This is a genomic window from Polynucleobacter sp. AP-Melu-500A-A1 (assembly GCF_018882125.1).
GTDB lineage: Bacteria > Pseudomonadota > Gammaproteobacteria > Burkholderiales > Burkholderiaceae > Polynucleobacter.
Map to the genome: position 1 here is coordinate 515440 of NZ_JACVOZ010000003.1, position 56511 is coordinate 571950.

At 42.6% G+C, this 56511-nt stretch carries 65 protein-coding genes (2 of these 65 cut by a window edge); 29 read left to right on the forward strand and 36 right to left on the reverse strand.

The window, feature by feature from the left end:
* The 3 genes in view from ICN38_RS09130 to ICN38_RS09140 are tightly spaced (at most 22 nt apart) and all read left to right on the forward strand, a layout consistent with a single transcriptional unit that may run on beyond the window.
* A protein-coding gene (locus ICN38_RS09130; protein ID WP_216256749.1) for a CaiB/BaiF CoA-transferase family protein crosses the window boundary here: on the forward strand, positions 1-141 show its 3' end. The gene continues 1050 nt to the left of window position 1, outside the view; 141 of the gene's 1191 nt are visible here — the last part of the coding sequence; its start codon lies beyond the left edge, outside the window; the stop codon is at positions 139-141.
* Positions 138-1301: an acyl-CoA dehydrogenase family protein gene (locus tag ICN38_RS09135; RefSeq protein ID WP_216256750.1), complete on the forward strand. Its 1164-nt coding sequence runs from the start codon at positions 138-140 to the stop codon at positions 1299-1301. Before ICN38_RS09130 ends, ICN38_RS09135 begins: the two co-directional genes overlap by 4 nt.
* Positions 1302-1323: 22 nt before the next feature.
* Complete coding sequence (locus ICN38_RS09140) at positions 1324-1713, forward strand: cupin domain-containing protein (RefSeq protein ID WP_216256751.1); 390 nt, start codon at positions 1324-1326, stop codon at positions 1711-1713.
* A 54-nt stretch (positions 1714-1767) separates the two neighbouring features.
* Here the strand turns inward: ICN38_RS09140 and ICN38_RS09145 are convergent, their stop codons facing one another.
* The 4 genes from ICN38_RS09145 to ICN38_RS09160 all read right to left on the reverse strand — a co-directional run bounded on the left by ICN38_RS09145 (position 1768) and on the right by ICN38_RS09160 (position 6236).
* Complete coding sequence (locus ICN38_RS09145) at positions 1768-2487, reverse strand: fumarylacetoacetate hydrolase family protein (protein ID WP_255562798.1); 720 nt, start codon at positions 2485-2487, stop codon at positions 1768-1770.
* A 117-nt stretch (positions 2488-2604) separates the two neighbouring features.
* Positions 2605-3474, reverse strand: coding sequence for a fumarylacetoacetate hydrolase family protein (locus ICN38_RS09150; protein WP_216256753.1), 870 nt, complete (start codon positions 3472-3474; stop codon positions 2605-2607).
* 90 nt (positions 3475-3564) lie between these two features.
* Positions 3565-5217 carry a gamma-glutamyltransferase family protein gene (locus ICN38_RS09155; RefSeq protein WP_216256754.1) on the reverse strand — a complete coding sequence of 551 codons (1653 nt, stop codon included), beginning with the start codon at positions 5215-5217 and terminating at the stop codon, positions 3565-3567.
* An 8-nt stretch (positions 5218-5225) separates the two neighbouring features.
* Positions 5226-6236 carry a tripartite tricarboxylate transporter substrate binding protein gene (locus tag ICN38_RS09160; RefSeq protein ID WP_216256755.1) on the reverse strand — a complete coding sequence of 337 codons (1011 nt, stop codon included), beginning with the start codon at positions 6234-6236 and terminating at the stop codon, positions 5226-5228.
* A 64-nt stretch (positions 6237-6300) separates the two neighbouring features.
* Here ICN38_RS09160 and ICN38_RS09165 point away from each other — a divergent pair, with 64 nt between their 5' ends.
* The 3 genes from ICN38_RS09165 to ICN38_RS09175 are packed head-to-tail and all read left to right on the forward strand — an operon-like array spanning position 6301 to position 9737.
* Positions 6301-7050 (forward strand): VOC family protein, encoded by a 750-nt coding sequence (locus ICN38_RS09165; RefSeq protein WP_370624389.1) that lies wholly within the window; start codon positions 6301-6303, stop codon positions 7048-7050.
* Positions 7051-7060: 10 nt separating this feature from the next.
* On the forward strand, positions 7061-8038 hold the full coding sequence (locus ICN38_RS09170; RefSeq protein ID WP_216256756.1) for a tripartite tricarboxylate transporter substrate binding protein: 978 nt from the start codon (positions 7061-7063) through the stop codon (positions 8036-8038).
* Between the two features lies 1 nt (position 8039).
* Positions 8040-9737: a thiamine pyrophosphate-binding protein gene (locus ICN38_RS09175; protein WP_216256757.1), complete on the forward strand. Its 1698-nt coding sequence runs from the start codon at positions 8040-8042 to the stop codon at positions 9735-9737.
* Positions 9738-9748: 11 nt separating this feature from the next.
* On the opposite strand, the gene ICN38_RS09180 is transcribed toward ICN38_RS09175, so the two are convergent.
* A complete protein-coding gene (locus ICN38_RS09180; protein WP_216256758.1) occupies positions 9749-9886 on the reverse strand; it encodes a hypothetical protein in 138 nt (45 codons plus the stop codon).
* Positions 9887-9999: 113 nt separating this feature from the next.
* On the opposite strand from ICN38_RS09180, the gene ICN38_RS09185 reads away from it, so the two are divergent.
* On the forward strand, positions 10000-10671 hold the full coding sequence (locus tag ICN38_RS09185; protein WP_216256759.1) for a DUF1345 domain-containing protein: 672 nt from the start codon (positions 10000-10002) through the stop codon (positions 10669-10671).
* A gap of 12 nt (positions 10672-10683) precedes the next feature.
* Positions 10684-12108 (forward strand): transporter substrate-binding domain-containing protein, encoded by a 1425-nt coding sequence (locus ICN38_RS09190; RefSeq protein WP_255562782.1) that lies wholly within the window; start codon positions 10684-10686, stop codon positions 12106-12108.
* Between the two features lie 96 nt (positions 12109-12204).
* Here ICN38_RS09190 and ICN38_RS09195 read toward each other — a convergent pair whose 3' ends face one another.
* The 3 genes from ICN38_RS09195 to ICN38_RS09205 form a co-directional block, all read right to left on the reverse strand.
* Positions 12205-12756, reverse strand: a complete 552-nt coding sequence (locus ICN38_RS09195) for a YqhA family protein (RefSeq protein ID WP_216256761.1) — start codon at positions 12754-12756, stop codon at positions 12205-12207.
* A gap of 202 nt (positions 12757-12958) precedes the next feature.
* A complete protein-coding gene (locus ICN38_RS09200) occupies positions 12959-14416 on the reverse strand; it encodes a mechanosensitive ion channel family protein (protein ID WP_216256762.1) in 1458 nt (485 codons plus the stop codon).
* Positions 14413-15180, reverse strand: a complete 768-nt coding sequence (locus ICN38_RS09205) for a 3',5'-cyclic nucleotide phosphodiesterase (RefSeq protein WP_216256763.1) — start codon at positions 15178-15180, stop codon at positions 14413-14415. The genes ICN38_RS09200 and ICN38_RS09205 overlap by 4 nt, the downstream gene beginning before the upstream one ends.
* A 259-nt stretch (positions 15181-15439) precedes the next feature.
* Between ICN38_RS09205 and ICN38_RS09210 the strand changes: the two genes are divergently transcribed.
* Complete coding sequence (locus ICN38_RS09210) at positions 15440-15913, forward strand: hypothetical protein (protein WP_216256764.1); 474 nt, start codon at positions 15440-15442, stop codon at positions 15911-15913.
* A gap of 69 nt (positions 15914-15982) precedes the next feature.
* Here the strand turns inward: ICN38_RS09210 and ICN38_RS09215 are convergent, their stop codons facing one another.
* The 3 genes from ICN38_RS09215 to ICN38_RS09225 form a co-directional block, all read right to left on the reverse strand.
* Positions 15983-16291 (reverse strand): hypothetical protein, encoded by a 309-nt coding sequence (locus ICN38_RS09215; protein ID WP_216256765.1) that lies wholly within the window; start codon positions 16289-16291, stop codon positions 15983-15985.
* Between the two features lie 96 nt (positions 16292-16387).
* The gene (locus tag ICN38_RS09220) at positions 16388-16735 is read right to left on the reverse strand and encodes a DUF1622 domain-containing protein (protein ID WP_216256766.1); all 348 of its coding nucleotides are present in this window, start codon (positions 16733-16735) and stop codon (positions 16388-16390) included.
* Positions 16736-16802: 67 nt separating this feature from the next.
* Entirely contained in the window at positions 16803-17753 is a 951-nt protein-coding gene (locus ICN38_RS09225; RefSeq protein ID WP_216256767.1) for a tripartite tricarboxylate transporter substrate binding protein, read from the reverse strand.
* A 47-nt stretch (positions 17754-17800) separates the two neighbouring features.
* Between ICN38_RS09225 and ICN38_RS09230 the strand changes: the two genes are divergently transcribed.
* Together ICN38_RS09230 and ICN38_RS09235 are read left to right on the forward strand one after the other, a co-directional pair.
* Positions 17801-18226, forward strand: a complete 426-nt coding sequence (locus ICN38_RS09230; protein WP_216256768.1) for a hypothetical protein — start codon at positions 17801-17803, stop codon at positions 18224-18226.
* Positions 18227-18259: 33 nt separating this feature from the next.
* Entirely contained in the window at positions 18260-18580 is a 321-nt protein-coding gene (locus tag ICN38_RS09235; RefSeq protein WP_216256769.1) for a DUF6150 family protein, read from the forward strand.
* Positions 18581-18586: 6 nt separating this feature from the next.
* Here ICN38_RS09235 and ICN38_RS09240 read toward each other — a convergent pair whose 3' ends face one another.
* Positions 18587-19540 (reverse strand): tripartite tricarboxylate transporter substrate binding protein, encoded by a 954-nt coding sequence (locus ICN38_RS09240; RefSeq protein ID WP_216256770.1) that lies wholly within the window; start codon positions 19538-19540, stop codon positions 18587-18589.
* Positions 19541-19626: 86 nt separating this feature from the next.
* Between ICN38_RS09240 and ICN38_RS09245 the strand changes: the two genes are divergently transcribed.
* The 7 genes from ICN38_RS09245 (at position 19627) to ahpF (ending at position 26923) form a co-directional block, all read left to right on the forward strand.
* Positions 19627-20544, forward strand: coding sequence for an SMP-30/gluconolactonase/LRE family protein (locus tag ICN38_RS09245; RefSeq protein WP_216256771.1), 918 nt, complete (start codon positions 19627-19629; stop codon positions 20542-20544).
* A 1-nt stretch (position 20545) separates the two neighbouring features.
* Positions 20546-21610, forward strand: coding sequence for an Ldh family oxidoreductase (locus ICN38_RS09250; RefSeq protein ID WP_216256772.1), 1065 nt, complete (start codon positions 20546-20548; stop codon positions 21608-21610).
* Positions 21611-21625: 15 nt separating this feature from the next.
* A complete protein-coding gene (locus ICN38_RS09255) occupies positions 21626-22594 on the forward strand; it encodes a tripartite tricarboxylate transporter substrate binding protein (protein ID WP_216256773.1) in 969 nt (322 codons plus the stop codon).
* A gap of 216 nt (positions 22595-22810) precedes the next feature.
* On the forward strand, positions 22811-23209 hold the full coding sequence (locus tag ICN38_RS09260) for a hypothetical protein (protein ID WP_216256774.1): 399 nt from the start codon (positions 22811-22813) through the stop codon (positions 23207-23209).
* A gap of 119 nt (positions 23210-23328) precedes the next feature.
* Positions 23329-24120 carry a DUF4239 domain-containing protein gene (locus tag ICN38_RS09265; protein ID WP_216256775.1) on the forward strand — a complete coding sequence of 264 codons (792 nt, stop codon included), beginning with the start codon at positions 23329-23331 and terminating at the stop codon, positions 24118-24120.
* 560 nt (positions 24121-24680) lie between these two features.
* A complete protein-coding gene (gene ahpC / locus ICN38_RS09270; protein WP_216256776.1) occupies positions 24681-25244 on the forward strand; it encodes an alkyl hydroperoxide reductase subunit C in 564 nt (187 codons plus the stop codon).
* A 101-nt stretch (positions 25245-25345) separates the two neighbouring features.
* A complete protein-coding gene (gene ahpF, locus ICN38_RS09275) occupies positions 25346-26923 on the forward strand; it encodes an alkyl hydroperoxide reductase subunit F (protein ID WP_216256777.1) in 1578 nt (525 codons plus the stop codon).
* Here ahpF and ICN38_RS09280 read toward each other — a convergent pair.
* The gene (locus tag ICN38_RS09280; RefSeq protein WP_216256778.1) at positions 26920-29118 is read right to left on the reverse strand and encodes an OsmC domain/YcaO domain-containing protein; all 2199 of its coding nucleotides are present in this window, start codon (positions 29116-29118) and stop codon (positions 26920-26922) included. The two genes, ahpF and ICN38_RS09280, sit on opposite strands and share 4 nt — an antisense overlap.
* Before the next feature lie 276 nt (positions 29119-29394).
* Positions 29395-29823: a nuclear transport factor 2 family protein gene (locus tag ICN38_RS09285; protein WP_216256779.1), complete on the reverse strand. Its 429-nt coding sequence runs from the start codon at positions 29821-29823 to the stop codon at positions 29395-29397.
* Between the two features lie 314 nt (positions 29824-30137).
* On the opposite strand from ICN38_RS09285, the gene ICN38_RS09290 reads away from it, so the two are divergent.
* Complete coding sequence (locus ICN38_RS09290) at positions 30138-31103, forward strand: tripartite tricarboxylate transporter substrate binding protein (RefSeq protein WP_216256780.1); 966 nt, start codon at positions 30138-30140, stop codon at positions 31101-31103.
* Positions 31104-31135: 32 nt separating this feature from the next.
* Entirely contained in the window at positions 31136-31939 is an 804-nt protein-coding gene (locus tag ICN38_RS09295) for an alpha/beta fold hydrolase (protein ID WP_216256781.1), read from the forward strand.
* Between the two features lie 97 nt (positions 31940-32036).
* Here ICN38_RS09295 and ICN38_RS09300 read toward each other — a convergent pair whose 3' ends face one another.
* The 15 genes from ICN38_RS09300 to ICN38_RS09370 all read right to left on the reverse strand — a co-directional run bounded on the left by ICN38_RS09300 (position 32037) and on the right by ICN38_RS09370 (position 45426).
* Positions 32037-33065 carry an amidohydrolase family protein gene (locus ICN38_RS09300; protein WP_216256782.1) on the reverse strand — a complete coding sequence of 343 codons (1029 nt, stop codon included), beginning with the start codon at positions 33063-33065 and terminating at the stop codon, positions 32037-32039.
* Positions 33066-33080: 15 nt separating this feature from the next.
* Positions 33081-34046 (reverse strand): tripartite tricarboxylate transporter substrate binding protein, encoded by a 966-nt coding sequence (locus ICN38_RS09305; RefSeq protein ID WP_255562784.1) that lies wholly within the window; start codon positions 34044-34046, stop codon positions 33081-33083.
* 12 nt (positions 34047-34058) lie between these two features.
* Complete coding sequence (locus tag ICN38_RS09310) at positions 34059-34835, reverse strand: transporter substrate-binding domain-containing protein (protein WP_216256784.1); 777 nt, start codon at positions 34833-34835, stop codon at positions 34059-34061.
* 12 nt (positions 34836-34847) lie between these two features.
* A complete protein-coding gene (locus tag ICN38_RS09315) occupies positions 34848-35075 on the reverse strand; it encodes a DUF2798 domain-containing protein (protein WP_216256785.1) in 228 nt (75 codons plus the stop codon).
* Between the two features lie 73 nt (positions 35076-35148).
* Positions 35149-36489, reverse strand: coding sequence for a TAXI family TRAP transporter solute-binding subunit (locus ICN38_RS09320; RefSeq protein WP_216256786.1), 1341 nt, complete (start codon positions 36487-36489; stop codon positions 35149-35151).
* Between the two features lie 63 nt (positions 36490-36552).
* Positions 36553-37014, reverse strand: a complete 462-nt coding sequence (locus tag ICN38_RS09325; RefSeq protein WP_216256787.1) for a nuclear transport factor 2 family protein — start codon at positions 37012-37014, stop codon at positions 36553-36555.
* Between the two features lie 20 nt (positions 37015-37034).
* Positions 37035-37316 (reverse strand): hypothetical protein, encoded by a 282-nt coding sequence (locus tag ICN38_RS09330; protein ID WP_216256788.1) that lies wholly within the window; start codon positions 37314-37316, stop codon positions 37035-37037.
* 99 nt (positions 37317-37415) lie between these two features.
* Positions 37416-38177, reverse strand: coding sequence for a hypothetical protein (locus ICN38_RS09335; RefSeq protein WP_255562785.1), 762 nt, complete (start codon positions 38175-38177; stop codon positions 37416-37418).
* A 20-nt stretch (positions 38178-38197) separates the two neighbouring features.
* On the reverse strand, positions 38198-39178 hold the full coding sequence (locus ICN38_RS09340) for a tripartite tricarboxylate transporter substrate binding protein (RefSeq protein WP_216256790.1): 981 nt from the start codon (positions 39176-39178) through the stop codon (positions 38198-38200).
* Positions 39179-39238: 60 nt separating this feature from the next.
* The gene (locus ICN38_RS09345) at positions 39239-39919 is read right to left on the reverse strand and encodes an RraA family protein (RefSeq protein WP_216256791.1); all 681 of its coding nucleotides are present in this window, start codon (positions 39917-39919) and stop codon (positions 39239-39241) included.
* A 16-nt stretch (positions 39920-39935) separates the two neighbouring features.
* Positions 39936-40757, reverse strand: a complete 822-nt coding sequence (locus ICN38_RS09350) for an aspartate dehydrogenase (protein WP_216256792.1) — start codon at positions 40755-40757, stop codon at positions 39936-39938.
* 114 nt (positions 40758-40871) lie between these two features.
* Entirely contained in the window at positions 40872-42413 is a 1542-nt protein-coding gene (locus tag ICN38_RS09355) for a M20/M25/M40 family metallo-hydrolase (RefSeq protein ID WP_216256793.1), read from the reverse strand.
* Positions 42414-42601: 188 nt separating this feature from the next.
* Entirely contained in the window at positions 42602-43015 is a 414-nt protein-coding gene (locus ICN38_RS09360) for a hypothetical protein (protein ID WP_216256794.1), read from the reverse strand.
* Between the two features lie 90 nt (positions 43016-43105).
* Positions 43106-44434 (reverse strand): serine hydrolase, encoded by a 1329-nt coding sequence (locus ICN38_RS09365; protein ID WP_216256795.1) that lies wholly within the window; start codon positions 44432-44434, stop codon positions 43106-43108.
* A 50-nt stretch (positions 44435-44484) separates the two neighbouring features.
* Positions 44485-45426 carry a tripartite tricarboxylate transporter substrate binding protein gene (locus ICN38_RS09370; RefSeq protein WP_216256796.1) on the reverse strand — a complete coding sequence of 314 codons (942 nt, stop codon included), beginning with the start codon at positions 45424-45426 and terminating at the stop codon, positions 44485-44487.
* A gap of 113 nt (positions 45427-45539) precedes the next feature.
* Between ICN38_RS09370 and ICN38_RS09375 the strand changes: the two genes are divergently transcribed.
* Genes ICN38_RS09375 through ICN38_RS09385 form a run of 3 tightly spaced genes read left to right on the forward strand, consistent with a single transcriptional unit; the run spans position 45540 to position 48238 of the window.
* Complete coding sequence (locus ICN38_RS09375; protein ID WP_216256797.1) at positions 45540-46451, forward strand: SMP-30/gluconolactonase/LRE family protein; 912 nt, start codon at positions 45540-45542, stop codon at positions 46449-46451.
* Between the two features lie 36 nt (positions 46452-46487).
* On the forward strand, positions 46488-47447 hold the full coding sequence (locus ICN38_RS09380) for a tripartite tricarboxylate transporter substrate binding protein (protein WP_216256798.1): 960 nt from the start codon (positions 46488-46490) through the stop codon (positions 47445-47447).
* Positions 47448-47473: 26 nt separating this feature from the next.
* On the forward strand, positions 47474-48238 hold the full coding sequence (locus ICN38_RS09385; protein ID WP_216256799.1) for an enoyl-CoA hydratase/isomerase family protein: 765 nt from the start codon (positions 47474-47476) through the stop codon (positions 48236-48238).
* 50 nt (positions 48239-48288) lie between these two features.
* On the opposite strand, the gene ICN38_RS09390 is transcribed toward ICN38_RS09385, so the two are convergent.
* From ICN38_RS09390 to ICN38_RS09410, 5 genes are all read right to left on the reverse strand, one after another.
* Positions 48289-49131, reverse strand: coding sequence for an SUMF1/EgtB/PvdO family nonheme iron enzyme (locus ICN38_RS09390; protein ID WP_216256800.1), 843 nt, complete (start codon positions 49129-49131; stop codon positions 48289-48291).
* Between the two features lie 73 nt (positions 49132-49204).
* Positions 49205-50605 (reverse strand): exonuclease domain-containing protein, encoded by a 1401-nt coding sequence (locus tag ICN38_RS09395; RefSeq protein ID WP_216256801.1) that lies wholly within the window; start codon positions 50603-50605, stop codon positions 49205-49207.
* 19 nt (positions 50606-50624) lie between these two features.
* The gene (locus ICN38_RS09400; RefSeq protein WP_216256802.1) at positions 50625-51212 is read right to left on the reverse strand and encodes an Rrf2 family transcriptional regulator; all 588 of its coding nucleotides are present in this window, start codon (positions 51210-51212) and stop codon (positions 50625-50627) included.
* Between the two features lie 131 nt (positions 51213-51343).
* The gene (locus tag ICN38_RS09405) at positions 51344-51778 is read right to left on the reverse strand and encodes a DUF2244 domain-containing protein (protein ID WP_255562786.1); all 435 of its coding nucleotides are present in this window, start codon (positions 51776-51778) and stop codon (positions 51344-51346) included.
* 27 nt (positions 51779-51805) lie between these two features.
* Positions 51806-51955: a hypothetical protein gene (locus tag ICN38_RS09410; protein WP_215281377.1), complete on the reverse strand. Its 150-nt coding sequence runs from the start codon at positions 51953-51955 to the stop codon at positions 51806-51808.
* Positions 51956-52087: 132 nt separating this feature from the next.
* Here ICN38_RS09410 and ICN38_RS09415 point away from each other — a divergent pair, with 132 nt between their 5' ends.
* From ICN38_RS09415 to ICN38_RS09425, 3 genes are read left to right on the forward strand one after another with little or no spacing between them, the layout of a single operon-like run.
* Positions 52088-52732: an LON peptidase substrate-binding domain-containing protein gene (locus ICN38_RS09415; protein WP_216256803.1), complete on the forward strand. Its 645-nt coding sequence runs from the start codon at positions 52088-52090 to the stop codon at positions 52730-52732.
* Between the two features lie 4 nt (positions 52733-52736).
* Positions 52737-53600: an oxygenase MpaB family protein gene (locus ICN38_RS09420; RefSeq protein ID WP_216256804.1), complete on the forward strand. Its 864-nt coding sequence runs from the start codon at positions 52737-52739 to the stop codon at positions 53598-53600.
* Between the two features lie 24 nt (positions 53601-53624).
* Positions 53625-53936, forward strand: coding sequence for a hypothetical protein (locus ICN38_RS09425; RefSeq protein WP_216256805.1), 312 nt, complete (start codon positions 53625-53627; stop codon positions 53934-53936).
* A 9-nt stretch (positions 53937-53945) separates the two neighbouring features.
* On the opposite strand, the gene ICN38_RS09430 is transcribed toward ICN38_RS09425, so the two are convergent.
* Together ICN38_RS09430 and ICN38_RS09435 are read right to left on the reverse strand one after the other, a co-directional pair.
* Entirely contained in the window at positions 53946-54122 is a 177-nt protein-coding gene (locus tag ICN38_RS09430) for a hypothetical protein (RefSeq protein WP_216256806.1), read from the reverse strand.
* A 2-nt stretch (positions 54123-54124) separates the two neighbouring features.
* Positions 54125-54523: an MAPEG family protein gene (locus ICN38_RS09435; protein WP_216256807.1), complete on the reverse strand. Its 399-nt coding sequence runs from the start codon at positions 54521-54523 to the stop codon at positions 54125-54127.
* Positions 54524-54607: 84 nt separating this feature from the next.
* Here ICN38_RS09435 and ICN38_RS09440 point away from each other — a divergent pair, with 84 nt between their 5' ends.
* The 3 genes in view from ICN38_RS09440 to ICN38_RS09450 are tightly spaced (at most 2 nt apart) and all read left to right on the forward strand, a layout consistent with a single transcriptional unit that may run on beyond the window.
* Positions 54608-55234 (forward strand): alpha-ketoglutarate-dependent dioxygenase AlkB, encoded by a 627-nt coding sequence (locus tag ICN38_RS09440; RefSeq protein WP_216256808.1) that lies wholly within the window; start codon positions 54608-54610, stop codon positions 55232-55234.
* Complete coding sequence (locus tag ICN38_RS09445) at positions 55227-56240, forward strand: NAD(P)/FAD-dependent oxidoreductase (RefSeq protein WP_216256809.1); 1014 nt, start codon at positions 55227-55229, stop codon at positions 56238-56240. Before ICN38_RS09440 ends, ICN38_RS09445 begins: the two co-directional genes overlap by 8 nt.
* A gap of 2 nt (positions 56241-56242) precedes the next feature.
* Positions 56243-56511, forward strand: the 5' portion of a protein-coding gene (locus ICN38_RS09450; protein WP_216256810.1) for a dihydroneopterin aldolase. Its footprint extends 118 nt past the window's final position; only the first 269 of its 387 coding nucleotides appear in the window; its start codon is at positions 56243-56245; its stop codon lies off the right edge, out of view.

Consider the following 56511-nt stretch of genomic DNA (forward strand, 5'->3'; position numbering starts at 1 on the left):
GTGTCATGGTCAGAGACACCAGCTAAAGAGGATTTAAGTCCAGCCCCAGCTCTTGGGCAACATACCGCTGAAATCTTGAGAGGGCTTGGCTATGCAGAAGATGCCATTGAGACTTTAATAAGGACTGGAAGCAAAAAATGAACTTCCAATTCTCTCCAGAACAATTGCAAATCCAAGATGCGATTGAAAAACTCTGTAAGCCATTTGATGCTGACTATTGGCTTAAAAAAGATGAAATAGGTGACTTTCCTTTTGACTTCCATCAAGCGCTAGCTGATGCTGGCTGGCTTGGTATTGCCATGCCAACTGAATATGGTGGAGCAGGCCTAGGGATTACAGAAGCAGCACTCATGATGCGAACCATCTCTGAGAGCGGCGCTGGCTTATCTGGTGCCTCTGCTGTCCACATGAATATTTTTGGCTTACACCCAGTAGTGGTCTTTGGATCTGATGAACAAAAAAAGCGCTGGTTGCCGCCCTTAATTGCTGGCAAAGATCGAGCCTGCTTTGGCGTGACCGAACCGAATGCGGGCCTCAATACTCTGAAGCTTTCTACTAAGGCAGAGAAACAAGGTGATCACTATATTGTGAGTGGTCAAAAGATCTGGATCTCTACCGCCCAAGTTGCTAACAAAATTTTGCTCCTGGCTCGCACTACCCCTGTAGAGGAAGCAAAAGGTACTGAAGGTTTGTCCTTGTTCTATACCGATTTGGATCGCTCTTGTATTGATGTGCGAGAAATTGAAAAAATGGGGCGCAAGTGTGTAGATTCCAATGAAGTCTTTATTGATCAGCTAAAAATTCCAGCCCAAGACCTTATTGGAGAAGAAGGAAAAGGTTTTTCTTATATATTGCATGGTCTTAATCCAGAGCGAATTTTGATTGCAGCAGAGGCCATTGGACTTGGCCAAGCTGCGCTTGCCAGGGGTGCGCTATATGCCAAAGAACGCATTGTGTTCGATAGACCTATTGGCCAGAATCAAGGTATTCAGCACCCATTAGCAAAGTCTTGGATGGAGCTTGAGGCTGCTAACCTCATGGTATTCAAAGCAGCGAGTTTGTATGATGAAAAATTGCCCTGCGCTGCCGAAGCAAATGCAGCAAAGTATCTCGCAGCAGAAGCCTGTTTTCATGCCTGTGAGAATGCCATCCTGACCCATGGTGGCATGGGCTACGCTAAGGAATATCACGTAGAGCGTTATTTGCGTGAATCCTGGATTCCACGTCTTGCACCGGTTAGCCCTCAACTGATTCTTTGCTTTATTGCAGAAAAAGTATTGGGTCTACCTAAATCCTATTAAATTTATTTCAGGGAGCAAAGCAATGAGCGCTACTAAATCTAAGTACTTTGTTAAAGCTGGTGAGGTTGAAGGCTATCACCCAGCAAACCATCTTGGTACAGTCAATCGCCGAATTATTGGTACTGAGACCGTTGGCGCTAAACAGCTTGAAGTTCTCCATGGAACTATTGAGAAAGGTAAAGGCGCCCTGCCTCATGCCCATCCGGGAATTGAACAAGTCTGCTACATGCTAGAAGGTCGTGCCAGAGCTGAGGTCAATGGTGAAGTCTGTGAAATGGGTCCAGGTGATGCCTGCTTTTTCCCAGCAGATGCCATGCACGTATTTACCGTAATCAGCGATGAACCTGTGAAACTCTTAGTGATCTACTCTCCACCTTATGAAGAGAATCCAGCAAGAGTGATTCGACCTTAAAACAGCCAACTACTGGAATCAGAAATTAGCGGGCCTCAAGGGCCCGCTAAAGCTTTAAACGATCTTGATGGATAGATCAGGTAATCCATTGATTTGGCAGCGTATGACATCACCTTTTACGACAGGCCCTACATTCTCCGGGGTACCAGAATAAATAATATCCCCAGGGAATAATTCATTTGCTTCGGATAACTTAGAGATTTGCTCTGCGACCGACCAAATCATCTGACTTAAATCTGCTTTTTGCTTGACGACACCATTCACTGACAGCTCAATATTTCCCTTGGTGAAATGCCCCACTTTGCCAACGGGAAAGATTGGGCCAATTGGAGCTGAGAGGTCAAAAGACTTCCCAATTTCCCAAGGCTTTTTTTGATCACCCATAAAGCGTTGCAAATCTCTACGAGTCATATCCAGACCTAAGGCATAACCATAAACAAGCTCTAGAGCCTTATCCACTGGAATATTTTTGCCACCCTTGTTTAAAGCAGCCACTAATTCGACTTCATAGTGGTAATTTTTGGTTAGGCTTGGATAGGGATGATCCACAATTTTGGTGGGCGCTACAAACTGAATAGCATCTGTTGGCTTCTGGAAAAAGAATGGCGGCTCGCGCGTAGGATCAGACCCCATCTCTCTAGCATGAGCAGCATAGTTACGGCCAATGCAATAGATACGGCGCACAGGAAACTCTTGATCACTACCAGCAATAGGGATGAAGACTTGTGCAACTGGAAAAGGTGTATTCACACCCTTCTCATGTGCCTGACTCATTCCTGATGCGCCCAGAACTGTGGCCCCAAAACCTAATTTAATAGCATCTCGGCGATTTATGTTTTGATTATCTTTCATCATCTCTCCTATGAATTACTTCAGCTTAATCTATATTTTCTATTCGTCTTGAATAGTATTTTTAAGAATCCCAACACCTTCAACCTCAATTTCACATACGTCCCCTGCCTTCATAAAAACAGGCGGGGTTCTAGCGTAACCAACGCCAGCAGGCGTTCCAGTAATCACCACATCACCCGGCTCTAGAGTCATGCATTCTGTAATCAGCACAATTGTCTCAACAATACCCCACAAAAAATCCTTGGTATTGGCATTTTGCATCACGGTGCCATTCAAGCGTGACTGAATTTGTAAGCCATGAGCACCAACAGGTATTTCATCGGGGGTTACCAGCCACGGCCCAAATCCACCAGTCTGATCGAAATTTTTCCCGATAGTCCATTGAGTGGTTTTGCGTTGATAGTCGCGCAAACTGGCGTCATTAAATACGCTGTATCCAGCCAAACACTCCAAAGCATTCTCTTTAGTGAGATTACGCCCTTTTTTACCCACAACAAATGCAAGCTCAGCTTCGTAATCCAGCTTATCAGATACTTTAGGTCGAATGATTGGTGACATATGGGCAGCGAGCGAGCTTGGTCCCCGCATAAAAAAGCTAGGGTACTCTGGCCTTGCATTCCCGCCCTCTTTAGCATGATCAGCGTAATTCAAACCCATACAAACAATTTTTCCAGGGCGATCAATCAAAGTATCAAACTGAATGTCCGCGAGATTTTTAATCACTGCCTTTGGGTTATTGAGGGCTTGCTTTGCCTTAGTCAGGCTAGCATCGATCTCTATTAGACCTAATAAATTATTAGGAATACTAGGATCAGTTGCACATAAATCAACAAATTCTTGTGAATCCTTGGAACAAAGAACGCCGATTCCCTTTTCATTATTTTTATTTCGATAGCTAAACAGTCGCATAAGTCTCCAAATGTATTTTTATTTATTACTATTATCTGAACAGTTTAAACAAGTCTTTATAAGATATAAGATGATGCTTATACGGATAGGTTAATATACAGCCGCCTGGCCATCGCGACGCGGATCGCTTGCCGCAACATAGCCATCTTCAATATCATCCGATAACCTCCAGATGAACTGCCCTGCTCCAAAATCCATATAAGGATCATCAATTTTTTTCAAGGTATGGCCTAGGTTTGATAAACCTTGAACAGTGGCGGCATTCATATTAGCTTCCACATCTAAAGTGAAGTCGCGATTAACCTTCCAGCGTGGTGCATCACAGGCTGCCTGCGGTTGCTGACGATAAGAAAGCATTCGCAAAATAGTCTGCAAGTGACCTTGGGGTTGCATATCGCCACCCATCACACCAAAACTCATTTGTGGCAGTGTTGTATTACCTTCTTGACGGGTTAAGAATGCTGGAATGATCGTATGAAATGGACGCTTACCGCCAGCAACGACGTTGGCAGATTTAGGATCCATTGAAAATCCAAAACCACGATTCTGCAAACTCACACCCCAATCTGGTACAACCACCCCAGAACCAAATCCCATATAGTTACTCTGAATAAAGGAAATCATACGGCCTTGTTCATCTGTGGCCGATAGGTAGATAGTTCCGCCCGATTGTGGCAAACCAAAATTAAAGTGGGTTGCCTTATTTGGATTAATGAGTTTTGCACGTTGAGCCAGATATGCTGGATCGAGCATCTGCTCAGGCGTCACCTCCATAGAGCGTGGATCTGCTACATATTGATAAACATCTGCAAAGGCCAATTTCATAGCCTCGATTTGCAAGTGCTGACTCTCCACTCCATCCACAGGTAAGCTAGCAATATCAAAGTTCTGTAAGATTCCTAAAGCAATGAGGGCGCCAATACCTTGACCATTAGGTGGTATCTCATGCATTGAATATGTTTTACCATCTACACCTTGAATGTCTTGCTCAATAGTGCCCACCCAATCAGGACGATAAGCTGAGAGATCATTGAGCGTCATCGCACCGCCATGATTCTTTGCATAACTGGTAATCGCCTCGGCAATTTCACCTTCATAAAACTCCCGAATACCTGACTTTGCTATTTTCTTGAGTGTCTTTGCAGCGGCCTCGAAACGAAAGATCTCACCAATTTCTGGAGCACGGCCATGAGGCATAAATGCCCCAGCAAATCCAGGTTGATCACGCAAGTCCGGAATAGCAGCAGCCCACTTATGCGCAACCACTGGCGCCATCGCGTAGCCTCTTTCAGCAATTTCAATTGCTGGCTGTAATAAGTCGCCAAGTGGCAAAGATCCAAAGCGGCGATGTAGCTCTTCCCAGCCCGCTAATGCCCCAGGGACCGTGACTGCATCCCAGCCACGCATAGGTCTATCTGCTAATCCATTTGCATCTGTGCCATATTTTTTGGCAAAGTACTCAGGACTCCAGGCTTGAGGTGAAGTTCCCGAAGAATTTAAGCCATGCAATTCTTTGCCATCCCAAACAATGGCAAAACAATCACTACCCAAACCATTCGACACTGGCTCAACAATCATTAAGGCTGCTGCTGCTGCAATTGCTGCATCAATAGCGTTACCGCCCTGTTGAATTATTTTTAGGCCCGCTTGTGCCGCAAAAGGATGGGATGTCGATACAACATTACGCCCCATCACTGGCACACGAATCGTAGGATAGGGGTTATTCCAATTAAATTTCATCAAGAGTTCTCTTATTCAGGGTTAATCTGCGCTTGCTTAATTAATGCAGTCCAACGTGAACGCTCTTTTGCGACCATGTTGGAAAATTTTTCTGGAGTTCCAGGTATTGATTCAGCCCCTACCTGTGCAAATCGTTCAATAACATCTGGGGACTCAATGACTTTATTCAGGGCTGCATTTAATTTAACCACTAATTCAGGTGGTAAATTTTTAGGACCATATAAACCAAACCAAGTAGTCGATTCAAATTGACCAAGACCATAGTCTTTACCAACTTCAGCAACTGTTGGAATATCTGGCAACTGCGCAGATCTTTTAGAGCCACCAACAGCCAAAGCGTTTAACTTACCGTCTTTCACTGGCTGAAGGCTGGTAACAATAGAGTCAAATAAGACATGCACCTTTCCAGATATGAGGTCAGGCATTGCTAAGGCCGACCCTTTATAAGGAACATGGGTCATATTAATACCAGCTTGCGCTTTAATAGCTTCAGCATTTAATTGGATCACCGTGCCAACACCACTAGAGGCATAGTTCAACTCACTAGGATGAGCTTTTGCGTAAACCACCAAGTCCTTCACTGTCTTAATAGGTAAAGTTTTAGTCACCATTAATATTGCAGGAGAAATACCCACACCACCAATCGGCGTGAAGTCCGTTACAGAGTCATAGGGAAGTTTTCTGGCAAAACTTGGCGCTACAGAATGTGTACTACTCGTCGTGAACAATAAGGTATATCCATCAGGTAATGCACGAGAACCTAGCGCAGCACCAATAGTTCCACCAGCGCCAGGATGATTTTCAACGATGATGGATTGCCCCAAATTACTGGAAAGTTTTTGCGCAACAATTCTGGAAAGTGCATCAGTTGCACCGCCGGGCGGAAAGGGCACAATCATGGTGATCGATTTATTAGGATAGTCTTTTACACCTTGAGCATGAGCACCCAATAGCCCATTCAATAAAAATACCGCAAAAAGGGCAATCCAAGATATTGTTCGTATAGTTATAAGATTTTTCATATGGCTCCCTAAGCCTTTCCAATATCGTATATGATAATTTTTTGATATACCCAATTGACTTTCCGTGAGCTCAGTACACCCCCAAGAATACCTATTTGATCACCTCGTGATGATAGGAAGAGATAGTCTAGATGCCTTAGGTGAACTATTTCAGAGTAAAGGCTTTCACTTAAGCCCACTTTCCCACCATAACCTTGGCTCTTGCAATCGCCTCATCATGCTTGATACCAGCTATATTGAATTATTGGGCTGGGAAAAGGGTAAACAAGTTCAAAGGGCGGAAATAGCCAATCAAGCTATTGGCTTAGATGCATTGGTATTTCGTACAGATGATGCCAACGCTTGCTATGAGCAACTCAAGTCATCAGGATTTGCAGTCAACCCTGTGCAAGAATTATCGCGCGAGGGAGAATTTATGGGCAATCAGGTACTAGTCGAATTTAAAACAGTACGCTTTTCAGAACAGCCAATTCCTGGCCTACGCATTTATTTTTGCCAACATCTCACTCCAGAGTATGTCTGGCAAGAGCAATGGCTCAACCATGCTAATCATATGAATTCTTTAAAACAGATCATGATTGCGAGCTCAGATATTCATAATACTGCCGCTAGCTTGAAGAGGCTACTCAACCTAGATCCAAAAAATTTTAGTGAAGATCAGGAGTCCATCCGAATCACCCTACCCAACATCGAGCTCTGTCTACAAACTCAGCACACTTTGGAAGATGCTCAGATTATTAGTGCGCGCCTTGAGCAAGATAGCGCAGATCCTGTAGACTTCATTATTGATCAACATTTTCTTACTCATATCTAGGGGACTGCCCATGAAAAGCACCTCAAACCTATTTTTTCAACTTGTGATTTTGGCTTTGGTCACAATCACAGTATCTGAGCCTGCCCTATCTCAAAATGATAAGCCGCTCACTCTAGTTGTGCCATTCCCGCCAGGTGGAAGTACAGACATTACTGCTAGAACTATTCAGACAAAATTGGCTGAGAGAATTGGAAGGCCTGTCGTGATCGAAAATCGCCCTGGAGCAGCAAGCCAAATTGCTACCCAGCATGTCGCCAGATCAGCGCCTGATGGTAATACCTTACTGATTAGTTTTGATAACCACTCCATTAATCCGATTGTTAAACCAAAACTGCCCTATGACACTTTCAAAGATTTTGTGGGCGTTAGCTTATTAGTTCGCTTTCCTTTGGTCATTGCTGCCAACCCATCTGTGCCTGGTAATAACTTGGCAGAATTTATTGCCGCTGCAAAAAAACGTCCCGGCTTTTATAGCTATGCGTCCACTGGCATTGGATCACTCAATCAACTGGCGATGGAAGACATCAAGCGTAAAGCTGGCATCTTTGTGCTACATGTTCCTTATGGTGGTGGCGGTCCTGCTATTGCAGCCGTTGTTGGCAATACCGCCAGCATGACCTTGCTCAGCTATGCCGCCCTGAAAGGGCAAATTCAGGCGGATAAACTCAAACCTCTAGCAGTCACTGGAGCACAACGTCTCCCTGAACTACCAAAAACTCCAACTGTTGCAGAGTCTGGCTATCCAGGATTTGAGGCCTACTCTTGGATTGGCGCATTCGCACCAGCAGAAACGCCAGCAGCGATAGTGAAGAAATTGACAGCAGATTTTCAGGCGGTACTCAATGATCCAGAAATCAAAACCAAACTTTCCCAAGGTGGCTTTGATGTTCAAGCGAGCGATGGTCCTACTCTAGATAAATATGCCAAGCGAGAATTTGAACGCTGGCAACAATTTGTGAAAACAACACAGCTAAATTTAGAAGACTAAGATGAGTGATCAGTTGAATGGTGCAGAAGCGCTAGTACGCATGCTAGAGCAGTATGAGGTAAAGCATATTTTTGGTTTATGTGGCGATACCAGTCTGCCTTTTTATGATGCTTTAGCCAGACTAGATCATGGCATGCAACATATCCTTACAAGAGATGAACGTAGTGCAGGATATATGGCTGACGCTTATGCAAGAGTGACTCACAAAGTTGGTGTATGCGAAGGACCTAGTGGTGGTGGTGCTACATACCTATTGCCTGGATTGGTAGAAGCCAATGAATCCTCTATTCCAGTACTAGGTATTACCTCAGATGTGCCCGTCACCTCTCGTGGCAAGTTTCCACTAACAGAACTAGATCAACAGACCCTATATGCACCGCTAACCAAATGGAATACCACCATTGATTTAGCAGAGCAGATTCCGTCTGCTATCAGAAATGCATTCCGTGCAATGACCACTGGAAAACCTGGCAGCACAAATATTTGTCTGCCTTATGATGTACAAAAACATGCTGTTGATCGCAGCGATATTTGGGCCCAAAAGGAACATTGCCAATATCCAGCTCAGCGTTATGTGGCCAATAATAGCGATATTGAAAAAGCAGCCAAATTATTATTGGCAGCCAAGTTTCCAGTATTGATCTGTGGTGGTGGTGTCGTTAACTCTGGTGCAGAACAAGTGCTGGAGAATATTGCCCAACTACTTAATATCCCTGTTTGCACCACTGTCAGTGGTCAAGGCAGTCTGGCTGGTAATCATCCTTTAAATGCAGGTGTTGTGGGTGCTAATGGTGGCGTGATGGCTACTAGAGATGTGGTCAATAGTGCAGATGCCGTCTTTTTCATCACTTGCCGCGCTGGATCGACCACCACTGAAAATTGGCGCTACCCCAATAAGTCCATTCCGATTATTCATCTCGATATTGATCCAGATACTATTGGGGCAAATTACCCTACAGCCGTTGGCTTAGTTGGGGATGCCAAATTAACACTTGAGCAGTTATACAGTTATTTAGCGAGCCATATTCAATCTCGAACAAACAACTGCGTTGACGGCAAAGCAGAAGTAGCCAAAGCAAAGAAGATTAAATTTGAATCTTTCCTTAAATTAGCGAATAGCAATGAGACTCCAATTGTTCCGGAAAAAATTGTTCACATCCTGAATAAGCTATTGCCAAAAGATGCCATCGTTTGCGCAGATCCCGGTACTCCATGCCCCTATTTCTCTGCTTACTTTATGAGCGACATCCCAGGAAGGCATTTTATTACTAATCGTGCTCATGGTGCCTTAGGTTTTGCTATGTCCGCTGCGATTGGAGCAGCTGTTGGCAGACCACAATCTAAATGCGTTGCGGTAATGGGAGATGGTAGCTTTGGTTTTACCGTCGGCGAACTGGAAACAATCACACGTTACAAATTACCTGTGCTCATGATTGTGATTTCTAATTCGGTATATGGCTGGATTAAGGCAAGTCAAAAAGCTGGTTACGACAAACGCTACTTCTCTGTAGACTTTAATCGTACTAACCACGCTAAGGTAGCAGAGGCCTATGGAGTGCGCTCTTGGACGGTTGATGATCCGCTAAAGCTTGAGGCGGCCTTAAAAGCGGCAATCGAATGCGGGGAGCCTGCTCTTGTGGATATTATTTCTCAACCCTTGCAAGATGCCGCTGCACCGGTAAGTCAGTGGATGGGCTAAGCTTGCTTTTTTTATGCCGTATGAATCTGCATTAAGGGCAAGCTCACATTTTTCTCGGGAAGTTTTGTAATGTTGTAAGCCGCCACACAGGCTGCTATCAGTAATAGCACCCCCAAAACTGTCATCCAACCAATTTTCTTATTGCGCAACACTCACTCCCTGGATAATTAAACGAATATTATCTCAAATCTGACATCCAACATGGCAATCTTACCTGGGTATTTGCGATAATCCCCTTCTTTAAAGGCATACTAAGGCTACTATGAAAGCAACTCACTGGTCTCAATATTGGCACTTCATTAGCTCAACTCACCGCCTATTGGTTGTCATTTTGGTTGGCTTAGTGGCTTTTTTCTCGCTATCTACCCCATCGATCTTGGTTAAGTTAGCCTTAGCCTGGATTATTGCCAGCAGTCTTTATGTGACTGCAACTTTAATCATGATGTATTTTTCAACCAAAGAAAATATCTCTGGCCTCTCTCAAAAAGAGGATGATGGGGCGCCATTTATTTTGCTGATTACCTTATTTGGGGCCATCACCAGCATAGGCATCATCGTGATGATTATGACTAACATCAAATCTTTATTAATAGACAATACTGCAATGGAGATTGGGTTAGTACTATTTACTTACATCAGCTCTTGGTTCTTAATTCATACTGCATTTGCCTTGCACTACGCCCATGTCTATTACAAAGAATATGAACAGACTCAAGCGCCGCCCTTAATCTTTCCTGCAACTTTAAAGCCCGTCTATTTTGACTTCTTGTATTTTTCAATGGTTCTTGGAATGACTTGCCAAACAGCGGACGTCAATATTGCCAGCTTCAAAATGCGCTACTTGGCCATGATTCAAGGTTGGATTGCATTTATCTTTAACACCACCCTTCTGGTAATGACGATTAACTTGATCTACGACCTGCCAAATCGTTAAAAAGGGATGAGGTTGAAAATCATTAAAAATATTGGTTTTGGGCTCTTGCTGTTGATTGGAGTTAGCTTCCAATCCCATGCGCTTCCTCCAAGCGCTAATGAGCTAATCACTATTGATGCCCAAAGAATTGTTTGGAAAGGCGATTTAGATGCCATGATTCAGCGCCGAATCGTGCGTGTCTTGTTACCCTACAACAAGACTCTCTATTTTCTCGATAAAGGCGGCCAGCAGCGTGGTCTCATGTACGACATGATGACGGAATTTGAACAGAATCTGAATAAGCAAATCGCCAGTAAAAATCTCAAGCTTCATTTTATTTTTGTACCGACAGCGCGTGATCGTCTCATTCCAGATTTGGTAGCTGGCAAAGGTGACATCATCGCAGCAGATCTCACCGTTACTCCTGAGCGTAAAAAACTGATTGAATTCTCAAGCCCAATTGTTAGCGGTGTACGAGAGATCATCGTCACATCTGCAAATGGTCCGACCCTCAATAGCCTGGAAGATTTATCAGGGAAAGCTGTTTTTGTTAACCCCTCCACTAGCTACGCCAACAGTCTTAAGCGTCTTAATGCTGAGCTCATTAAGCAGAAAAAACCGCCCATCATCATTAAAGATGCGCCCGGAATTTTTGAAACAGAAGACATCTTGGAGATGGTGAACGCGAATTTAGTTCCCATTACAGTCAGTGATTATTACTTGGCTGATTTTTGGAAAAAAACATTTTCTAATATCCGCATTCATGAGAACTTGGTTTTGAGTAGTGGTGGTGATATTGCTTTTGGATTTCGCAAAAATTCTCCAGAGCTCAAGAAAGCACTAGATGCCTTTACGGATAAAAATAAGATTGGGAGTAGCTTTGGCAATCAAAAATTACAGGCCTACCTCAAGACTGTCAAGTGGGTGAAAAATTCTACCGACCCTACAGAGCTTAAAAAATTCCATGCTCTAGCAAGCATATTTCAAAAATACAGCAGCCAATATCAAATTGACTGGCTACTCATGACCGCTCAAGGGTATCAAGAGTCTCGCTTGGATCAAAACAAAAAAAGTAAAGTAGGCGCTATTGGAGTCATGCAAATCATGCCTGCTACAGGCAAAGAACTCAAAGTTGGGAACATTGACCAAGTTAACAACAACATTAATGGCGGGATTAAATATATTCGCTACTTGATTGATCAGTATTACAGCAAAGAACCTATGACCGATTTAAATAAGGTCCTATTTGCCTTTGCCGCCTATAACGCCGGTCCTACCAGAATTCAGCAATTACGGGTTGAAGCAGGCAAACGGGGTCTCAATCCCAATATCTGGTTTGATAATGTGGAGCGTATCGCTGCTGAGCGCATAGGTAGCGAAACCGTTCAATACGTTAGCAATATCTACAAATACTCTGTTGCCTATAAATTGGTACTTGAGCTGCCCTCTAAAAAATAAGCAGGTAGGGGTACTCAAGTAAAAAACCCCCGCTACTGCTAGCGAGGGCTTAATGATTACCCTTAATGATTACCAAAACTAGCTGGTAATTAAAAATCAATCATTTTCATGCACCATGAATCTCTCAGAGAGAGCAAAGATCAATCCGGTCACAACGAAAGTTAAATGGATTCCAACCATCCAACCGAGATTTTCTTTATTGGTTGTTTCAATTTCTAAGAAGGCTGCTAAAAGATTGATACCTGAAAGAGCCACAATCGAACCAATGAGTTTTAACTTCAAGCTAGCAAAGTCCACTCCGCCCATCCACTTTGGACGATCGGCACTATTTTTTGCAGCGCCAATAATGGAGACGAAGTTTTCATAACCAGAAAAGATAATCAAAATAAGGAGGTTGCCTAATAAGGTCTTATCCACAATCTCCAGGACGCCAGTAACAAACTCAGCCTCAGAGGCATCCCAAAAGACCATCGCAAAGTGTGCGAACTCTTTTACGAACTTGATAGCAACTAAAAATAAGGTTGCCACCAAAATCAGATAGAAAGACGCTAGAATCCAGCGACTTCTGAAGATTAATTTTTCAATAAAGACTTCTAGGTGCCCCGAATGGTCTGGCTTATGCTCTGATGAATTCACATGATCAGACATCGTTTTAAATCCCTTAATAAACAATTTGACAATAATAAAACAGGTTTTCTTACTTCGCTATAACTTTTTTCCTATTAGCAAATGGGTATTTAAGTGCGCTTGCTTTTTATTGAAAAATTTTTTTAGCTAAGCAATAAATGAAATGCCTGGAATTAACCCGGCATTGAGAAAGCTTCAAATTCAACTGAGTGTTGCCCTCGGGTTAACCCTTGTTAAAAAAGAATTTCAAGATCTTCTTGGCTAAGGCCTTAATATCTCTTTCGACCTCTTCGAGCTCCATCGGTTTATTCAAGAGCATTTGATTAGCCGCCTTACGCCGTTCAAGTAGTGCCGATATTTCTTCAATCAACTCAGGATGGGTCTCAAAGATTGGGGCAATATCGGTCTTTGTAATTTCCAGCAATGTGGAATTGACCTTAGCGCGGACATTGGCTGATCTAGGTTCTCCTGTTAATAAAGACATCTCCCCTACACATTCACCAGGCCAAATTTTGGCTACAACAATCTGTTCACCCTGATCATTCGGGATCGTCACTTCCAACTCACCCTCAATCAAAATATACATACTGTCTGCGGTGTGGCCTTTTTCAATCAGCAATTGATTGGCGCGACAATTCACAATCTGGGCCGCATCTGTCAAACGTATCACCTGCTCAGTACTTAAAGCCTTCAGAATTCCAAGGCGATAAACATCTTTTAAACGATTCTTGATCGTATCGATAATTTCAGATGACTTCACCACTTCCACGGTGGAGTTCATATTGATACCGCCCAACTTAAAGAAGCGAGCTATAGCCAAGTTCACAATTCCGTTAGAGCGAAGTGGAGGAATGGTTGGATCGCACTCATACACTAATAAGAAGGTGTAGGCACCATTATTAATCTTGGACATAAATGCGCGGTACCAAGGGAAAAAATTTGGGTCATTCTTGATGATGTATTCAGCAGCCTGGTTCAAAAGCTCAATCACTCTATCCGCATCATTACCAGAATCCAAGTCGAGCTCCAAAATACGACGTGCGCCCATCTCTGTAGTTTGCTTCGATAAATTGATGTAGTCCATATTAATGAAGCGGCGGTTAGGCACTCGAATTGTGTACTTCAAGACGGTTTGAATGGTCACCATGCGACGGTCCATTTGCACAATCTCGTAATACCCACCACCTTCACCCCTGACTTGAATCTGATCACCAATGCTAATCAAGCCATCAGACTGAATCTGAATACAGGCGACGATATCAGCCACCACCTCTCGCAAGACATAAACAATACCGAAACCAATTGCGCCTGATGCAGCCAACAATTGACCTGCTGAGTGGTCATACATCACGATGAAGCCAAACAATCCAATAATGGCGTAACAAATAATCGTGACTGCCTGCACCAAAATAGCAGGAACTTGATTGCCATGGGTTTTCGCATTAAAACGTACTACGAAGTGTCGGATACCCATATCAACAGACACCGCAAATAAAACAAACTGTCCCACTGCCAAAATGTCCTCAAGCGTGACATCATGCTTGTCGGCTAGATCAGTGATGTTCCATGCCCAAAATGATCCAAAGCGACTATCCAACCAAAAAGCAAAGACGATGTTGGAAACAGCCAAAAGCCAAAAGAGGGGTTTAGGCAAAGAAAAAATATTGTGGGTAATCTTCATGATAGTTGGGAGCGAAGTTGTAAAAGAGAATTATTTAAAATTTGTGGAATAGTAGCGCTAACAGCTTGGGGACTCACAAACTGCAGACTTGTAAGGAAGCTAAGATACCCCACCTGATTTCGAAGAGCAATGGATTTTTCAGGATACGGCCTATCCCACTCCTCACAAAGACGCCCAGTAAGCAGCCTACCCCTGATAGGAAGTACGCTAGAGGCAAGATCTGCTTCTACCAGCAACATGGCCAGACAATCCACATGCTCGGGAGGATGAATAGCTATGCGTTCCAATAGCGCTTTGTATTGCCCATGATCGGTAGCCAAAATCCAGGGGGCGACCGATTCCAGGGCATCTTTAATGGATTGCGAATCTACGCCTTCTCTGGTCAAAAGGGTCTTCAACAAATCTAGGCTCTGTTGCTCTATCTCATAGGGTCTTGTATTGATGAGTCCTGGGTGCCCTAAATCATGCGCAGCGGCCGCAAGAAGGAGCTGCCACTTCTCAGTCGAAGAAGTTTCCCAAGCCGAGCTCACTGATTCACCTTTTTTCTCGACTTGTTTAGGTTCTTCCTGTTTAAGAAAATAGGAGAGCATCAAGCAAACATCCATCATATGCCGCTTAGAATGAAAAGCAGGTTCTTGCTTGAGTGTTGCCAAGCGATCAATTTCCGCTCCCACTGTCACAATCATCAACTTATAGGGATTTGGCTCAATCTGCCAGCCTTGCCATAAATTGGTATCGACTAAGATTTCAAGAAAATCCCGCATGCTTTGCGCTTCTTTTTCTATCACCGAAAGAAGATCCTCTAAAATTTGAGAATGCGGGACAAGGCTATTCACATCTAAAAATGAATTTAGATATGCCCGTAGGTCAAACTGAAGACCCTTCATTTCTGAGTTTGTTGAATGGTTGACATATACGCAGTTTATACAAAACAAAATGACATTCTTGTATCGGATAAGCCCAAGTGCATTTTTAGGCTAATTTGGATATAGTAAGGTTTGATAACCCCTATTGAGGCTCTAAATGCGAATTCTCAAAGCTATTCTGGCCACGGTTGCCATTTTCACTAGCTGCCTATCTCTGGCACAAACCAAAATCGTTGTAACCCATCCAGAGGTTCCCCCGCCAACCTTTCTAGATCATGGGAAACCAGGCCAATCCATTGGAGATGTCCGTCTTTGGCACTTTCCCGCAAAAGCCGATGATGGTAGCAATCTCATGACTGATTGGATCATGACCACTACTGGTGTAGTGGGTGATAAAGGCGTGGAATACCGCATTACTTCAGCCGTTTTTTCATTTGATGATGGCACCAAGGATCAGATCGTGATTCAGGGGGTGGCTAAATATCCGAGTGCCAAAGCAACCCTAGAAGAATCTACCAGCACCAGACGAGCGATTACTGGAGGCACTGGAAAATATGGCGGGATTGGCGGATGGATCGAAACTGAACACCTTGCAGATGGCTCTTGGCGACACATACTCTATGTGAAATAAAAATATAGTGAGCCTACAAATACAAAACCCCAGCGATATACCGGGGGTTTTTATTGAGTCAGTGACAGACTAGCTTTTAGGATTCATGCGATAGAACACGAGTAAATCATTTCTACCGACAGGGGACACTAAATTGCTTTCAATATCGGCTAAAAAATCAGCAAAGGCTTGCGTATCTTCAAGTGAAGCTGCCTGCTCAGCATTCTCCCAAATACCAAAGCCCTCAATGACATTTTGTGCTTGATTGCCAACGATGATGACGTCATGAAGATCGGGGTGGCTTGCCAAAACTTCCTCTGCAAACCGATGATAGCGATCACAGACTTTCTGGAATGAACCAGGTTTTGTTTGTAATGAGAGATGGGCGACATGTGACATGGAGTGTTCCTAGTTAAGTTAATAATTAAAAATAGTAGTGCTTACAACTGTTTTAGTACCAAAGTTTTTAACATCCTATGAATCTATTTTCGATGGTTAGTCTTTGGGAGGTGATTGCCAAGGCCAGCGACCATCGATCTCTAAAGTCAGGGACCAGCTGAGAAAGCATCGGATCAGCACGATTGCGCCCAATACGCCAACACTCATCAGTGTTGGGCTAATAGCAACTGTACGGATGACATCACCCGCAACCAATACCTCTAATCCCAATATCAGGGAGCGAACAATTTGAATACGAAAGGCCTTATAAGCATCACTGGAGTTTTGTGTATAGAGGTCTTTAATAAAAAGGAACAGCCCCCAAAGCATGCCAATCGATACCACTGCAACACCAAGGGCGTCCATGACATTACTCACCGCCCGAATAATTTCAATTTGATCCATGATCTTTACTTGGTTTCCACTTAGTGAATTTATACACCATTATATTAATGGCTTTAGAGATAAAAGACTATTCCTTTGGTGCTCCAGACATCTTGACGATACCTTCGTAGCGCTTTACTTCTGATTGGGAGAATTTAGTAAATTCTGCGACAGAGCCACCATCAATTTGCGCGCCAATAGATTGCAAACTTTTTCGGACTTCTGGATCATTGAGCACTTTATTAAAAGCAGCATTCAGTTTTTCTGTAACGTCTTTTGGAGCACCTGCAGGAAGCATAACGCCATACCAAGCATTAGCCACCATCGGTACACCAGCCTCTTTCATCGAAGGAACATTTGGCAACTCTGGAATACGCTTATCTGCAGCCACGCCCAATGCCTTTAACTTTCCAGCCTTAATATTATTGAGTGACCCTGTATCGAGCATCATATCGATATGACCTGCCATCAGATCTAACGCTGCAGGACCACTACCCTTATAAGGCACATGTCGAACATCTAAACCAGTTACGGTCTTAAATTGAGCGCCTGCCAAATGCTGAGATGCACCAATCCCCGCTGATCCATATGTAAACTTACCGGGGTTTTGTTTAGCATCATTTACCAAGTCTTTCATGCTATTCCAAGGCGAGGATGCTGGTATCACCATGATGTTTGGAATAGTGCAAACCAACACCACTGGAGTGAAGTCTTTGATAACATCAAATCCTTGGTTAGAAAATAAATGTGGGCCAGCTGCATTAGTAGAGCTTGTAGCCATCAGAATGGAATAGCCATCTGGTTTATCTTGAACAAAGGCTTGTGTACCAATATTGCCACCTGCTCCACCCTTGTTTTCTACAAAGACAGAAACACCAAGCTCTTTTGTTAGGGGCTGAACTAAGATACGCGCCACTTGATCAGTAGCCCCACCCGGCGGCCAAGGCACTAAAAACTTGATTGATTTATCAGGATAGGCTGCATAGCTCGAAATACTTACGACACTAAACAGGATCACCAGGAATGACTTGAGTTTCATAAGACACCTTTATCTCGGGGCTGATTCAACATAATTTCAGGTACAGTTTGATCTATACCAATGCCAATATAGCGCATGCCTACCAAATTGATACCGAAATGCCCAAAGAGTTAAATCGTAGTGAGTTACTAGAGATTGCTAACTCTACCCCATCAAAAGCCAATTGCTCTAAATGCGAATCCCTTTCGTGCGTAGGCTGGGAAACAGTACCAGGCTCATTTGATCTGAACTGTCTCAAGCCCATTGGCACGCTCAGAATAGAAGGTGCTCCAGAATTTTGGGAAGAAGATCACCCAGAAGGCACAAACCTATGGTCTGAAAATGCGCCCATATCGATTCAATTTCATCCCTATAACCGCTCAGATGTCTATGAATGTAAAGAATGTGGCAGTAAGTATTTGCGCTACACCGAATACGGCGGGTACTATGTAGATGAGCGCATACGGGCCTTAGACCCAAAACTCATTAGCTAAAAGATTCTGATAAAACGCGATGGAATATCAGCAATGAAACACTTTAAAACCGCGATCCAATTTTGCTCTTTAGTAGCATTCCTGTATTCATGCTCGATCAATGCGGCACAGATCTATATTACAGACTATGCATCAGACGCCGATGCAAAAGTCTATGTCACTCAATACCAATCAGATGCCAATTGCATTGTGTATGAAACCGCCTATAAATCAGACAATGATCCAGGTGTCTGGTTTTTCACAAAATACAAAAGCGATGCTAGGGCAACAATTTATTACACTAAATACAAATCCGATGCCAGCCTCATTGTGTACTTCACCAAATATAAAAGTGATGCACGCTGCCGGTACTAGTTTTCATTAATCTATCTTGAGATTATTGTCTTTTGCAAACTTTTGCCAGTATCCAATTTCTTGTTTGAAAGATTTTTCAAACTTATCTGGCGGAGTAGCAACAATATCAAAACCTTCTTCACCAAATTTTTTACTGAGCTCTGGGCTAGCTAGCGCTTTATTGACAGCCTGATAGATCCTATCAATGATCGGCTTTGGTGTTTGTGGGGGAGCGAAAATACCAAACCAGTTATTGATGTCATAACCGGGCAATACCTCGGCAATACTAGGAACGCTTGGTAAAGCTGACATTCTTTGCCCACTGGATACTGCAATGGGTATGACTTTGCCACTGCGAATAAATTGCATCAAACCAGGTGCAGTGCCGAAAGACATATTAATTTGACCGCCCAGTAAATCAGCCAGGGCGCCCCCACTCCCTTTGTAATGGACCATCGTCATCTCCGTGCCGCTAGACTTCTCCAACAACTCAGCAGCCAAGTGCGAGATCTGCCCCGCACCAGCTGTACCGATAGTAACCTTACCTGGATTAGCTTTTGCATAAGCCAATAACTCCTTTAGGTTTTTGAAGGGAGCAGCAGGATTGGCAACGAGTAGTTGAGGAGCATTGGCTACTTTAGTGATGGCACTTAAGCTCTGTGTATCAAAAGGTAATTTGAAAAAAGTGGGATTACTAGTAATTGCGCTATTGGTAAGTAATAGGGTATGGCCGTCGGGAGCTGCCTTAGCAACCGCATCGGTGCCGATAATGCTTGAAGCACCAGGTTTGTTTTCCACAATGACTGAAGCGCCTAATTCATTGCCCATTTTTTCAGCCAGTACACGGCCCAAAGTATCGGACCCTCCCCCTGGAGCAAATGGAATAATCATTTTGATCGTACGACTTGGATACTCCGCTGCATAAACGGAGGCCGTAAACTGCATGGCAGCAGCTAGCAAGGAAATGAAAAATAGTCTCATATTGGTCTTGTTACCTTGTTTAATCATGAACTGACAAGTAAGATCTTTGTTTATCTGACAAACTATAAATTAAAAGTGGAGACAACATGTTTAAGGCGCCCCCTGAAATAGGCACCGAAGTATTTGCTCGCATTCCGGATCAATATCGCAAGTCCGGACAACTTTCGCAAGAGCGCATTTTGGCTGGCAAAGGCAATCTCAAAACCGATAGCTATATCGAAGGCCCTTCGTTTGATCAAGATGGCAATCTCTATATTGTTGATATCGCCTTTGGATTTATTTATCAAATAGATCCAAAGGGCTCAGTTAAACCCATCGCAGAATATGATGGAGAGCCGAATGGATTGAAAATTCATCAAGATGGTCGTATTTTTGTAGCAGACCATAAAAATGGATTGATGCTACTGGATCCAAAGTCTGGAGTAATGCAGCCATTCATTGAGCGCTATAAAACCGAGTCCTTTAAAGGTTTAAATGATTTGGTTTTCTCTAAAAATGGCAGTCTTTACTTTACTGACCAAGGGCAATCTGGATTACAAGATCCCTCAGGAAGAGTCTTTTGTCTTGATGATGCAGGTAAATTAAACTGCCTACTCAATAATGTTCCCAGCCCCAATGGGATTGCACTCAATCCCGCAGAAAACCTACTTTATATAGCTGCGACTCGTGCGAATAGTATTTGGCGGGCAATGCTTTTACCTGATGGCTCCATTACACGTGTTGGTAACTTTATTCAAATGTCGGGAGGATCAGGTCCTGATGGTCTTGCAGTAGATCAAGAAGGTAATCTATTCGTAGCGCATGCAGGCATCGGTGTAGTCTGGAAATTTTCCCCACGAGGTGAGCCTCTTCTTCGAATTAATTCTTGCGCTGGTTACATGACTACTAATCTCGCCTTTGGTGGAAAAGATAATCAAGACCTGTTTATTACTGAATCAGAAACTGGCAGCATTCTACGCGTACGTATGGATACCCCAGGGCTAGCACTTTTCTCCCATCAATAACATGACCATATCCAATAATTACCTTAAACCAGAAGACCTGATTCGATTTACCCAAGCAGTGTATGAGAGTGAAGGTGTTCCTAAAGATGATGCTTACCTTGCTGCCGACACCTTAGTTCAATCAGAACTATGGGGGCATTCATCACATGGACTACTGAGACTCTCTTGGTACTACGCCCGCTTGTGTTCTGGTGCGATGAAGCATGTAACCAATTCAAGTTTAGTCGTTGACTCTAATGCGATTGCGATCTTAGATGGTGGTGATGGCGTTGGCCAAGTTGTTGCAAAACGCGCGGTGGAAGAATCCATCAGAAGAGCCAAGCAACATAGTGTTGGCATTGTGTCAGTAAAAAACTCAAATCACTTTGGCACCTGTATGTATTTCACCAGGATGGGCGCTAAAGAAGGTTGTATTACGATCTTGATGAGTAACGCTGGTCCCAATATGGCGCCTTGGGGTGGACGTCAAAAAAAGATTGGCACCAATCCATGGTCTATTGCAGTACCAGGAGGTAAACATGGTGCAGTAGTGATGGATATGGCAAATTCAGGGGTGGCAAGAGGTAAGATTTATCTAGCCCAAAAACGCCGCCAATCGATTCCCAATGATTGGGCTATTGATAAAGAGGGTCGCCCTACTACTGACCCTCAGGCTGCAATCGAAGGTTTCATATTGCCCATGGCTGGACATAAAGGCTATGTAATGGGTGTGATGGTAGACATCCTTTCTGGAGTGTTGTCAGGTGGTGCATTTTTAGATCAAGTGCATGGTCCTTATGACCCCATCAATAAAAGTTCAGCGTGTCATTTGGTGATATCACTCAATGTGTCTGCATTTCAACCTCTCGCAGAATTTGAAGGTCGTATCGATGAGTACATTCGCTCACTAAAAGATGTGCCGCTAGCAGAAGGTCATCAGCAGGTGTACTTTCCTGGAGAGATGGAATCCCAAGCTGATGCTAAAAATAGACGCTTAGGTCTTTTACTACCTGAAGACACCATGCTGAGCCTAAAACAAGTTGCACTTGAATCCGGGCAAGAAAAACTACTGCCCTTTTCAATCTGATTACTGGAGACATTCATGAAAATAATGAAACTTTTATCCTTGGTGGCTTGCTTAATTTATGCCCACCTAGGCATGGCCCAATCAGCCCCTCCTTGGCCCAATCGCACCGTCAAAATTGTTTCAGGGCTTGGTCCTGGAAGTAGCATGGATCTGGTGGCAAGATCAATCGCCCCCGCACTATCTGAAATCTGGGGCCAATCTGTGATTGTGGAGAATAAAACCGGCGCTGCAGGCAATGTGGCAGCAGGCTATGTAGCTGGGGTTGAAGATGATCACACAATTCTGATTGCGCAAAATGCCATTGCGATCAGCGCGTCCTTTTACCCCAAGCTCTCTTATAACCTTAAGAAAGATTTGAAGCCAGTCAGTCAAGTGACATCTATGCCACTAGTAGTCATTGTTAACAATAATCTGCCCGTTAAAAATCTCAAAGAATTAATTGAGTATGCGAAACAAAGGCCCAATGAATTAAACTTTAGTTCTGCAGGTATTGGTAATGCGGATCATATGGCGGGTGAACTCTTAAATGCCCAAGCTGGCATCACTATGACCCATGTACCATTTACTAGTGGAGCGCTTGCTCTCAATGCCTTGATCGCTGGTGATGTGCAAATGTATTTACCGGGTCTGCCAGTGAGCCTACCTAATATCAAGGCAGGTAAAGTCAGAGCGCTAGCAGTCACTACCAACAAGCGCGCGCCTGCATTGCCTGATGTCCCAACCGTTGCAGAAGCTGCCATTCCTGGTTATTCAATGCCGCTTTGGTATGGCATTTTTGCTAATCAAAGCATGTCAGATGCCCATATGAAGAAGTTATCAAATGATATCAATAAGGCCATTAAGTCACCTGATATACAAAATAAGATCGGCTCAAGCGGAATTGATTTGGTAGGTAGCTCGCCTGATGCGTTTAAGACCTTTGTCAATAATGAGACCGATCTCTGGGCCCAAACTATTAAAGCTAGAAATCTGAAGCCCGATTAAGAATGACAATCTGAAGCTTACTCAATCTCATAGAATCATTTTTCCTAGATTCGGCAGCTGAAAACCTAGATCTAGACAGCCAAGATTGGAAATTCAAAATTCTGTTTAAGGCCACCGCAGAAGATGTATAGTGGAATTTAGGAACGAAGAGTCCATCAGAAACGAGCCGTAAAACTGTATTTTTGATCTTAAAACTGACTTCAAAGGAGACTTATAGTGAAATTCTTGAATTATCTATTTATTGCTGCCGCAATACTGCCGGGCATCAGCCAAGCGCAATCCACTGCACCTAAAGCAGCCTCTTTTTCTTCAATGGATACTAACAAGGATCAGATTGTTACTAAAGAGGAAGCGCAAAAGGCTGGCATGCCTGATGCAGTGTTCAAAAAAATTGATAAAGATGGTAACAACCAAATCACTAGTACTGAGTCAAATGCCTATCGCGCTCAGAATAATTCAATCGATGCAATCGATAGCGATAAAGATAAGAAAATTAGTAGAGATGAAGCCGTTAAGATGGGGATGACAGCACAAGAATTTAGAATTCTGGATAAAGATAATAGCGGCTATATCACCCAAAAAGAATGGGATACAGGTGACTGGATTATTTGGTAATACCTAGGATCTATTTGAAATCTACGAACCCCAACTAGAGATAGCTGGGGTTTTCTACTTAGCGTCATTCAATTGATAAAGAACGCTTTCTTCCCTATCAAACCCATACATTACGAATAATGATTCCCTATATTACCAACCCACCCGAGACGATCCTTCTCATTCGGATGCTAGTCATCTCTACTGGAGTGAGTTTAATTTGCTTATACCTAGTCCAGAAATATTGCACTTGGTTAAGCCTTCGAGATGGCGGAATATTTGGCACCATTTTTGCCAACACCATGCCTACCCTAGTGGGATTCATATTTGCTTTTGTCACGGTAGCTGCATGGCAAAACCACAACACTGTTAGCGACAATGTTTCAAAAGAGGCACATGCACTATTTGATCTATACCAAATCCTAGGAGCCTACCCTAGTGAAACCAAAAAAATTGGCCAGGCAGAGATCATTAGTTATACCCAAGCCGTCATTAATCAAGAATGGCCAAATCTTTCTGACGGAGAAATGGATGTAGAGACTTTTAAAAAGATAGAACGTATCAATGCGCTATTTTTGACTCATAAGGCGTCCAACCTAAATGAAGTAGCCATTCATAACGAAGGCTTACGTTTAGTCTCCGTCTATAGAGACTTACGTAGAGGTCGATTTGAAAACGCTATTTCATTCGTAGGTAATTCCCTGTGGGGAGCACTTGTTTTATCAGCCCTATTTCTCACTCTATTTTCAGTATTCTTCAAAACGAGCAATATACGTATCCATGCCGTAATGATGGCACTTGAAGGAGGGGCGCTTGGGGTCATGTTCTTCCTCCTAGTCCTCTACGACAATCCATTCAGTGGGCCTGGGGCGATTAAGCCCACTCCATTCCAAAAGACGCTTGATTCTATTGCGATTGTTCGAAAACAGTAATGTTATTGAAATCCAAAAAGCAAAAAACCTGATGCAAAGATCAGGTTGATTATTTGGTAGACATCTCTGCAGTACTTATCTCTGTAGTTTGGTCTTTGTTTGCCGGTATTCCGCTGGCGGGATCTATCCCTATCTCACCAGTCAGTCTCTGGCGGTTAACTACGAATTTCTTTTGAGGAGATGGGCATCCGTGACAATTGCCTATTGGTTCTAGCTCCACCTCCTTGGTCAGAACAAGTCCCGACCAGAAGTAACACTATATCTGAATGATCTCTAAAAGTCAAGTAATTTACTCAAGTATTTAATCTATTAAATTCAATCACTTAGGAGGTAAGTCATTTATAAACTCCTGCTGAGACTGCTCACTGGCTCTCTTTCCATCACTTCCAGTTATTTACTTTGTTGATCCTTAACTTAAGTAAACACTAGCTCACATTCTTTAATCGAAAATATCGATCAATATTATCAAATCTATTTATTAGACAAATAATAACTTTACCCTGAAAATACCCTCAGTAATCAGTTCGTTATCAACTTATTCAAACCCCGAAAGGAACAAGATGTCCATCATTAATACAGCAGTGCAACCATTCAAAACCGAAGCATTTCATAACGGTAAATTCGTTACCATTACCGAGGAAACTCTCAAGGGCCATTGGTCAGTTTTGATTTTTATGCCTGCAGCTTTTACCTTCAACTGCCCAACAGAAATTGAAGATGCTGCAGAAAACTATCCTGAATTCCAAAAAATGGGTGCTGAAGTTTATATCGTCACAACAGATACACATTTCTCCCACAAAGTATGGCATGAGACTTCACCTGCTGTAGGTAAAGCGAAGTTTCCATTAGTAGGCGATCCTACTCATACATTAACAAATGCTTTTGGTGTGCATATCCCTGAAGCTGGCCTTGCTTTGCGTGGCACATTCATCATTAACCCAGAAGGCATTATTAAGACTGCAGAAATTCACTCAAATGAAATCGCTCGTGACGTTTCTGAGACATTGCGTAAGCTCAAAGCAGCGCAATACACAGCGGCTCACCCAGGTGAAGTTTGCCCAGCTAAATGGAAAGAAGGTGCAGCTACATTGACACCATCTTTAGACCTCGTAGGCAAGATCTAATTCATCACTAGTTATCCATAGACTCTCTTCGGAGAGTCTATTGGAGAGGATCACATCCTGCCCAATAGACTCACCTCATTATTTATAGCAAGGAATTTATCGTGTTAGACAGCAATATCAAAACACAATTGAAGGCTTATTTCGAAAAGATCGTTAGCCCTATCATTTTGACTGCATCTCTTGATGACAGTGAACATTCTGTGCAAATGCTCGAGCTCTTAAATGAAGTTGCTGAGCAATCAGACAAGTTAAGAGTATTAAGTAACGGCACGTCCTCGAGAATCCCAAGCTTTACCGTAGGCAAAGAGAATGAAGCTGCACACATTACATTTTCTGGTCTACCAATGGGTCATGAGATGACTTCGTTCATCTTGGCTATTTTGCAGGCCAGCGGTTACCCTCCAAAGGTAGAACAAGACATCATCGATCGCATTCGTAGCATCGATGACAAATTGCATTTTCAGACCTTTATTTCTTTGTCTTGCCACAATTGTCCTGATGTCGTTCAAGCCCTCAATTTAATGGCAGCTCTCAATCCAAATATTGAGCATGAAATGATTGATGGCGCGCTATTCCAAGGGTTGGTAGATGAGCATCAAATCATGGCAGTGCCTACAGTGATCCTCAATGGCCAAGTCTTTGGTCAAGGGCGCACTACTGTAGAAGAAATTATTGCCAAGTTAGATAGCAATAGCCCCCAAAAGGATGCTGCAAAATTCAATGCCAAGGAGGCGTTTGATATGTTGGTACTTGGAGGTGGTCCTGCTGGTGCATCTGCCGCTATCTATGCAGCCCGCAAAGGTATTCGTACTGGAATTCTGGCTGAGCGCTTTGGCGGCCAATTAATGGACACACTCGGGGTCGAGAATTTTATCTCTGTAAAAGAAACGGAAGGTCCAAAGCTAGTTCAGGCCTTAGAGCAACACGTCAAAACCTATGAAGTTGATATTATGAATTTGCAACGTGCTACTGCATTACGTAAATCTGAGAACGGCATTGAAGTTGAATTAGCCAATGGTGGCATTCTTAAGAGTAAGTCTGTAGTGATTAGCACCGGCGCTCGTTGGAGGGAGATGAATGTTCCTGGTGAACAAGAGTATCGCAATAAAGGTGTCGCTTACTGCCCGCATTGTGATGGCCCGCTCTTCAAAGGTAAACGGGTTGCCGTTATTGGAGGTGGTAATTCAGGTGTAGAGGCTGCGATAGATTTGGCTGGCATTGTGAGCCATGTAACGCTGATTGAGTTTGATAGTCAATTACGGGCAGATGCTGTATTGCAAGCAAAAATGGCAAGTTTGAATAATGTGACTGTCATTAAGAGCGCCCTCACCAAGCTTGTTTTGGGTGACGGAGCAAAAGTAAATGGCCTGGTCTATCAAGATCGTACTAATAGCTCAGAACATACCATTGAACTTGAAGGCATCTTTGTGCAAATTGGCTTACTCCCCAACACTGATTGGCTCAAAGGTACAGTAGAGCTCTCCAAGTATGGCGAAGTTATTGTTGATGCTAAAGGTGAAACTTCATTACCTGGTGTCTTTGCAGCAGGCGACTGTACAACCGTGCCCTATAAGCAAATTATTATTGCGATGGGAGAAGGTGCTAAAGCTTCCTTGGGAGCATTTGATTACCTCATTCGCTCATCTGTTCCCGAAACCGAAAAGGCAGTGGCTGCTTAAGTCTTGAGTGTCTTTACTCTGGCTGCATGTAGCTTTCTATAACTATCGATCAATCGATGGTGCCTATCAAGCCCATCTAGATTGATGCTGGTTGGTGTCAATCCGAAGAACCGCACACTTCCATCGATCGAACCCAATACGGCATCCATCCGAGCATCGCCAAACATTCGACGGAAATTTAGCACATAGTCATTAAGCTCTAAGTCCTCATCCAGAACGGTCTCTAAAACTGCATGCAAGGCTTGGTAAAACAATCGTCTCTCAGCGGTATTGTCGTTGTACTGAAGGAATGCACCCACTAATTCTTGGGCCTCATCAAACTGCTTTAAGACCAGATGAATTAGTAGCTTTAACTCTAGAACGGTAAGCTGGCCCCAAGTTGTATTCTCATCAAACTCAATACCAATCAAAGTAGCGATATCGCCGTAATCATCAAGCTCGTTACTTTCCAAACGCTCAAGCAGAGCCTCAAGACTAGATTCATCTAAGCTAGAAAGATTGAGAATATCGGCGCGGAATAAAAGTGCTTTATTGGTGTTATCCCAGATCAAATCCTCGATTGGATAGACCTCAGAATAGCCAGGGACCAAGATTCGACAAGCAATTGCGCCTAGTTGGTCATATACGGCAAGGTAGGATTCTTTGCCCATAGACTCTAAAATACCAAAGAACGTTTTAGCTTCTTGCGCATTGGAGTCTTCACCTCGACTTGAGAAATCCCACTCAACAAATTGATAATCGGATTTTGCGCTGAAAAAGCGCCATGAGACAATGCCACTGGAATCAATGAAGTGCTCTACAAAGTTATTTGGCTCAGTGACAGCTTCACTTGCAAAAGTTGGTGGCGGTAAATCGTTCAAGCCTTCCAAACTACGGCCCTGTAGCAATTCAGTCAAACTCCGTTCTAGTGCCACCTCTAGAGTTGGGTGCGCTCCAAAAGAAGCAAATACGCCACCAGTTCGTGGATTCATCAAAGTGACGCACATCACAGGATAGATACCGCCCAGCGAGGCATCCTTTACGAGCACTGGAAAGCCCTGCTCTTCTAAGCCCTGTATCCCAGCCAGAATTCCAGGATATTTCGAGAGCACTTCCGAAGGGACGTCCGGCAAAGCAATTTCACCTTCCAAAATTTCTCGCTTCACTGCGCGCTCAAAAATCTCAGATAAGCATTGCACCTGCGCCTCAGCTAAGGTATTGCCGGCACTCATACCGTTACTGACAAAGAGATTTTCAATCAGATTTATTGGAAAGTAGATTGTCTTCCCATCTGAGTGGCGCACATAAGGCAAGGAACAGATACCCCGCTGCACATTACCAGAATTGGTATCTACCAAATGTGAGCCACGTAACTCACCATCAGGGTTGTAAATTTTGAGACAGTATTCATCTAGGATTTCAGATGGCAGTGCATCTTTAGGGTCTGACTTGAACCAGCGCTCACTGGGGTAATGTACAAATGATGCATTGGCGATGTCTTCGCCCCAGAATGCACCTGCATAAAAATGGTTATTACTGAGTCGCTCAATATACTCACCTAATGCTGATGCTAAGGCGCTTTCTTTGGTAGACCCTTTGCCATTCGTAAAGCACATCGGCGAATGCGCATCTCGTATGTGCAAGGACCAAACATTGGGAATGAGATTGCGCCACGAGGCAATTTCTATTTTGATACCAAGGCTAGCTAATAAAGCAGACATATTGGCAATTGTTTCTTCCAGCGGTAAGTCTTTACCTAAAATATAAGTGCTGACATCTGCAGCAGGCTTTAGAGTCAATAAGGCCTGGGCGTCAGCATCGAGGTTCTCTACCATCTCAATCACAAACTCTGGTCCTGCTTGGACGACTTTTTTAACCGTGCAGCGCTCAATAGAACGCAAAATACCCTGACGATCAATGGCAGAGATATCTTCTGGTAATTCCACTTGAATTTTAAAAATCTGTTGATAACGATTTTCAGGATCTACAATATTGTTGTGTGAGAGCCGAATATTTTCAGTAGAGATATTACGAGTCTCGCAATACAACTTCACAAAATATGCGGCGCATAAAGCTGAGGAAGCAAGAAAGTAATCAAAAGGGCCAGGGGCTGACCCATCGCCCTTATACCGAATAGGTTGATCAGCAATGACCGTGAAGTCATCAAACTTGGCTTCAAGTCGTAGCTTATCGAGAAAGTTAACCTTAATTTCCATGGAGATAATTCCAAAAATAATGCAGAAAAATGGATGTAGGGCCTATTATCCATCGCAACGCCAATGCTGTGTAATACAACGACTTTTTCTAAAAGGAGAAAGAAAAAGGTGCAGCAAGAGTGTGCTGCACCTTTTTCTTCGTTAGCTTGGAGACCAAGCTGTACTCATAGAGGCTTATGCTTTCAATATTTGGGGAAGAGGATAGTGTAATTCAGCCACCATTCGATCACGGGGATCTAGAATGATGCAATTTTCGTAATCAAAGATCAGAGATTTTTAAACCGGATTGAGATTAGCATGCGCAATAATTTGCCAGCCAGTTGGAGATTTTGTCCAAACATCCAAACGATAGTGCAATTTTGGTGACATTTGTTTACCAAGATAGTTCTCTGGTACCTTAATCTGATAAGTAACGATTAAATTATCTTGAGATTGGGTAACCTTAATATTTGATAGCTCATAGCTCCCCAACTTCTCGGCCTTGATGATGGCCATATTAAATGCGAGATCTTGAGCTCCTTTGGTATTGACTGACTGAAAGGCAGGAGACATCAGTTTGGTTAAACCAGCAATATCTTGACTCTTTTGCTGATCCCACCACAGCCTTTCCAGACGCTCTCCTTCGGCTTGCGCATTAAAAGCAGGTTGAGCATGAAGAGAAAAAGATAGGCAAAGCAATGCCAAAAATGATGATATAGCTTTCACTGAAATTCCTTTAAATGGTTTATATGGTTTTATAAATTTGCGTACCATTATTACCTAAGCTTTACGCACTTAAAAGCTCTCCCATAAAATAAATACTGATGACGCTAGATCGTGAGCGCCAAATTGAGACCAATCTAGAGATCTTCTCTTAAGTTATTGATTTTATTAGCGGATCCACCGGGACTAGAACTTTTGACTCAATGGTTTGCTGCATACTCAGTCCTGCATCCAATCTTTTAACTAACCCTGACAATTTTGAGAGCTCTCATTGCGAGTGGCATATAGTAGAGCCAGAAAAATACAAGGAGGCAGTAATGATAAGGGTCCTATTCTTTGCTTTAATCAGCTTGTGCAGCAATGTTTTTGCACAAGATGTTGCTAGTGCCTATCCCAATCAACGAATCACTATGGTAGTACCCGCTGGAGCAGGCGGAATAACGGATAACTTGGCAAGAATATTAGGTGAGCAGCTTAGCGTCATTCTTCGTCAACCGGTAATTATTGACAATAAACCTGGTGCTAGCGGCATTATTGGAACAGGACTGGTAGCACGTGCCAAACCAGATGGTTACACAATCTTGATGTCTTTTCCAGCACATGTCATTAATCCAAGCCTTAAAAAAGATATGCCCTACAACACGACCAAGGATTTTGCAGCGATCGCTAAGGTCGGGACTGTATCCCAAATACTTTTAGTAAATCAAGAAAGTAAAGCTAAATCCCTACAAGAGTTCGTGCAGATAGCTAAATCAAAACCAGGTGACTTAAATTATGGTTCCGTAGGTCTTGGAAGCATGGGCAACCTTTCAATGTTACTTTTTGAGGATAAAGCAGGTATTAAGCTCACTCACATTACCTACAAAGGCGATCCCGAGGTCATGACTGCACTTATCAGTGGGGATATACAAGCTGCCTTTGTATCTCCGATTTCATCGATGCAGTTTATTAAGACTGGTAAGGTAAAGCCCCTGGCTATTGCAGATCTGGAAAGATTATCTGTTCTACCAACTATTCCTACTGTTTCTGAATCTGGGTTCTCAGGATTTAGCGCAAGCGGTTGGAATGCCATCTTTGCTCCAGCCGGAACATCCAAAGATGTCATTCGAAAATTGAATACTGCAATTAATCAAGCGCTTCGGGACCCTGCACTTCAAAAGAAATTTTTGGATCAAGGCGTGAAGCCCTTAGGAGGAACACCTGAGGCTCTTCAAGAATCGCTTGAACAAGATATGTTAAACACTAGTAACGCATTAAGAGCGGCTGGCGTTAACCCATCCTAAGCTCATTCACCAAATAAATACCAAGGATTTTTATGCCTCATATACAGCTTGATCAAAATCTCAATACCTATTATGAAATTTATGACTTTACTGATCCCTGGAAAAAAGTAGACACCATATTTTTTGTTCATGGCTTTACAGAGAATACAACGGCTTGGAGAGCATGGATTCCTCACTTAGCAAGAAAGTATCGACTCGTACTATTTGATATTCGCGGATTTGGTAAAACTGGTGAGGTCTCTGCTGATTTTCCTTTAAGCACTGATTTATTTGTCGATGACATGGCAAAACTCATCAATCAGATCGCAGGCGGACCAGTCCATATCATCTCTGGAAAGAGCGGCGCTATTAGTACTATGCGCTTAGCTGCTACTAAACCAGAGTTAGTCAAATCATTAGCGCTCACCTGTCCTTCTATGCTTACTCCTGGAAGCTCTGACTGGCTTCCATTTATGGAAGAGCATGGAATCCGCGCATGGGCTGCTAAAACAATGCCAGCAAGACTCGGATATGACACCCCTCAAGATATTCTGGATTGGTGGTCCGACATGATGGGTGCTACGTCAATGTCAACCGCCAAGGCTTATTTAAAATGGGTTGTTACAACGAAGCCTTATCTTGAGCTAGAGAAGATTAAGTGCCCTGTATTTATCATCATGACGGAATACTCGGAGAAAACCAACCAAGCTGCAGGCCAGATGACGCCAGAGGAAATTAAACAAAAACTGCCACAAGCTCAGTTTTTTATTATGAAAAAAGATTGTTACCATGCTGCTGCATCTGATCCTGATATATGCGCCCCACTAGTTTGTCAATTTTTAGATTCATTGAAATAGACTACTCAGAACTCATTGCATTCTTACTAATAAAAATACCAACCTTCGGGTTGGTATTTTTATTTCATGTGGGGATGCCTACTTTTAGAGTGATTCTTCATAGTCCTTTAGCTTTGAGCTTTTGGTCCAGTCGAGAAAATAGCTTTCTTGCATTTCCCTCATAAATCTGCTTACGGTCAGTCTCTGATAAATGCGCTGAATTTTCTATATAGCGCTTGGTATCATCATAATAAAAACCTGTTTCTGGGTCGATACCGCGTACAGCACCAATCATTTCTGAGCCAAACAAAATATTTTTTACAGGAATGACTTTAGTTAATAAATCAATGCCTGCTTGATGATAGACACAAGTATCGAAATAAATATTATTAAGGAGATGCTCACTTAGCAAGGGCTTTTTAAGTGCTTGTGCTAAACCTCTGAAACGACCCCAGTGATAAGGAACTGCACCACCCCCATGAGGTATTAAGAATTTCAGAGTCGGAAAATCTTTAAAAAGATCTGAGTTTAAACACTGCATAAATGCTGTCGTATCAGCATTCAGATAATGGGCCCCAGTCGTATGAAAGCAATCATTACAGCTTGTGCTGACATGGATCGTAGCTGGGATATCGTATTCCACCATCTTCTCGTAGATGGGGTACCAATACTCATTAGATAGCGGTGGCGCACGCCAGTGGCCTCCAGATGGATCGGGATTTAAATTAATACCTACAAAGTCGTATTCCTTGATGCATTTTTCCAACTCAGGAATGCATGTCTTGGGGTCAACTCCAGGGGATTGGGGTAGCATCGCAGCCCCAACAAAATTGTTTGGAAACAATTGAGATACTCGAAAACAAAGCTCGTTACAGATAGCTGCCCAAGTGGTGGATGTCTTGAAATCCCCAATATGATGAGCCATAAAACTAGCCCGTGGAGAAAAAATAGTTAAATCATTTCCCCGCTCTTTCATCTTTGCCAATTGATTAATTTCAATTGATTCACGCAATTCATCATCACTTATCTTAAGCTCTGATATTTTTGGACCTAACTCAGGATTGGCTACATTCGCTATTTGTTTATTACGCCACTCCTCTAATGCTTTTGGCGCTGTGGTGTAGTGGCCATGACAATCAATAATCATTAACGGTGTCCTACACTAATCAGGTTGAATATTGGCATCTCGTACCAATTTATCGTAGCGCTTATATTCTGATTTAATGTAATCAGCGAACTGCTGTCGCGTACCCGGAGTTACTTCGCCACCAACAGAAGTAAGACGCTCTTGCATGGATTTGGTTGCCAATGACTTTTCAACAGTACTATGCAATTTATCAAGGACAGCTGTTGGTGTTTTTGCGGGGGCAATCAAGCCATACCAAACGAAAGCCTCAAACTTCGGAAAACCGCTTTCAGCAATGGTGGGCACCTCAGGAAAGAGTGGAGAACGTTTAGCACTCATCACAGCAATAATCCTTAAGTTACCGCTCTTTACTTGTGGAGCCGCCTCAAGCATATTTACTGCCACAAGATCTAATTGACCTCCAATGAGATCAGTAATTGCCGGCGAGCCTCCTTTATAAGGAATATGCTTTAATGAAATTCCGGCGGCTTGCTCAAAAAATTTCACTGCCATATGCGGAGTAGCTCCATTGCCAGGCGAGCCAAAAGTAATTTCATCTGGACGCGCTTTTGCAGCAAGGATGAGATCTTTCAAAGTCTTGTACTTGCCATCTGGAGTGGTGACAAGTACTACTGGCACCCGACCCACCAATGCAATTGGAGCTACATCAGTTTCAGCGTTGTAGGGCTGTGGTTTATACAAAGCCATATTTGCTGCTAATGCATTGGCAGCTAGCATTAATGTATATCCATCGGGTGGGCTATCAATAGTCAGCTTAGTGGCAATATTAGTTCCAGCCCCGGGTTTGTTCTCAACAACTATGGACTGCCCAAGAAAGTCAGTCATGCTTTGGCCCAGAGTTCTAGCGACTAGATCTACTGCGCCTCCAGGAGCATAGCCAACGTAAATCTTAATCGGCTTTGATGGAAAGCTTTGTGCAAGTGCTCCTGTGCTCATCAATATCATTGCCGCCATTAAGAAATATTTTCTAAGCAAACGCATCATCACTCCTCATTAGTTAACAACAATACCGCGGGTACCAGAGCGTTGGATAATTTCGATTAACTTGCCAGATCTCATGATTTGCTCTAGAAATTCATTTAATTGACTCACTCTCGCCCCTTGATCTAATGGCACTCCTAAAGCAATATTTTCATAGCCAATCACTTCTGGCAAAACCCGAGAGCCATCTATATTTCCGGCCAATTCAAAGAGGATAGCTTTATTTGTTGAAAACCCATCAAGAGCGCCAGTCTTTAAGAGCTCAATGGCCTCTTTAGTAGATCTGGTTTCCACTAAGGTCGCCTTTGGTATTAATTCAGGAAGCTCTTTCTGGGAGCTGCTACCCACGCTGTAGCCTATTTTGACTCCATTCTGATTTACCTCTGATAGTCCCTTAATCTTGCTAAGCGGGCTAATCAAATAGCCTTTTTCAATTCTGATGACAGTTTTTGAGAATTGTATAAATTTCATCCTATCAGGCGTAGCATTAGTAAAAACTAAATCCACATTACCGTCTTTAACTGCAGCAAGAACATCAGCATTTTTAGGGAAGATGACAGGGACGTACTCTAAATTTTTCTCTTGCGCAAAACTCTTCCCTAGCTCGTAACCTATTCCACGAGGTACGCTATCAACATAAATTAGAGAAGTTGGACTACCCGTATAAAGACCCATTTTCAGAGATTTGTTACTGCTAACTGGCTTCGGTTCTGCAGCCCAAGAAGGATTAATAGCTAAAGAAAAAATAATCCCTAAGACTAGAACGCTAAAACGAATGTGTCTTATCACGCTTTTCTCCTGTTAAGACTCAGTTAGGCTATCAGTCATTTTTCGTACTAAGGGTGCCAAAATCAACAGAATAGGAAATGCTACAGGCCATACTTGAATAAATGCCTTTAGCCAACGCGTCACATAATCGCCACTCATACCGGTAAGGATAGCTGTTAAAACTGCAGCCATCATCAATCCCATGATGATGGACATCAGTAATGCATATATGAGGTTGGAATACTTTTTAGGGAGTTTCATAACTTATCTATAAATAGTGGAATACAGTAATTTTTTCACTTGAAACTGGCACAAAGGCATTCAAAAAAGGCGATTAAGCTCTTTCGATCTTATTTCGCAGCAATTGCAGTGCATTCACAAATAAAAAGTAGTCAGGCTCTTCACCAACGGGAACAAAATGCAGAATGGCTTGCTTGTTGATTGTGTCTAATTTTTTCAGAAGTTTTTCTTTTTCTTCACTCGATAGTTGCTTACCTGTTATTTCTTGCTCCATCTTCAAGAGCATTGCATAGTGCGTACGCTCGCGAATGATGAAGCGAAACCGTCGTAAATGAAAATTAAGTTTAGATAAAGGATAAATAATGGCAAATGCTGCCAAGACCACAAACCAAAATCGATCAATAAATACTACCAACCAATAAGGTAAATATTCCGTACCTTTTGGGGGGCCGTAGTTGTAGTAATTCCTTGCCATAGGACTAATGGGAATAGATGGATCAACATAGGCAGGGAATTCATTGCGTTTAGAGAAAAATAATCGTGATGAATCTTGTATGATCTGCTTGCTCGACATTAACAAAGCCAACTGTAGCGCAGGATGTAGATCCTTACGAACCGCTAGAGTAGTTGTCGTAGCGATTAAAGAAATATCTTGTGCTGGTAATTTTTTTTCAATGTCAATTGAACCAGCAGGAATGGTGACTGCATCTAGATAATTAAATTTTTTCTGATAAGCAAGGGCATTAGGCATGCTAAACAGAGTCATATCCCGGGATTGTATTAATTCCTCCACCAGTGGGTCTAGCATAGTTGCTATAAAAATATAGACATCTGCCTTACCCGATAAAAAATTTGCTCTCGAGTCTTCCCATGAGCTAGACACAAAATTCGGATTAGCTTCAATATTAATTCCATTGACTTCAAACAATTTTTTGGCCAAGATATAAGATCCACTTTTTTTCGGAGCGAGGGCCACTCTAAATTTAGCTAAATCTTGTATGCTGGTAATTTTGCTAGCTAGCCCATTTCGATAAAAGATCCATACTGGGTCATAACTCACACTGCCTAGAGAATAAAGTTCCTTATGCTGACTCTCAGAAAGTGCTGCAGCATATACAAATCCAGCATTTACATTACCTTTAGGATCAGTTAAAGCTTCGACGTTTTCTATTGTCCCGTTGGTAGTGACTACATCTACATGAATACCACGCTCTTTTAGGGGAACAATAGCGGCCTCACCAAATTGGTACCAATCTCCACCCTGATAAGAGGTAGCAATCGTAATACCGCTAAAAGGGAATGGCTTAAGGTAAATAATGATTCCGCCAACCAATAGCAAAATTACGATGGCGGATATGCGGAGCTCAACTAGAGATTCCTTGATGGCAATAAGTTCATGTTTTAGAACTAGGCCTAAGTAATCAAATGTTTTCATTGAATAAAATATGGCATAAGCGCCGCTATTCGGTATGAGTCAAACTAGTAAAAGATAAGCAAATTAAGGAACTGGATTTAAGTTGGCATGAGAGATTACTTGCCAACCCTTAGCATTCTTTTGCCAAACATCCAAGCGATAGTGTGCTTGCGTAGACATCTTTTTACCGTCAATAGTTTCTGATCCAGTACTTACCTTATAGGAAATAGTGTAAGTATTTTCTGATTGAGTCACTTTGATATCACTCAACTTAAAGCTACTAATCTTTGCTTTTGATATGAGTTCAATCCACTGAATACGGTTTTGTATGCCGGTTGTCAGGGCCTGCTGAAAGCTTGGTGCTATTGTTTTTTCAAAACCAGCTAAGTCAACATTTTTCTGTTGCTCCCAGAATACTTGAGTAAGTTTTTCACCTTCTGTTTGAGCGGCGGAATTTTGTTGTGCAGATACCAAGCCCGGGGTAATTAAATTCAATAACAAAACAAAACTTGCTACTTTTATTTGATGAAAAAATTGAGTGCTCATTTCTAATCCTTTTTCTTGAGTTATTCCCATTTGCCACCACCAGTGTAATAGCCAGCAGCCAAGCCAGCGATAAATTCACTTTGAGAAATAGTGCCGTCCTTATTAGCATCTAATTTATTAAAGGTGGGGGCTGACATTCCCTCAGCCTCGGCTTCCGCTTTGGTGACCATTCCGTCACTATTCTTATCTATAGACTTATATTTGGCTATTGCCTTTTTTGAATCCACAGTAGATTGCTGTTGTGCATATCCGACTATGGGGGCTAAAAGAATGAAGCTTGCAACTATCTTGATGAGTCTCATAAGTCCTCCCTTACAGATGAATTAAATACGATAACCTAATTAATGGCCTATGTCAGCTAAGGAGTAATAAGGGGTAATTTTGATTCCTTCTATTGAGCTTCATACAAAAATTTGATTCACAGAGCCCCGAAGATCCATTTCAAATTCAAGACCAGAGACTGGCGGTCTTGCAAAGTACCAATTTATACCGCAATGCATTCGACCTGACTTAGCAAACACCTCCTCAACCAAGCCTCCAATGTTATGAACTGAATAGGCCTGAGCACTAATGACATCACTCCAATGAAACCCAAGACTTTCTAGACGCTGATGCATTTCATTGACAACAAATTCCATCTTTATTTTTAAACCTGCATTAGAGGTATCGCCGTAAGCTACAATCCGCTCACGATATGGCTCAGGTCCTGATTTAGCATCACCACCACCAGCTAAAATAAAACTTGCAGAGGCATCTGGACCCGCGGGAACAGTATAAGCAAATGAATACATTCCAACCTCAGTTGGCCCAAAATATTCAGGACAAACATTGGTTCTAGCTACTGGGTTGATAAATGAGCCTTCTTGAGTTTGGGCTTGATAAATCCCCCACTTCTCAAGAGTAGTCACATACTTTCGATTAAAGGCAATAAATCCTTGGTCATCAAACTGTTTTGGCGATCTGAGCTCGCAATGCGCAAATGCATTGAGTGGACGGCCTATTTTATTCAAGTGCTGTTCGATATAAATAAATGCCTCTTGAATAGGAAGCACTGATTTAAACCGAGCTTGTACCAATTGAAAGCCTGGCTCAGCAGCAACCCCAGCAGAATATTGAAAGACACTGGGAAGATAGCGATATCCGCCCTCTTTAAAGACTGCCATAGGATACATATATTGCCTTATTAATCAGCTTGCATATTTGCAGACTTCACTATGCGCTCATATTTAAGAATTTCCGATTGGATATGCTCTTGGAACTTTGCAGGACTACCACCAATAATTTCAATACCACGATCGCCAAAGTTCTTTTTCACAGCCGGGTCCTGTAAAGCCTTATTAATGGCTTGATTCATTTTATCGACAGCGTCTTTACTCATACTCGTTGGGGCAACTATGCCGTACCAGGAGTCTGTTTCAAAAGCGGGGAATCCCTGCTCAGCAATGGTTGGAATTTCAGGAGCAAGTGGTGCTCGAGTGAGATAGGTTGTTCCAATTGCTTTAATTTTTCCAGACTTTATATAGGGCAAGAAATCTGGTAAATTACCAAACATTAAATCAACATTACCTGCAATCAAATCTGTTAAGGCAGGACCTTGCCCACGATAAGGAATATGTACTACATAAATTCCGGCCATAGATTTGAGCATCTCGCCAGCAAAATGGGCTGTTGTGCCATTACCAAATGAAGCGTAAGACAGTTTTCCTGGATTTTTCTTGGCGTAATCAATCAACTCTTTCAGATTATTTACAGGTAAGCTAGATTTCACAGCCAACACATTTGCTGTACGTGCTATCAAAACGACCGGCTGTAAATCTTTTGTAGTGTTGTAGGGTAAGGTTTTAATGAGTGATTGATTCACAGTAAAGCTATTAGCCACGCCTCCAACAGTCAGATTATCGGTCGCTTTAGCAGTCGCATCTACACCAATTACTGTACCTGCGCCTGGTTTGTTATCCACAATCACTGGTGAACCCAAAAACTTCGAGATATCTGGAGTGACCGTTCTCACCACAGAGTCCAAGGTACTGGCTCCTCCAGGAAAAGGCACGATAACTCTAACAGTTTGCCCATTAGGCCAATTTGGCTGTGCTAATGCTCCGAAAGAAATTACCCAAATGAAAGCAGCAATACTACGAATCATGACTCTCTTCATTGTTGGCATAAGTACTCCTATTGAATCATGGTGAGATGAAAGTTCTGAAAAAATTCAGTAAAAAAATCTTTAAACGTGGCCATACTTTTTGAGAGCATCTGCAAGACTTAATCCATTTGCAATATCAATACGAATATTTTTTTCAATGGCTGTTAATCGTTCGGATTCAATCAGCACAGTCTCTACATGCTCCACTGGAATCACAATCGCGCCGTCGTCATCGCACAAAATAAAGTCTCCGGGCCTAACAATCACATTACCACCATCATGCCCGCGCATATATACAGGCACCTGAGAGGCGGTTACCTTCCAGCGACCAATAGATTGAACTGGGGTACGGTAGCAGGCAAATACCGGAAACTGGTGCTCCCCAATCCACCTCACATCACGAATACCTCCATCAAGCAATGCCCCAACCGAGCCACGCTCTTTCATACCAAGGGCAATTAATTCTCCAAAATAACAAATTCCATTGCCATCACCACTCCAAACACTAATCTCCCCTGATGAGATTCCTTGGCAAGCAGTCATTTTATCGGCATCTCCGCCTTGTGGATAAGGAGTCATTTGCCCGCGAATCGTATAAGCCCACCCAGCCATTCTTTTGGTAGTGTCAGGATAAGGTGCAAATTCAGATGAAAGGCCTTGCTGCAGAAGATTCATGTTATCGAGCACGTCTGCAACATTGGAGGTGTCGACCTCAAGATAGCGAAGACGTAACTCCTCTTTTTTTGCTGTCGTAAAAGTCATCTCTATTCCTTAGCTTCTAAGTCCCGACTTGGAATGTCGCCAACATCTTTCGTAACATGGCGACCACACTTTGTGCCACGATACGTCCAGTTTTCGGATTTTCTGATGGGATGTTTTCCATTTTCATAGAAAACTTTGCAGAATCAGAATCAACAATAATCGTATGCGTATTTCTTACTACAGTAGGGTCTGCCCAAATTTCCAAATGCGTCTTCTCGGGACCAACGCCTGCCAATGCCAGCGCCACCACCACATTAAGATTAGCAGGAAAGCCTTTGGCAGCCTCCCTTGCATTACCTGAAAATACTTTTAATGGCTTAGTCAGTCCATCTACTGAAATATTGTTCTCAATTAAATGCGGGGCACCTTTTAATCCTAAAGGCGGCTTATTCGTTACCATTTTGACTGAAAATATTTCTCCTTCAGCAGCGGCAATCATGGCATCCAAACCAATTAAGGCCCCAGTTGGCACCATGATGGTTCCGCCTGTAGTTTTTGCTAGCTCAATTAATTCTGGTTTAAATAGAATGGCGCCTACGGATAAGACGATGGCTTTTTTCTTGGCACGTAAAAAGGGGGCAATGATATCGCCAAGTAATTCTGCTGGAGCACATTCAACTATGACATCCGCCTCGGGCTCTAACTCTGAAATTGCCAACACCTTCACTGGGTAGGCTAAGGTTTTTACAAAGTCCTTTGCCTTGTCATGATTTTTAGCAGAAACTGCTGTAAGTATCACACCAGGAACAACTCCATCAGCTAAACGCGTTGCCAGTGATTTTCCAATGGCCCCCAATCCAGCAATGGCTACACGAAGAGGTTTAGTTGTTGATTCCATCATTACTCACTCAGCTCAATTAAATATTCTTATTTGCAAGTACATCATAAACTTTAACCCTAATCATTGAACGCCCTACTAGTTTCAAAGCTTGGGGGTGTTTGATATCAATATCTAAGGAGCCTTAACCAACTCCACCACAGTCTGAATACCATCTAAATAGTTGCCCATACGTAAATTTTCATCAAAACTATGCTGGTTATTGTCACCATTGACTAAAGGCATGATCACAAACGGAACAGCTAGCCCCTCTACTAAGCTATCCGTGGGTACACTTCCACCCATCATGCGAATACGAACAGGTGTCTTGCCAGCATTTTGTGGAGAATTCTTCATAGCGGTAAAAGCCCATAATCCCAGCGGATCATTCATTGGGGTGCGAACAGCCTTACCTCCTGTACCCATCTTATAAGTAGCTAACTTATCGTATTTAGCGCGCTCTTCATCGGTTGGCTCACCGGCAATTAAGTGATAGCCTTGTTTTTGAATATGCTCAGTCACTTTGCCAAATAAAAATGCAGGCGGAGTTTCTGGGGTTGTACGTAAATCTAGCTCAGCAGTAGCCAGGTAGGGAATCACATTCGAAGCCTTCGCACCAATAGAGGCAGCAGCCATCCCTCGAATATTGAGTGAAGGGTATTGCAAGGCTTCTTGATAGTTTGCTCCTACTGTTTCCGCTTTTGCAATACCTACGCGCGCTCTGATGGCTGCCTCATCATCGCCAGTTTCTAAGAGGATTGCTTTCTCCTCAGGGGAAAGAGAAATATTGTTGTAATAACCAGCAACCAACACTTTGCCGTTTTCATCTTTCATTGAACTCAGTAGTTGCGCTAAGCGCATCGCTGGATTAGGCACATAATTACCGTAATGCCCGCTATGCAATGGTGCTTTTGGTCCATATACCGTAAGGGTAGTGCGCGTATTACCGCGATTTCCAAAAATCAAGGTAGGTCGATTGCTTGCATGCACTGGTCCATCAAAGATAACGATGCCATCACTTTTTAATAATTGTTGGTTAGCATTAACGACCGTACGAATTGAAGGAGAGCCCTTCTCTTCTTCACTATCAATAATCACTTTGACGTTAATTCCTGGCTGAATTCCTAGTGCGTTCATCGCATCAAAGGCAGCCATAAACATCATGATAGGACCCTTATCATCAGAGGTGGAGCGACCAAAAAATCTGAGCTCCGGATCTAGACTCTGAGCAAAGATTCGATCTTGAGGAACTTCTACCCATTTTCCTGAAGCGTTCTTACTTTTAATAACGGGCTTCCAGGGATCTGCTTGAGCCCACTCTGATGGGACAACAGGCTGACTATCCATATGCATATAGAACAAGATTGTTTTAGCGCCTGGTACTGGTTTCTTAAACTCCGCATACACCATGGGCTTGCCTTGATTCTCAAGTAACTTGGTCGAAAACCCTCTCTTCTGAAATGCGGTAGCAATAAATTCTGCTGTTTTCTGAATGTCCGCTGGTACAGCAGCATCACTAGGAATAGTCAGTAATTGTAAGTACTCAGGAAAGCTCTGTTGAGCAAATTTCACGACTTGCTCTTGGTTCAATTTAGTAGGCTGAGCCAAAAGATGATTTGAAGATAAAAATAATCCGCCCAATACTAGCAATGCAAGGTGTTTCTTGATTCTCAGCATTTCCTGTCTCCTACCCGATGTTTTTATTATTTGTTTTGCCAATAATTCTCAGATACTTCGCCCTTATTTAAAGGCATTATGAATGAGTATAGCCCGATCATTCATAGCGTGATTCTCGCGGGAAGGCCTTTTATTGAATGGCAAATTGTATAGAAAGCCTCGTGGGGCTTACCATCAGAAAGGCTAATTTATTTAACTTTTTTAAGTTGAGTGCAGCTTGCCCTGTTTTTAGTTGTTAATACACTGGCGCTACAAAACTCCATCTCATCATTGACTACATAACCAGTGCCAACACCTACATCGCTTGAAAAAGTAAGTGTTTTTCCATCTTTATGAAATACACCTACTACGATATTTTTTAAACCATCACGCCAGGAAGTTTCACCCTGAAAGGCTGCACCCTCTTGAGTAGAAATAACCAGCTTTAATATGGCGGAGTCTTTTTTATTCGATAACACTAAACGTGCCTGCTTTTCCTCTGTTCCACTGGATGCGCTCACAGCAGATACTGCATCCCAGGTTCCTATCAAATTAGGGACTGATTGGGCATAGGCAAGGCTTGAAAACATCATTATGGAAATGAGTAGGATCTTTTTTGTCATCATTTTTACCTTCTTAATAATCTTGAAAAAATTACTATAACAAAAAATGTATCAAATCGAATGGCGCCCTTAAATAGAGCTTATCGAATACTATGGGGAAATATAAAACTCCGAACTATCCCCGCCCAGGGAATCTAAAACACCCAGCCAAAGGGCATTAATTTTCTTATACGGAAAAGGGTCAAATCTACCGCTAGGATTATCAAATACGGATGTTTGTACCATCACTATTTTTGATTCAGGCTGAACAAAGATAAATTGCCCATGAATTCCTTGAAAAGCAAATGTGCGCTTTTTCATCGGAAATAACCAAGTTTGATATCCATAGCCATAGTAATTAGTAGCAGACCTTGGCTTGAATGCATTGGGCTGCATATTTAAATCGGTAGCCTCTTTTAAGTAATTTAGTGGTATTACTTCTTGATCATCCCTTCTGCCATCATTTGCCAATAAATTTCCAAGGCGAGCGTAATCTCTTAATGCGGCATTAAATCCTCCTGCACCCGCTTCTACCGAATCAGTTGTAGATAAGAGCCAATAAGCTTTGAATTCTGCACCCATGGGCTGCCAAAGCCACTCTTGCGTTAATTGAGCTATTGACTTTCCAGTAGCACGAATTAACACCCTTCCAAGTATTTCGGTCTCAATAGAGGCGTAATTGAACTTCGTTCCTTGCTCATACTGACGTTCAGTTTTAGAGTTTAAATAAGCGACTATTTCGTCTGGCTTGGAAATATTTTTAGTGGCATACAAAACCCTTCCCCACTCCCAATTATCATCACCAGGTGCCCACGTATAGAGCTCTTTAAAGGGGATATCGGAAGCCATACGCAATAAATTACGGATAGTGGTTTGCCCATAAGCGGATTGACTAATCCCTGGCCAATATTTAGACGCATGATCATCCAAGGAACTAATGAGGCCCTTTTGATTTGCAATGCCTACGAGCATGGATATCACTGTTTTAGCCATAGAGAAAGATCTCAAGGGCATATCTGGTTTGCGGTCGTATTGATATCGCTCAAGAACAATCTGACCATCTTTCAAGATAATTAGACCAGTAGCTTTAGTCTCTGCTAAATATTCATCTACTGATCTCGATGAAAAATTCCAACGATATGAAACATTAGGGGCATTCTTCATATATGGCAGAAGTAATGGCTTGGTAGATGGGGGCACCTCTGCCACTCTTGAAGACCAAAACTGTCCTGACCATGTGCCTACACGACATTCCCGGATTTGTAAGGCATTAGGGCAACCACTAAATGCATTGGGCTCGCCCAAGGCCGCTGCATCAACTCCAGAAGGATTTAATTTAATTTGCTCTGTAGCATTAGCATTACCAAGGACTAGTAATGTAATGCAAACCAACCTAAAGACTATTAGTGACTGATTCAATAGTTGGCGTTCTTTTTTCATATTGATTTGAGGCTAATGCAATCTATTGTTATTAGCCATCATCGAAAATACTAATCAATTTTAATATTTCTATCCTGTATTAACTTTGACCATTTTTGTTGATCAGATTTAATTAACTCTGCAAACTCTTCAGAAGTGCCGCCTGATGGCTCTATACCGCGCTCTAACATTTCTTTACGTACCTGTGGCGTTTTTAAAACTCTATCGATATCAGCGCTTATCTTAGAAACGATTGCATTTGGCGTTTTTGCTGGAACAAAAATACCAAACCAACCAACAGCACTATATCCAGGCAAACCAGACTCAGAGATGGTTGGCAATCCCGGGACTGATTGTGATCTTTTAGGGCTAGTGACGGCTACAGCCTTTAGATTGCCAGCTTGAATTTGCGGCATAACAGTCTGAGCAGGCGAGAACATAACATTAATATGACCCCCCAATAAATCAGAGAGGGCTGGACCTGAGCCTTTGTAAGGAACATGCAGCATCTCTACACCAGCTACTGACTTAAATAATTCTCCAGATAAGTGGGATACAGAGCCTGATCCAGATGAACCAAAGCGAATTAATTGTGGATTAGCTTTTGCAGCAGCAATTAATTGCTGCACATTGTTCACTTTTAAAGCTGGATTAACGGTTAATACATAAGGAGATGCTGAAAGCAAACTTACTGGTGCCAATTGATTAACGAGTTGATCGGGCAAAGCAGGCGTTGCTATTAACCATGTATAACCATCGGCAGGCGAACGAATAACAGCATCTGCACCTACAGCACCAGATGCACCAGGTCGATTTTCAATAATGATGGACTGTTTCCAAATCTCCGTGAGAGGTGGAGTAATGATGCGCATCAGAGTATCGGTACCCCCACCTGGAGGATAGGGCACAATCAAACGAATACCCTTAGAGGGAAAAGTATCTGCTTGTGCAAAGGCCAAACTTGTCCCAACAAGATATAGGCTGACATAAATAAAACATTTCTGCAGATTCATTTTGAAGAACATTAGTCACCCCAAATCTATTAGCAAAGCTGTTGCTTGAAAGTTGTTTTTAATAAGTTTTTAATATACAGTAAAAAAATAACAGCAATAAAGCGGAGACAAAAATGACAGTAAATTCTATGACGCGACCTATTGATATGGTTGGCTCCGTTATTGATGTAGTCGATTCAAACCATGACGTACTCGGAGAGTCAATTATCTGGGATAAAGATAAAGGTCTTCTATGGTGGGTAGATGGTATTGGAATGTTCATCTATCGTCTTGATCCAAGTACAGGTCAAAAGCAAAGTTGGCAACTGCATGAAGAAATTGGCTCTATTGGCTTAAGACAAAAAGGTGGCCTGGTGGTTGGTATGAGATCGGGATTATATTTTTTCAATCCTGAAAATGGACAACTCAGTGAGATTGCCAAACCTGACTCTGATCGGCCAGGTAATAGATTTAACGATGGGAAAGTGGATCGTCATGGCCGATTTTGGACTGGAACAGTTCAGGCAAGTGCCTATACGCCGCGCGGCAGACTCTGGAGACTTGATGCAGACTTAAAAACCAATCTCATTATGGAGGGCATCACTTGCGTCAATGGAATTAGCTTTAGTCCAGATAATCGCCTAATGTATTTTACGGATTCATTTAGCTGCCGCATTGATGTTTTTGATTATGACTCTACAGATGGTGCCATCTATAACAGACGTCATTTTGCAGACGTACCCCTAGGAAGAGGTATTTGTGATGGATCAACGGTTGATGCAGATGGATGCTTTTGGAGCGCTAATATGGATGGCTGGTGCGTAACTCGCTACGACCCAAGAGGCCGCATTGATACCGTGATTAATTTACCAACCAGAAGGGTTTCAAGTTTGTGTTTTGGTGGCCCCAATTTAGATACTCTCTTTATCACTACTGCACGTCGTAGAATGCAAGACAAAGAGTTGGCTCAACAACCACTAGCAGGATGTGTATTAGCAGTGAATCCTGGTATTCAGGGATTGCCTGAGCCCGAGTTCCTTGGCTAGCTCCACTGAAAATCTCACCTGAATGCAAGGGAAGTTATGAAAAAAATTCTGATGCTTTTTATTTGGCATTTACTTTTCTTGAGCTATGCTATTGCTCAAACCTTTCCAGATAAACCTGTAAAAATAGTAGTGCCTTATACGCCAGGTGGGGCAACAGATACTCTAGCTAGAAGTATTGCAAATCAATTAAGCACTAAATGGAATAAGCCTGTGCTTGTCGATAACCGCGGCGGTGCTTCTGGAATGATTGGCGCCGAATTCGTAGCAAAAGCACCCCCAGATGGTTATACGCTGATGATTTCAGACAGTGCCCCCTACGTCATCCTGCCCAACTTTTATCCCAATCTGAATTACACCCCCTTAAAGGACTTTGCCCCCATCACCGTTATCGCTCGGCAAGCCCCTATTATTGTTGTCTCTAATAAGATACCCGCAAACAACATCAAAGAACTGGTGGCCTATTTAAAGTCCCACCCTGAGACACCATATGCCTCACTTGGTAATGGTTCTTATCCGCATGTGGCAATGGAAGAATTTCAAAGACAAACTGGAACAAAGCTACTTCATGTGCCATATAAAGGAACTGCACAAATTATTACTGACATGATTGGCGGTCAGGTAGATTTATATGTAGGGACTCTGGGCGCATTTGAGCAACATGAAAAAACTGGGAAAGTAAAAATACTTGCTGCTGCTACTGAGAAACGCTTACCGTTTAGACCAGAATTAGTCACAGTGTCAGAATCTGGAGTTCCTGGATTTGCTGTTAGCGTCTGGTTTGGAATGGTTGCCACTGCAGGCACACCAACACCGGTACTGAACAAGATTTACCAGGACGTAGCAGAAATACTAAAAAATAATACTTTTATTAGTGAAGTATTAACCCCACAAGCTTTAATACCTGGCGGCGATTCAAGAGCAGATTTTGGCGCTTTAATGAAAGCAGATACTGCACGCTGGGGTGAAATTATAAAAACAACTGGAATTAAGCCCTAACCAAAATAAAAGGACATAAAGAAAAAATGACTAAGTTAAGTGAGTACGCAGATAAATATCAAACCATCAAGATGAAGCGTAAAGATGGAATTATTGAGGTTAAATTACATACCAATGATGGCCCCCTTCATTGGAGTCTTCTGCCGCATGGAGAGCTTGAAAAAGCGTTTTATGAGATAGGTCACGACCCAGAAAATGAGGTCATGATTCTTACTGGTTCAGGCGATGCCTTTAGTGGCCCTCCCTGTCCACCTAATGGTCACAACCATGTTAGTCATCCAGTCACAGCGATGGAGTGGGACAAGATCTATTGGGAAGGAAAGCATCTGCTAATGAATCTTCTCAATATAGAAATTCCTATTATTGGCGCAATCAATGGCCCGGCCTTGCGCCACTCAGAAATCCCTCTACTTTCTGACATCGTCATCGCAAGTGAAAATACTACTATTCAAGATTCTGCTCACTTCGCTGGCGGCTTAGTTCCAGGCGATGGTGTTCATATCGTCTTTCCACACCTCATGGGCACTAATCGTGGAAGATATTTTCTCCTGACAGGCCAAACTCTGAATGCCCAAGAGGCAAAAGATGTGGGTCTGATTAGCGAAATCTTGCCAGCAGATAAATTACTTGATCGCGCATATGAGCATGCCCATTTTCTAATGCAGCGCTCACCTCTACTGAGAAGATATGCAAGAACCCTGCTTACCCAAGAGCTAAAGCAGAAAATGCATAACTTACTAGGTTATGGGCTCGCGCTTGAGGGACTTGCGGCTTCCCATAAATCAATGTGACTTTTGCTGCGTAAAACCAATTAAGGGCCTAGCAGTGTTTAGGCGTTTGCTTAGTAAGCTTTTGCGCAACGAAAACCAATATTATGATGGCCTGCTTTTGGGTTGCGAGATAAAAATCTACCTCTATGGGTAGTGCTAATTTCCTCTACCTTTGAATCATGTCCGCCACCGCGAGTAGATCTGACTGGCCCAGCATTTTGGTTTTCTCTGCCATCGTCGGCACGATAAGGGTAGGGTTGATAGATGCTCGATACCCACTCCCATTGATTCCCTGCCATATCTAAAATTCCATATGGACTTGCTCCATCTGGGAATGCGTCAACTGGTGCTGATGCGTTATAGGGTGCTCCAAAAAGAGCCAGCTTAGGATGCGGTGCCGTGTTACCCCATGGATATTTACGACCATCAGTACCACGCGCTGCTTTTTCCCATTCAGCTTCAGTAGGCAAGCGCTTATTTAACCAAGCACAGTAATCTCGTGCACCGACCCAACTCACTTCATTCGCTGGATGTCTTTCATACGTAGGGTCGGCTTGCCATGCCAAGTTATGCCAATGGATTCTGGCATCACTATCTTGATGATCATAAAAAGTCTCGCCCTGCTGATTTTGAAGACCCCGTTGATTTAGAAACTTCGCAAAATCAGCGTTAGTAACTGGGGGAATATCCAGAAAGAATGGCCTTATAAGAACAGTATGCTGAGGCTTTTCATCTTCAGGACCATCATTAGACCCCATAAAAAAGGTACCACCTGGAATCAGCCTCATCCCTTCTGGTGATATTGGGTCTTTGGAATTTGTTTGTGCATGACCAACAGTCAAGCAAATAAACAGAGTAATAAAAACTGCGTACCCTTTTTTAAGCATATTTTCTGTTGTTAATTTTCTTGACAACCACTTTCCTTAAATACCAGTTTTATCAACCTAAGCATTTTTCGACGTGTAAGCAAAAGTATATGGGCTTTATTCAATGAACTAAGATCTCAAGCACCTGTTTTTTATAGGGCCCTGCTAAAGCTTTTTTGACTATCTTGTAAATATCGAGGTCAAACTCTGCTTCACCCGATTCCGCCAGCTCATAAAGTTCATCTTGATTAATAGCAGTACCAAGATAGCACCATTTATCAATCACGATCATTTCATCACCTTCTTTAATAGCAATAGGTCCAGAATATGGCCATACCTGTACCTTAAAGAGTTCTAGTACTGTCTTTAGTTGTAGGTTATGTAAAGTAATCGGCGTCAGGTTTAAGCAGGCGCCGCCACATTGCTTAACCTGATAACCAAAGCATGATTTACCCTCAATTCTCTTCTCAAGCCCAAGCAATGCTTCACATAGATGATGCTTTTTAGCTATCGCTTTCAAATAAGCATGTGCCTCGCGTTTGCTATAAAACAAGCCATATAAATTATCTTGTAAGCCCAGAGCTAGTTGACGGTGATTCACCAGCGTTGGGATCAGCACTCCAGACTCATCTTCAAGTAAGCTCCATCCACAGAGATCTTTCGATCTACGCAGCTTAATATTCATACTAGGCATACGCTCTTTAATCAGCCTAGATTCAAGCATGAGAGCACCAAGCTCGCCACTGGTTTCGATCCAATCAATATCTCGGATTTGCAAAGAGAGCTTCATTTCTTTGCGTTGCGTTAAGGCTCCTTGAAAGTGGCCCATCACTCTACTGCGCAAGGAGATACTCTTGCCAATATATAAAGGAACTTTATTTTCCCCATAAAAGATATAGCAGCCTGGAGCGTCAGGAATGGAGTCTATTAATACCTTATCTATATTTGGTGGCAGGCTAGGATTGCCTATCAGTTGGTTGATCGCCTCATTGAGCTTTTCTTTCCCAAACTTGGATTCGCACACTCGCCAAAACTGCAACAGTAAATCAGCATCACCCAGCGCACGATGACGGGCACTCACCTGAAGTTGATGGGCATTGATGATGGTATCTAGATTGTGGCGAGCCTGATCAGGAAAAAGCAATCTTGAGAGCTTCACCGTGCATAAAACTTTAGGCTTAAAGTCGATACCAATTCTTTTAAAAGATGCCTTGATGAACCCATAATCGAATCGTGCATTATGTGCAACGAAGATTTTTCCCTCAAGCTCCTGTTTTAATTCTCTTGCAATCTGATCAAAGCTTGGCTGATTCTCAACCATCTGCGGAGAGATGCCAGTAAGTCTTTGAATATTTTGCGGAATAAACGTTTGTGGGTTAATTAATTGCTCCCACACGTAAATTTGATTGCTAGCAAGGGTTTTGATTCCGATCTCTGTAATGCGATCGCGCTCAAAATGAGATCCAGTAGTTTCAATATCTATGAAAGCCAGATCAGGGTAAGAGTCCTGCTTTGTATCCACGTCCAATGGCTTTATTACTTTAGCTCGCTACTGAGTTTTTATTAAGATAGTCAGCAAAGCTAAAAATAGAGTTGGGTCCGCGAGGAATGTCTTCTACCTTTTTAAATGAGCTCTTCACTACTTTTTGAATCTCTCCTTTAGGCTTTTTTTCTTGCTCAGTCTTTAATTTAGACTCAGCAGGAAAATAAGGCTTTCTTTCAGGTGCAGTTTGCACTTCACTAAAGCGTGGAATGTAATCTTTAATAGCAGAAGCCAAAGTAACATTAGAGATGCAATTCATCATGTAGGTCTCCAGAGACTGATAGAGGTCTTTTGCAATATCAGAAACCTCTACTTTTCTTTTCTTAATTCGGTTCATCGCCAAAACAATATCTTTGATCGTAATGATCCGGGGATCCATCGAGAGTTGGTACCCGCCAGTACGCCCTTTAATTCCAATGACTAGCCCCGATTCTCGTAGAGGTCGCAGTAATAACTCAATACGGCTAATTGACATATTGAGTCGTTTCGCTATTTCAGGGACAGGCACTAATTGACCATTGCTTGAATGGCTTGCAATATCAACCAGAGTGTTCAGCGCTACTTTGACTGCTTGAGTGACTTCCATGGTGTGTTTGGTATTTGAGTTAGATTGTGACTAGTATGAGACTGATTACAGTTTTCTGCTGCAGCGCACTAATTAACCCTTTTTATCCCATGGTTGAGATTCTCCGAGGCATCTACCTTCTTTTCTGCCTCCTACTTTAGGTGAGCGCGCACTTGTGCAATTAAAGCAATCTGCTGTTCTTGCCTCAAAAACTGACCGAGCTCAACCCGCAAGTGAGATTGGCTGATATTAAATATTTTTGCGCCTTCACTTGGTGGCTCTATTTTTGCCCACTGAGTATTAAATTCATAAACGGTTTCTTTATAGCCGATAAATTTTTTAACGATAAGACGTTTACCGTCAATTTCAATCGTTTCAGAATCTAAGGCGTGCCTGCAGTAGATTAAAAAACCAAGCGTAACCGCGGTGAGTTCTAAAGTTGTAAAAATTGGGATAACCCATACGCCGGCTAAAAAGAAACCAATTGCCACAATCAGGGATAGGCAGACCAAAGCAATATAGAACTGGAGTAATTGCTTGGGTGCCAGCGCGCAATTTCTTCGCATTTGCCAACGTTTCATACTCATATAGATCACCCAAGAATAATTTGGGAGTTATTGAATCTTGTTACGCTCTTGAGCCTTGGCCAGCTGGTCAGCACTTCGCTGCTGAAAATCGACCATGGTGTGATAACCCATTTGATAGCAGGGACAATGCTTACCCAAAATCCAGCGAGCAAGCTTGATGCGCAGTGTTTGAATCATATTAATCTCCCAGTATTAAGCCTTAAATTTAATCGTAAACGCAGTTTGGCGCTGAACAGACGTAAAACAGTGAGGGGATTACGCCCTCAATTACCTTCAGCAAAGTTGGACTAAATCCATTACATTAATTTAATGACCAATTCCACCCCTGCTCTTCGCAAAATACCCTTATTTCCACTGGGTACCGTTCTTTTTCCAGACGGCGTGATTGCCCTGAAGATTTTTGAAGCCCGTTATCTCGACATGATTAAGCAATGCTTGCGGGAAAAGACAGAATTTGGCGTTGTGAGCATCATCAAAAACCCCGATGCCAGCGATGAAGATCCTTCCCTATCCTTCTCCAAGATTGGCACACTGGCTCAAATTGAGGACTTTGACCCTATTCAGCCTGCTCTTTATATGACCAAGTCATTCGGCACTCAGCGCTTCAAATTATTGTCATCCAAACAAGAAGCTAGTGGACTTTGGATGGGTGAAGTAGAAACTTTAGAAAATGATCCCCTTACTCCAATTGCCCAAGAGCACCAGAAGGTAGCTCAATTACTTGATGAAATCATCTCAGTTATTCAAAGTGAAAATCTTTTAGGTGAGGCTCCATTTAAAAAACCCTATAAGGTCGACGATTGTGGCTGGGTCTCTAACCGTCTTGCTGAGCTTCTACCAATCTCATTAGCCCAAAAGAATCATTTGCTAGCACAAACTAATCCCAGGATCAGACTCGATCTCATCACTGAACTTATTGAAGATGACGATTTAAGAAATCACATGATGCATTAACGCCATGCTTGATGAGTTGATTCGTAAAACGATCCGAGAAATGGTAGGCGGTAGCAGTGGACCCCCTGTAGCATTCCTAAGCCCCAAGGGGGATCGCGGTCTTTTTGGTCCAGAGTCTATCGCCTGGAAAGTTCATGCTGATTTCATCTCTATGATGATTGGTGGCATTAGCTCTTTAGTGCTTCAAGCCCTCCATCCTCAAGCCTTAGCAGGAGTCTGGGATCACTCGAGCTTTAGAAAAGATCTTAAGGGTAGATTAGGCAGAACTGCCTACTTTATCGCTGCAACAACCTATGGATCTCATGCAATGGCTCATGAGATTATCGAAAAGGTTAATAAAATTCATCAGCATGTGCATGGTAGTGATGAGTTTGGGAGGCCGTATATTGCAACCGATCCACGTCTCCTAGCGTGGGTCCACCTGACTGAAACCCTCAGCTTTCTTGAGGCTTACCAAAATTATCGATACCCAAAGCTCACTAGAGCGGAGCAGGATCAATACTTTAAAGAAATGAAATCTTTAGGAGAAATGCTTGGCGCTCAAAATCTACCAGACACTCTTGAAGGAACCCAAGAAGCAATTGAGTCTTACTTTCCGGAGCTTTACTATGGAGAGCGTGCCAAAACTATCATTCAACTCTTAGATGACTTTCCCAGCAATTTACAGTCAAAGCCTTTTGTAAAACTAATTAGTAGAGCTGGCTTTATCAATCTTCCCAGCTGGGCTTATGCCAAGCTTAAAAAGCCAATTCCATCTACACTAGAAAAACTATTGGTAAGCAAAAGTATCGATTTAGTAGCAATCCCTGTTAGAGAAGCGCTCAAAGACGGAGTCGCCGCACACTCGTATCGAAGAGTTTATGGATAAATAAGGAAAAAAATGTTCAGATCAATGTTACTCGTCATCAGTTTATTCCTATCCATATCAGGATATGTCCAAGCCCAAGCTATTTCTGGTGATTTTCAAAAAAATTGCATTCAGGAACAACTGCAAGAACATAAAGACATTAAAAAGAAATCTCTCACTGAGGAAGACTTTAAGCCTTACTGTGGTTGCTTAGCAGAATATGTCTCCAAAAATGCAAGTAGTAAGCAAGTCAATGAGTTGGTTATGAATCCTAAATCTAAACCGGAATGGCTTAAGTCTATTGAGCAGAGGGTAATGAAAAGCTGCCTGGCTGCTGATTCCAAAATGAGTACTTAATTACTCCTATTACTCAGGCTTAGTCTTATCTGAACTTGAGTCCTCACTTGGAGATGGGGTAGTTTTGATATTTAATCTGGGAGCAGCCATTTTTTCACCGTCCCATACTTGGCCACACCAGCACTCACCTGCGTCATTAATGATGCAAACACCGGAGCCGCAGCAACGCTTATCTGGAGCCTTCATGATTAGGCCTTTATGTAATGATGAAAAATCCCATAGGCTGCGCCAGTCCATAAACCAGCGATTACCAAAATAGAGATGATGAAACCCCAGCCACGTTTAGCTGGATTTTGTTGATAAGCGATTGCATACCAAACTCTGGCAATCAACCAAATAAGGCCAGAGTCTCCTGCGCCCTTATCACCAATAAAAATGGCATAAAGCCATAGGGCTGGCAAAAACATGAGGACATTTTCAATAGTATTTAGCTGAATGCGATAGGCGCGCTCAAATAGCTCATGCCCTATGACTGCAGGCGCTTTCACCTGGTATTTTCCTCTGGCTCTTCCTACATTAAAAGTTAAGCCAAACATCAGCAAGACGGTTAGCAGTGTGATTAAAGAGGTATAGAGAAATTGATTCACGAAAGCACTACTCCAAGAAATTGAATTTAAGGCTATTCTAGAGTTTTTATTGATCTAACGCTTGCTGTAATTCTTCTATCTGTAATGCAAAGTACATTATTTGAACCAAAGCAGTCTGACTGGGCCCTTAATATTCTACCCAAGGATGGTTATGTAGAGTATTTGCCAGGCGTATTGTCTGAACAATTCTCCGCCCATTTAATGATCCAACTACAGACCTCCCTTTTATGGGAGTCAGATCAACTGATGATGTTTGGTAAAAAAGTAACTACCCGTCGCAAGGTCGCTTGGGTTGGAGATCCTAGTTGCTCTTATACCTACTCTGGCGTTAAAAAAATTCCGCAATCATGGACCCCAGAGCTTCTTTCCATTAAGTCACAATTAGAAGGGCTAGCCCAATCTGAGTTTAATTCCTGTCTACTCAATCTCTATCACGATGGGGATGATGGCATGGGCTGGCATAGTGATGATGAAAAAGAGCTCGATGCAAACTCACCCATTGCTTCGCTTAGTCTTGGCGCGCGGCGTAAGTTTGCATTTCGACATAAAGCGGATAAAACTACCATCCCCCTTTATTTAGAAGATGCTAGCGTTTTAATCATGCGCAGTCCTACTCAGCAGTTTTGGCAACATGCTCTGCTCAAAACAAAAACGGTATCAATGCCTCGCATCAATTTAACGTTTAGAAAAATTCATACCCAAAATGCTTAATGCGTCTCTTAAACCTTCTATAGCCATCATTGGAGCTGGCCTAGCGGGTCTTAGCTGCGCTAAGCAATTGCAAGCAAGCGGATTTAAGGTCCAGATATTTGAAAAAAGTCGTGGACCTAGCGGTCGAATGAGTACACGCAATGGTAATCACTGGTCTGCCGATCATGGTGCTCAATATTTCACAGCAAGAGATCCTCTGTTTATTGAGGAGCTCAATAACTGGGCCAAGGATGGTGTTGCAGGCGCCTGGCATCCTCGTTTAAAAGTCTTTGAGAAAGGTCAGTGGCGAGAAAGTACTTCTATAGAGAACCGCTATGTGGGTATCCCCGCCATGAATTCTCCTGGAAAATATTTGGCAAAGGGCTTGCATATTACTTATAGTCAAACCATTCATCAAATCGCCTTTAAGGATGGTAAGTGGACGCTTCATAGCCAAGAAGACGGTAGTATTGATGAGCAGTTTGATTGGCTGGTACTGGCAATTCCTGCACCGCAAGCATTTACTCTTACCAACTTAATAGATCAATCGATTGCAGAGAAAAATATAGTTGACATGTTGGGATGCTGGACAGTAATGGCTACTTTTACTAAAAAGCAGGATCTTGCTTTTGATGCAGCTTTTATCAATGGAGAAATCATTAGCTGGATCTCTAGGAATAATTCAAAGCCAGGACGTGAGGGACTAGAAACCTGGACAATTCATGCTAATCCCCAATGGAGCCAACAGTGGATTGAATTAGACAAAGATGAGGCTGGCAAACGTATTCTAGAATGCGCTCAAGGACTAGGGTTAGATTGCCAGAATGCTCAAATTTCAGTACATCGCTGGCGTTATGCGAGCGGTTCCATGGAGGCGAGTCCAGGATTGAAAGTGTATGAAGATATCCACTTAGGTCTATGTGGAGATTGGCTTCATGGTGGAAGAGTAGAAGGTGCCTGGTTAAGTGGCCATCAGTTAGCAAACGAAATTAGTACTGAACAAACTCATTTAATGAATAAGGTATAGAAATGTCTTTAGCATCTATTGAATTAAGAGACCTCAAACTCCAAACTGAAATTGGTACCTATGGACCGGGCACTATCATTCCGAAGCAACACCTTTTGGATTTAACACTTTGGATAGATGCAAAGCTGGTTCTTATTTCACAAGATGTGATGGAGAATGTTTTTGATTATGACCCTCTGATCATCGAGATTGACAGGCTTGCTGGAGATTGTCATTACGAAACACAGGAGAGACTCATCACCCGCATTATTGAAGCATGTGCAAGATATTC

Bases quoted from the DNA above. Each gene is read 5' to 3' on its own strand.
- ICN38_RS09135 (WP_216256750.1), top strand. From the start codon at position 138: ATGAACTTCCAATTCTCTCCAGAACAATTGCAAATCCAAGATGCGATT.
- ICN38_RS09140 (WP_216256751.1), top strand. From the start codon at position 1,324: ATGAGCGCTACTAAATCTAAGTACTTTGTTAAAGCTGGTGAGGTTGAA.
- ICN38_RS09145 (WP_255562798.1), bottom strand. From the start codon at position 2,487: ATGAGTCAGGCACATGAGAAGGGTGTGAATACACCTTTTCCAGTTGCA.
- ICN38_RS09150 (WP_216256753.1), bottom strand. From the start codon at position 3,474: ATGCGACTGTTTAGCTATCGAAATAAAAATAATGAAAAGGGAATCGGC.
- ICN38_RS09160 (WP_216256755.1), bottom strand. From the start codon at position 6,236: ATGAAAAATCTTATAACTATACGAACAATATCTTGGATTGCCCTTTTT.
- ICN38_RS09170 (WP_216256756.1), top strand. From the start codon at position 7,061: ATGAAAAGCACCTCAAACCTATTTTTTCAACTTGTGATTTTGGCTTTG.
- ICN38_RS09175 (WP_216256757.1), top strand. From the start codon at position 8,040: ATGAGTGATCAGTTGAATGGTGCAGAAGCGCTAGTACGCATGCTAGAG.
- ICN38_RS09185 (WP_216256759.1), top strand. From the start codon at position 10,000: ATGAAAGCAACTCACTGGTCTCAATATTGGCACTTCATTAGCTCAACT.
- ICN38_RS09195 (WP_216256761.1), bottom strand. From the start codon at position 12,756: ATGTCTGATCATGTGAATTCATCAGAGCATAAGCCAGACCATTCGGGG.
- ICN38_RS09200 (WP_216256762.1), bottom strand. From the start codon at position 14,416: ATGAAGATTACCCACAATATTTTTTCTTTGCCTAAACCCCTCTTTTGG.
- ICN38_RS09205 (WP_216256763.1), bottom strand. From the start codon at position 15,180: ATGCGGGATTTTCTTGAAATCTTAGTCGATACCAATTTATGGCAAGGC.
- ICN38_RS09210 (WP_216256764.1), top strand. From the start codon at position 15,440: ATGCGAATTCTCAAAGCTATTCTGGCCACGGTTGCCATTTTCACTAGC.
- ICN38_RS09215 (WP_216256765.1), bottom strand. From the start codon at position 16,291: ATGTCACATGTCGCCCATCTCTCATTACAAACAAAACCTGGTTCATTC.
- ICN38_RS09220 (WP_216256766.1), bottom strand. From the start codon at position 16,735: ATGGATCAAATTGAAATTATTCGGGCGGTGAGTAATGTCATGGACGCC.
- ICN38_RS09225 (WP_216256767.1), bottom strand. From the start codon at position 17,753: ATGAAACTCAAGTCATTCCTGGTGATCCTGTTTAGTGTCGTAAGTATT.
- ICN38_RS09235 (WP_216256769.1), top strand. From the start codon at position 18,260: ATGAAACACTTTAAAACCGCGATCCAATTTTGCTCTTTAGTAGCATTC.
- ICN38_RS09240 (WP_216256770.1), bottom strand. From the start codon at position 19,540: ATGAGACTATTTTTCATTTCCTTGCTAGCTGCTGCCATGCAGTTTACG.
- ICN38_RS09245 (WP_216256771.1), top strand. From the start codon at position 19,627: ATGTTTAAGGCGCCCCCTGAAATAGGCACCGAAGTATTTGCTCGCATT.
- ICN38_RS09250 (WP_216256772.1), top strand. From the start codon at position 20,546: ATGACCATATCCAATAATTACCTTAAACCAGAAGACCTGATTCGATTT.
- ICN38_RS09255 (WP_216256773.1), top strand. From the start codon at position 21,626: ATGAAAATAATGAAACTTTTATCCTTGGTGGCTTGCTTAATTTATGCC.
- ICN38_RS09265 (WP_216256775.1), top strand. From the start codon at position 23,329: ATGATTCCCTATATTACCAACCCACCCGAGACGATCCTTCTCATTCGG.
- ahpC (WP_216256776.1), top strand. From the start codon at position 24,681: ATGTCCATCATTAATACAGCAGTGCAACCATTCAAAACCGAAGCATTT.
- ICN38_RS09280 (WP_216256778.1), bottom strand. From the start codon at position 29,118: ATGGAAATTAAGGTTAACTTTCTCGATAAGCTACGACTTGAAGCCAAG.
- ICN38_RS09290 (WP_216256780.1), top strand. From the start codon at position 30,138: ATGATAAGGGTCCTATTCTTTGCTTTAATCAGCTTGTGCAGCAATGTT.
- ICN38_RS09295 (WP_216256781.1), top strand. From the start codon at position 31,136: ATGCCTCATATACAGCTTGATCAAAATCTCAATACCTATTATGAAATT.
- ICN38_RS09300 (WP_216256782.1), bottom strand. From the start codon at position 33,065: ATGATTATTGATTGTCATGGCCACTACACCACAGCGCCAAAAGCATTA.
- ICN38_RS09305 (WP_255562784.1), bottom strand. From the start codon at position 34,046: ATGCGTTTGCTTAGAAAATATTTCTTAATGGCGGCAATGATATTGATG.
- ICN38_RS09315 (WP_216256785.1), bottom strand. From the start codon at position 35,075: ATGAAACTCCCTAAAAAGTATTCCAACCTCATATATGCATTACTGATG.
- ICN38_RS09320 (WP_216256786.1), bottom strand. From the start codon at position 36,489: ATGAAAACATTTGATTACTTAGGCCTAGTTCTAAAACATGAACTTATT.
- ICN38_RS09325 (WP_216256787.1), bottom strand. From the start codon at position 37,014: ATGAGCACTCAATTTTTTCATCAAATAAAAGTAGCAAGTTTTGTTTTG.
- ICN38_RS09330 (WP_216256788.1), bottom strand. From the start codon at position 37,316: ATGAGACTCATCAAGATAGTTGCAAGCTTCATTCTTTTAGCCCCCATA.
- ICN38_RS09335 (WP_255562785.1), bottom strand. From the start codon at position 38,177: ATGGCAGTCTTTAAAGAGGGCGGATATCGCTATCTTCCCAGTGTCTTT.
- ICN38_RS09340 (WP_216256790.1), bottom strand. From the start codon at position 39,178: ATGCCAACAATGAAGAGAGTCATGATTCGTAGTATTGCTGCTTTCATT.
- ICN38_RS09345 (WP_216256791.1), bottom strand. From the start codon at position 39,919: ATGACTTTTACGACAGCAAAAAAAGAGGAGTTACGTCTTCGCTATCTT.
- ICN38_RS09350 (WP_216256792.1), bottom strand. From the start codon at position 40,757: ATGGAATCAACAACTAAACCTCTTCGTGTAGCCATTGCTGGATTGGGG.
- ICN38_RS09355 (WP_216256793.1), bottom strand. From the start codon at position 42,413: ATGCTGAGAATCAAGAAACACCTTGCATTGCTAGTATTGGGCGGATTA.
- ICN38_RS09360 (WP_216256794.1), bottom strand. From the start codon at position 43,015: ATGACAAAAAAGATCCTACTCATTTCCATAATGATGTTTTCAAGCCTT.
- ICN38_RS09365 (WP_216256795.1), bottom strand. From the start codon at position 44,434: ATGAAAAAAGAACGCCAACTATTGAATCAGTCACTAATAGTCTTTAGG.
- ICN38_RS09370 (WP_216256796.1), bottom strand. From the start codon at position 45,426: ATGAATCTGCAGAAATGTTTTATTTATGTCAGCCTATATCTTGTTGGG.
- ICN38_RS09375 (WP_216256797.1), top strand. From the start codon at position 45,540: ATGACAGTAAATTCTATGACGCGACCTATTGATATGGTTGGCTCCGTT.
- ICN38_RS09380 (WP_216256798.1), top strand. From the start codon at position 46,488: ATGAAAAAAATTCTGATGCTTTTTATTTGGCATTTACTTTTCTTGAGC.
- ICN38_RS09385 (WP_216256799.1), top strand. From the start codon at position 47,474: ATGACTAAGTTAAGTGAGTACGCAGATAAATATCAAACCATCAAGATG.
- ICN38_RS09400 (WP_216256802.1), bottom strand. From the start codon at position 51,212: ATGGAAGTCACTCAAGCAGTCAAAGTAGCGCTGAACACTCTGGTTGAT.
- ICN38_RS09405 (WP_255562786.1), bottom strand. From the start codon at position 51,778: ATGAGTATGAAACGTTGGCAAATGCGAAGAAATTGCGCGCTGGCACCC.
- ICN38_RS09410 (WP_215281377.1), bottom strand. From the start codon at position 51,955: ATGATTCAAACACTGCGCATCAAGCTTGCTCGCTGGATTTTGGGTAAG.
- ICN38_RS09415 (WP_216256803.1), top strand. From the start codon at position 52,088: ATGACCAATTCCACCCCTGCTCTTCGCAAAATACCCTTATTTCCACTG.
- ICN38_RS09420 (WP_216256804.1), top strand. From the start codon at position 52,737: ATGCTTGATGAGTTGATTCGTAAAACGATCCGAGAAATGGTAGGCGGT.
- ICN38_RS09425 (WP_216256805.1), top strand. From the start codon at position 53,625: ATGTTACTCGTCATCAGTTTATTCCTATCCATATCAGGATATGTCCAA.
- ICN38_RS09430 (WP_216256806.1), bottom strand. From the start codon at position 54,122: ATGAAGGCTCCAGATAAGCGTTGCTGCGGCTCCGGTGTTTGCATCATT.
- ICN38_RS09440 (WP_216256808.1), top strand. From the start codon at position 54,608: ATGCAAAGTACATTATTTGAACCAAAGCAGTCTGACTGGGCCCTTAAT.
- ICN38_RS09445 (WP_216256809.1), top strand. From the start codon at position 55,227: ATGCTTAATGCGTCTCTTAAACCTTCTATAGCCATCATTGGAGCTGGC.